Origin of the sequence: Streptomyces sp. NPDC046862 (assembly GCF_040704615.1) — a bacterium.
In the GTDB taxonomy this organism is placed as follows: domain Bacteria; phylum Actinomycetota; class Actinomycetes; order Streptomycetales; family Streptomycetaceae; genus Streptomyces.
This window is the reverse complement of record NZ_JBEYXP010000064.1, coordinates 1-56,476: the sequence shown is the minus strand read 5'-3', so window position 1 is coordinate 56,476 and position 56,476 is coordinate 1. Positions and strand designations below refer to the sequence as shown.

The 56,476-nt window shown below is 71.6% G+C and carries 53 protein-coding genes (1 of these 53 cut by a window edge); 33 read left to right on the top strand and 20 right to left on the bottom strand.

What is annotated here, in order from left to right:
- The 5 genes in view from AB0959_RS45230 to AB0959_RS45210 are tightly spaced (at most 1 nt apart) and all read left to right on the top strand, a layout consistent with a single transcriptional unit that may run on beyond the window.
- Nucleotides 1–499, top strand: partial view of an SRPBCC family protein gene (locus AB0959_RS45230; protein ID WP_366832731.1) — the end only. Its footprint begins 689 nt before the window's first position; the window shows 499 of its 1,188 coding nt (coding positions 690–1,188); its start codon lies off the left edge, out of view; the stop codon is at nt 497–499.
- On the top strand, nt 496–903 hold the full coding sequence (locus AB0959_RS45225; RefSeq protein ID WP_366832730.1) for a gas vesicle protein: 408 nt from the start codon (nt 496–498) through the stop codon (nt 901–903). Before AB0959_RS45230 ends, AB0959_RS45225 begins: the two co-directional genes overlap by 4 nt.
- Nucleotides 903–1,739 carry a GvpL/GvpF family gas vesicle protein gene (locus tag AB0959_RS45220; protein WP_366832728.1) on the top strand — a complete coding sequence of 279 codons (837 nt, stop codon included), beginning with the start codon at nt 903–905 and terminating at the stop codon, nt 1,737–1,739. Before AB0959_RS45225 ends, AB0959_RS45220 begins: the two co-directional genes overlap by 1 nt.
- Nucleotides 1,736–1,924: a gas vesicle protein gene (locus tag AB0959_RS45215; protein ID WP_322724061.1), complete on the top strand. Its 189-nt coding sequence runs from the start codon at nt 1,736–1,738 to the stop codon at nt 1,922–1,924. Before AB0959_RS45220 ends, AB0959_RS45215 begins: the two co-directional genes overlap by 4 nt.
- A 1-nt stretch (nt 1,925) precedes the next feature.
- Nucleotides 1,926–2,210 (top strand): gas vesicle protein K, encoded by a 285-nt coding sequence (locus tag AB0959_RS45210; protein WP_366832727.1) that lies wholly within the window; start codon nt 1,926–1,928, stop codon nt 2,208–2,210.
- A 31-nt stretch (nt 2,211–2,241) separates the two neighbouring features.
- On the opposite strand, the gene AB0959_RS45205 is transcribed toward AB0959_RS45210, so the two are convergent.
- The 3 genes from AB0959_RS45205 to AB0959_RS45195 form a co-directional block, all read right to left on the bottom strand.
- The gene (locus AB0959_RS45205) at nt 2,242–2,412 is read right to left on the bottom strand and encodes a hydrophobic protein (RefSeq protein WP_366832726.1); all 171 of its coding nucleotides are present in this window, start codon (nt 2,410–2,412) and stop codon (nt 2,242–2,244) included.
- Between the two features lie 79 nt (nt 2,413–2,491).
- The gene (locus AB0959_RS45200) at nt 2,492–3,307 is read right to left on the bottom strand and encodes a methyltransferase domain-containing protein (protein WP_366832725.1); all 816 of its coding nucleotides are present in this window, start codon (nt 3,305–3,307) and stop codon (nt 2,492–2,494) included.
- Nucleotides 3,308–3,513: 206 nt separating this feature from the next.
- Complete coding sequence (locus tag AB0959_RS45195) at nt 3,514–5,007, bottom strand: phosphatase PAP2 family protein (RefSeq protein WP_366832724.1); 1,494 nt, start codon at nt 5,005–5,007, stop codon at nt 3,514–3,516.
- Between the two features lie 118 nt (nt 5,008–5,125).
- On the opposite strand from AB0959_RS45195, the gene AB0959_RS45190 reads away from it, so the two are divergent.
- Nucleotides 5,126–6,745 (top strand): ATP-binding cassette domain-containing protein, encoded by a 1,620-nt coding sequence (locus tag AB0959_RS45190; RefSeq protein WP_366832723.1) that lies wholly within the window; start codon nt 5,126–5,128, stop codon nt 6,743–6,745.
- 117 nt (nt 6,746–6,862) lie between these two features.
- Here AB0959_RS45190 and AB0959_RS45185 read toward each other — a convergent pair whose 3' ends face one another.
- On the bottom strand, nt 6,863–7,969 hold the full coding sequence (locus tag AB0959_RS45185; RefSeq protein WP_366832721.1) for a Vms1/Ankzf1 family peptidyl-tRNA hydrolase: 1,107 nt from the start codon (nt 7,967–7,969) through the stop codon (nt 6,863–6,865).
- 85 nt (nt 7,970–8,054) lie between these two features.
- Between AB0959_RS45185 and AB0959_RS45180 the strand changes: the two genes are divergently transcribed.
- Together AB0959_RS45180 and AB0959_RS45175 are read left to right on the top strand one after the other, a co-directional pair.
- Complete coding sequence (locus AB0959_RS45180) at nt 8,055–8,288, top strand: DUF6158 family protein (RefSeq protein WP_152770868.1); 234 nt, start codon at nt 8,055–8,057, stop codon at nt 8,286–8,288.
- Nucleotides 8,285–8,872, top strand: a complete 588-nt coding sequence (locus AB0959_RS45175) for a TIGR03086 family metal-binding protein (RefSeq protein WP_366832720.1) — start codon at nt 8,285–8,287, stop codon at nt 8,870–8,872. Before AB0959_RS45180 ends, AB0959_RS45175 begins: the two co-directional genes overlap by 4 nt.
- A 142-nt stretch (nt 8,873–9,014) precedes the next feature.
- Here the strand turns inward: AB0959_RS45175 and AB0959_RS45170 are convergent, their stop codons facing one another.
- From AB0959_RS45170 to AB0959_RS45145, 6 genes are all read right to left on the bottom strand, one after another.
- Nucleotides 9,015–11,120 carry a catalase gene (locus AB0959_RS45170; RefSeq protein WP_366832719.1) on the bottom strand — a complete coding sequence of 702 codons (2,106 nt, stop codon included), beginning with the start codon at nt 11,118–11,120 and terminating at the stop codon, nt 9,015–9,017.
- Nucleotides 11,120–11,662, bottom strand: coding sequence for a type 1 glutamine amidotransferase domain-containing protein (locus AB0959_RS45165; protein ID WP_366832718.1), 543 nt, complete (start codon nt 11,660–11,662; stop codon nt 11,120–11,122). The genes AB0959_RS45170 and AB0959_RS45165 overlap by 1 nt, the downstream gene beginning before the upstream one ends.
- Before the next feature lie 6 nt (nt 11,663–11,668).
- Entirely contained in the window at nt 11,669–12,352 is a 684-nt protein-coding gene (locus tag AB0959_RS45160; protein WP_366832717.1) for a diguanylate cyclase, read from the bottom strand.
- On the bottom strand, nt 12,349–13,887 hold the full coding sequence (locus AB0959_RS45155; protein ID WP_366832716.1) for an ornithine decarboxylase: 1,539 nt from the start codon (nt 13,885–13,887) through the stop codon (nt 12,349–12,351). The genes AB0959_RS45160 and AB0959_RS45155 overlap by 4 nt, the downstream gene beginning before the upstream one ends.
- A gap of 16 nt (nt 13,888–13,903) precedes the next feature.
- On the bottom strand, nt 13,904–14,344 hold the full coding sequence (locus AB0959_RS45150; RefSeq protein WP_366832715.1) for a CBS domain-containing protein: 441 nt from the start codon (nt 14,342–14,344) through the stop codon (nt 13,904–13,906).
- Between the two features lie 135 nt (nt 14,345–14,479).
- Nucleotides 14,480–14,878: a DUF2795 domain-containing protein gene (locus AB0959_RS45145; RefSeq protein WP_366832714.1), complete on the bottom strand. Its 399-nt coding sequence runs from the start codon at nt 14,876–14,878 to the stop codon at nt 14,480–14,482.
- A gap of 141 nt (nt 14,879–15,019) precedes the next feature.
- Here AB0959_RS45145 and AB0959_RS45140 point away from each other — a divergent pair, with 141 nt between their 5' ends.
- On the top strand, nt 15,020–15,148 hold the full coding sequence (locus tag AB0959_RS45140) for a hypothetical protein (RefSeq protein WP_366832713.1): 129 nt from the start codon (nt 15,020–15,022) through the stop codon (nt 15,146–15,148).
- Nucleotides 15,149–15,293: 145 nt separating this feature from the next.
- On the opposite strand, the gene AB0959_RS45135 is transcribed toward AB0959_RS45140, so the two are convergent.
- Nucleotides 15,294–16,997, bottom strand: coding sequence for an acyltransferase (locus tag AB0959_RS45135; protein ID WP_366832712.1), 1,704 nt, complete (start codon nt 16,995–16,997; stop codon nt 15,294–15,296).
- 92 nt (nt 16,998–17,089) lie between these two features.
- Complete coding sequence (locus AB0959_RS45130; protein ID WP_366832711.1) at nt 17,090–17,749, bottom strand: YceI family protein; 660 nt, start codon at nt 17,747–17,749, stop codon at nt 17,090–17,092.
- 372 nt (nt 17,750–18,121) lie between these two features.
- On the opposite strand from AB0959_RS45130, the gene AB0959_RS45125 reads away from it, so the two are divergent.
- The 7 genes from AB0959_RS45125 to AB0959_RS45095 all read left to right on the top strand — a co-directional run bounded on the left by AB0959_RS45125 (nt 18,122) and on the right by AB0959_RS45095 (nt 26,871).
- Nucleotides 18,122–18,640, top strand: coding sequence for a hypothetical protein (locus AB0959_RS45125; protein WP_366832710.1), 519 nt, complete (start codon nt 18,122–18,124; stop codon nt 18,638–18,640).
- A gap of 141 nt (nt 18,641–18,781) precedes the next feature.
- A complete protein-coding gene (locus AB0959_RS45120) occupies nt 18,782–19,822 on the top strand; it encodes a LacI family DNA-binding transcriptional regulator (RefSeq protein ID WP_366832709.1) in 1,041 nt (346 codons plus the stop codon).
- A gap of 237 nt (nt 19,823–20,059) precedes the next feature.
- Complete coding sequence (locus tag AB0959_RS45115) at nt 20,060–21,106, top strand: LacI family DNA-binding transcriptional regulator (protein ID WP_366832708.1); 1,047 nt, start codon at nt 20,060–20,062, stop codon at nt 21,104–21,106.
- Between the two features lie 267 nt (nt 21,107–21,373).
- The gene (locus AB0959_RS45110) at nt 21,374–22,657 is read left to right on the top strand and encodes an extracellular solute-binding protein (RefSeq protein WP_366832707.1); all 1,284 of its coding nucleotides are present in this window, start codon (nt 21,374–21,376) and stop codon (nt 22,655–22,657) included.
- A gap of 41 nt (nt 22,658–22,698) precedes the next feature.
- Nucleotides 22,699–23,610 carry a sugar ABC transporter permease gene (locus AB0959_RS45105; protein ID WP_366832706.1) on the top strand — a complete coding sequence of 304 codons (912 nt, stop codon included), beginning with the start codon at nt 22,699–22,701 and terminating at the stop codon, nt 23,608–23,610.
- The gene (locus AB0959_RS45100; RefSeq protein ID WP_366832705.1) at nt 23,607–24,425 is read left to right on the top strand and encodes a carbohydrate ABC transporter permease; all 819 of its coding nucleotides are present in this window, start codon (nt 23,607–23,609) and stop codon (nt 24,423–24,425) included. Before AB0959_RS45105 ends, AB0959_RS45100 begins: the two co-directional genes overlap by 4 nt.
- Before the next feature lie 115 nt (nt 24,426–24,540).
- On the top strand, nt 24,541–26,871 hold the full coding sequence (locus AB0959_RS45095) for a glycoside hydrolase family 3 N-terminal domain-containing protein (RefSeq protein ID WP_366832704.1): 2,331 nt from the start codon (nt 24,541–24,543) through the stop codon (nt 26,869–26,871).
- Between the two features lie 288 nt (nt 26,872–27,159).
- Here the strand turns inward: AB0959_RS45095 and AB0959_RS45090 are convergent, their stop codons facing one another.
- Nucleotides 27,160–27,765, bottom strand: a complete 606-nt coding sequence (locus AB0959_RS45090; RefSeq protein ID WP_366832702.1) for a dihydrofolate reductase family protein — start codon at nt 27,763–27,765, stop codon at nt 27,160–27,162.
- A gap of 494 nt (nt 27,766–28,259) precedes the next feature.
- On the opposite strand from AB0959_RS45090, the gene AB0959_RS45085 reads away from it, so the two are divergent.
- Nucleotides 28,260–28,808 carry a hypothetical protein gene (locus AB0959_RS45085; RefSeq protein WP_366832701.1) on the top strand — a complete coding sequence of 183 codons (549 nt, stop codon included), beginning with the start codon at nt 28,260–28,262 and terminating at the stop codon, nt 28,806–28,808.
- Nucleotides 28,809–29,273: 465 nt separating this feature from the next.
- Here the strand turns inward: AB0959_RS45085 and AB0959_RS45080 are convergent, their stop codons facing one another.
- Nucleotides 29,274–31,073: a thiamine pyrophosphate-requiring protein gene (locus AB0959_RS45080; RefSeq protein WP_366832700.1), complete on the bottom strand. Its 1,800-nt coding sequence runs from the start codon at nt 31,071–31,073 to the stop codon at nt 29,274–29,276.
- 252 nt (nt 31,074–31,325) lie between these two features.
- On the opposite strand from AB0959_RS45080, the gene AB0959_RS45075 reads away from it, so the two are divergent.
- Entirely contained in the window at nt 31,326–32,120 is a 795-nt protein-coding gene (locus tag AB0959_RS45075) for an RNA polymerase sigma factor SigF (protein ID WP_366832699.1), read from the top strand.
- Nucleotides 32,121–32,204: 84 nt separating this feature from the next.
- Here AB0959_RS45075 and AB0959_RS45070 read toward each other — a convergent pair whose 3' ends face one another.
- Nucleotides 32,205–33,314 (bottom strand): PAS domain-containing protein, encoded by a 1,110-nt coding sequence (locus AB0959_RS45070; RefSeq protein ID WP_366832698.1) that lies wholly within the window; start codon nt 33,312–33,314, stop codon nt 32,205–32,207.
- 112 nt (nt 33,315–33,426) lie between these two features.
- On the opposite strand from AB0959_RS45070, the gene AB0959_RS45065 reads away from it, so the two are divergent.
- The 4 genes from AB0959_RS45065 (at nt 33,427) to AB0959_RS45050 (ending at nt 38,305) form a co-directional block, all read left to right on the top strand.
- A complete protein-coding gene (locus AB0959_RS45065) occupies nt 33,427–34,161 on the top strand; it encodes a GAF and ANTAR domain-containing protein (RefSeq protein WP_366832697.1) in 735 nt (244 codons plus the stop codon).
- A gap of 229 nt (nt 34,162–34,390) precedes the next feature.
- Nucleotides 34,391–35,590: a hypothetical protein gene (locus AB0959_RS45060; protein ID WP_366832696.1), complete on the top strand. Its 1,200-nt coding sequence runs from the start codon at nt 34,391–34,393 to the stop codon at nt 35,588–35,590.
- Nucleotides 35,591–35,737: 147 nt separating this feature from the next.
- The gene (locus AB0959_RS45055; protein ID WP_366832695.1) at nt 35,738–36,961 is read left to right on the top strand and encodes an aminotransferase class I/II-fold pyridoxal phosphate-dependent enzyme; all 1,224 of its coding nucleotides are present in this window, start codon (nt 35,738–35,740) and stop codon (nt 36,959–36,961) included.
- Between the two features lie 27 nt (nt 36,962–36,988).
- On the top strand, nt 36,989–38,305 hold the full coding sequence (locus AB0959_RS45050; protein ID WP_366832694.1) for an MBL fold metallo-hydrolase: 1,317 nt from the start codon (nt 36,989–36,991) through the stop codon (nt 38,303–38,305).
- A 58-nt stretch (nt 38,306–38,363) separates the two neighbouring features.
- Here the strand turns inward: AB0959_RS45050 and AB0959_RS45045 are convergent, their stop codons facing one another.
- Together AB0959_RS45045 and AB0959_RS45040 are read right to left on the bottom strand one after the other, a co-directional pair.
- A complete protein-coding gene (locus AB0959_RS45045; RefSeq protein WP_366832693.1) occupies nt 38,364–38,990 on the bottom strand; it encodes a DedA family protein in 627 nt (208 codons plus the stop codon).
- Nucleotides 38,991–39,240: 250 nt separating this feature from the next.
- Entirely contained in the window at nt 39,241–40,014 is a 774-nt protein-coding gene (locus AB0959_RS45040; RefSeq protein ID WP_366832692.1) for an MBL fold metallo-hydrolase, read from the bottom strand.
- 85 nt (nt 40,015–40,099) lie between these two features.
- Between AB0959_RS45040 and AB0959_RS45035 the strand changes: the two genes are divergently transcribed.
- The 6 genes from AB0959_RS45035 (at nt 40,100) to dnaK (ending at nt 48,656) form a co-directional block, all read left to right on the top strand.
- Nucleotides 40,100–40,534, top strand: coding sequence for a hypothetical protein (locus tag AB0959_RS45035; protein WP_366832691.1), 435 nt, complete (start codon nt 40,100–40,102; stop codon nt 40,532–40,534).
- Between the two features lie 203 nt (nt 40,535–40,737).
- Nucleotides 40,738–42,819: an alkaline phosphatase family protein gene (locus AB0959_RS45030; protein ID WP_366832743.1), complete on the top strand. Its 2,082-nt coding sequence runs from the start codon at nt 40,738–40,740 to the stop codon at nt 42,817–42,819.
- A gap of 127 nt (nt 42,820–42,946) precedes the next feature.
- Nucleotides 42,947–44,008 (top strand): MoxR family ATPase, encoded by a 1,062-nt coding sequence (locus AB0959_RS45025; protein WP_366832690.1) that lies wholly within the window; start codon nt 42,947–42,949, stop codon nt 44,006–44,008.
- 268 nt (nt 44,009–44,276) lie between these two features.
- Complete coding sequence (locus tag AB0959_RS45020; RefSeq protein ID WP_366832689.1) at nt 44,277–46,121, top strand: hypothetical protein; 1,845 nt, start codon at nt 44,277–44,279, stop codon at nt 46,119–46,121.
- A 65-nt stretch (nt 46,122–46,186) separates the two neighbouring features.
- The gene (locus AB0959_RS45015; RefSeq protein WP_366832688.1) at nt 46,187–46,612 is read left to right on the top strand and encodes an OsmC family protein; all 426 of its coding nucleotides are present in this window, start codon (nt 46,187–46,189) and stop codon (nt 46,610–46,612) included.
- A 157-nt stretch (nt 46,613–46,769) separates the two neighbouring features.
- Nucleotides 46,770–48,656 (top strand): molecular chaperone DnaK, encoded by a 1,887-nt coding sequence (dnaK, locus tag AB0959_RS45010; RefSeq protein WP_366832687.1) that lies wholly within the window; start codon nt 46,770–46,772, stop codon nt 48,654–48,656.
- A 70-nt stretch (nt 48,657–48,726) separates the two neighbouring features.
- On the opposite strand, the gene AB0959_RS45005 is transcribed toward dnaK, so the two are convergent.
- Both AB0959_RS45005 and AB0959_RS45000 read right to left on the bottom strand, forming a co-directional pair.
- On the bottom strand, nt 48,727–49,590 hold the full coding sequence (locus AB0959_RS45005) for a helix-turn-helix transcriptional regulator (protein WP_366832686.1): 864 nt from the start codon (nt 49,588–49,590) through the stop codon (nt 48,727–48,729).
- A 107-nt stretch (nt 49,591–49,697) separates the two neighbouring features.
- Nucleotides 49,698–50,534, bottom strand: coding sequence for a helix-turn-helix transcriptional regulator (locus AB0959_RS45000; RefSeq protein ID WP_366832685.1), 837 nt, complete (start codon nt 50,532–50,534; stop codon nt 49,698–49,700).
- Between the two features lie 63 nt (nt 50,535–50,597).
- On the opposite strand from AB0959_RS45000, the gene AB0959_RS44995 reads away from it, so the two are divergent.
- From AB0959_RS44995 to AB0959_RS44985, 3 genes are all read left to right on the top strand, one after another.
- Nucleotides 50,598–51,647, top strand: coding sequence for an ADP-ribosylglycohydrolase family protein (locus AB0959_RS44995; protein WP_366832742.1), 1,050 nt, complete (start codon nt 50,598–50,600; stop codon nt 51,645–51,647).
- A gap of 132 nt (nt 51,648–51,779) precedes the next feature.
- Complete coding sequence (locus AB0959_RS44990) at nt 51,780–52,085, top strand: 4a-hydroxytetrahydrobiopterin dehydratase (protein WP_366832684.1); 306 nt, start codon at nt 51,780–51,782, stop codon at nt 52,083–52,085.
- Nucleotides 52,086–52,088: 3 nt separating this feature from the next.
- Complete coding sequence (locus AB0959_RS44985; RefSeq protein WP_366832683.1) at nt 52,089–52,835, top strand: class I SAM-dependent methyltransferase; 747 nt, start codon at nt 52,089–52,091, stop codon at nt 52,833–52,835.
- Here AB0959_RS44985 and AB0959_RS44980 read toward each other — a convergent pair.
- A complete protein-coding gene (locus tag AB0959_RS44980) occupies nt 52,816–53,283 on the bottom strand; it encodes a hypothetical protein (RefSeq protein ID WP_366832682.1) in 468 nt (155 codons plus the stop codon). The two genes, AB0959_RS44985 and AB0959_RS44980, sit on opposite strands and share 20 nt — an antisense overlap.
- Nucleotides 53,284–53,381: 98 nt before the next feature.
- Here AB0959_RS44980 and AB0959_RS44975 point away from each other — a divergent pair, with 98 nt between their 5' ends.
- Together AB0959_RS44975 and AB0959_RS44970 are read left to right on the top strand one after the other, a co-directional pair.
- Nucleotides 53,382–54,377 carry a YafY family protein gene (locus tag AB0959_RS44975; RefSeq protein WP_366832681.1) on the top strand — a complete coding sequence of 332 codons (996 nt, stop codon included), beginning with the start codon at nt 53,382–53,384 and terminating at the stop codon, nt 54,375–54,377.
- An 83-nt stretch (nt 54,378–54,460) separates the two neighbouring features.
- Nucleotides 54,461–56,284 (top strand): rhamnogalacturonan lyase, encoded by a 1,824-nt coding sequence (locus tag AB0959_RS44970; RefSeq protein ID WP_366832741.1) that lies wholly within the window; start codon nt 54,461–54,463, stop codon nt 56,282–56,284.
- The last annotated feature ends 192 nt before the right edge of the window (nt 56,285–56,476 follow it).

The window sequence follows — 56,476 nt, the reverse complement described above, 5'->3', positions numbered from 1 at the left end:
GAACCTCACCCGTGTCCTGCTGGTGATCGAGTACTACCCCTCGGGGTTCTTCGAGAAGACCGGCAACATCTGGCGCGCCCAGGGCCGCCGGGTCCGGCTCGACCTCAAGCACTTCGCCCGCTTCATCACGCTGCGCGGCGAGGCGGAGGACAGCTGGCGCGGCGAGATCCGCGACGCCGAGGTCGTCCGCAGCCACGAGGACGTCGTGGCGGAGGAGGAGTCCGAGGAGGAGGAGACCGAAGCCTCCGGCCGTGAGGAGAGCGGTGAGGAGGGCGACGAGTACGAGGAGCCCGAGGCCTACGAAGAGGGCGAAGAGGAATACGAGGAGCCCGAGGAGTACGAAGAGGGCGAGGAGTACGAGGGCGACGAGGAGGTCCCCGAGGACGAGGTCCCCGAGGACGAGGTCCCTGAGGACGAGGTCCCTGAGGACGCCGCCGAAGAGGACTACGAGGAAGAAGAGGACGAGGACAGGGCCGCCGCGGGCGGGAGCAGGCGATGACGTTTCCCAATCGGGCCTCCCCGGAGCCGTACGGTCAGGGAAGCAGCGCCAACCTGGCCGACATACTCGAGCGCGTCCTCGACAAGGGGCTGGTGATCGCGGGAGACATCCGTATCAACCTGCTCGACATCGAACTGCTCACCATCAAGCTGCGCCTCATCGTCGCCTCCGTCGACAAGGCGAAGGAGATGGGCATCGACTGGTGGGAGACCGACCCGATGCTGAGCTCGAAGGCGCGCCGCGAGGAACTCAACCGTGAGAACGCCGAGTTGCGCGCCCGGCTCGCGGCCATCGAGGAGGGACGGCTGGCAAGCGAGTCGTTGCCGGAGGGCCGGGCCCGCTCCCGGGCCGAGCCGTCGTCGGAGGAGGGCGAGCGGAGCCGCCCGCAGGAGGAGGAGTCCTGATGACCGGACTGCGGTACGTCTACGCCGTGTGCCGCCCCTTCGGCGCCGCGCTCCAGTCCCAGCTGACCGGGGTCGCGGGCGCGCCGCCGAAGCTCATGTCGCACCACGGCCTGATCGCCGTCGTCAGTGAGGTCCCCGAGCGCGACTTCGCCGAGGGGCCCCTCAAGGCGCACCTGGAGGACCTGGACTGGCTGACGGCGACGGCCCGGGCCCACCAGGGCGTGATCGACGCGCTCACCGCGGTCACCACGCCCCTGCCGCTCCGGCTCGGCACCGTGTTCCGGGACGACAGTGGCGTCCGCGTCATGATGGAGGAGGGCGAGGACGCCTTCCGGCGGACGCTGGACCGGCTGGAGGGCCGGGTGGAGTGGGGCGTCAAGGTCTACCTCGACACGGAGGCCGCGGAGGCCGCCGCGACCGAGCGCCCGCCCGAGAAGGCCGCGTCCGGGCGTGACTATCTGCGGCAGCGGCGTATGCGCAACAGGTCCCACGAAGACATGTGGCAAAAGGCGGAGACATTCGCCCGCCGACTGCACGAATCACTTTCTGAAGGTGCCGAGGATTTCCGGCTGCACGCGCCCCAGAATCCCACGCTTTCCGGATCCGCCGGCCGGAACGTACTCAACGCCGCCTATCTCGTCCCGCGCGGAAAATCCGAAGAATTCGTGGAAGCCGTGGACCGCACGAAGGACGACGCCCCCGGACTGCGCGTCGAACTCACCGGGCCGTGGGCCGCCTACTCCTTCACCGAGGAGGCGCAGGGGGCCGAGCAGGCAGCCCAGCGGGAGGCCGAAGGTCCCGAAGGTCCCGGAAGGGCCGAGGAGGAGGACGCGTGACCGTCGTCGAACGCCGTGAGATCGCCCTCGTCGACCTGCTCGACCGGTTGCTCGCGGGCGGGGTCGTCATCACCGGCGACCTCACCCTGCGCATCGCCGACGTCGACCTCGTCCGCATCGACCTCAACGCGCTCATCAGTTCGGTGAACGAGCAGGTCCCCGCACCATGGGGGGAGTTGGAGTGAAGTGAGCACCGGCAGGAACCGCCTCGACCTCGAACCCGACACGGTAGAGCGCGACCTTGTGAAACTCGTCCTGACCGTCGTCGAACTGCTCCGCCAGCTCATGGAACGGCAGGCCGTGCGCCGGTTCGACACGGGCGAGTTGACGGAGGAACAGGAAGAGCGCATCGGGCTCACCCTGATGCTGCTCGAGGACCGCATGGCCGAACTGCGCGACCGCTACGGCCTGCGGCCCGAGGACCTGAATCTGGACCTCGGGCCGCTCGGACCACTGCTTCCCCGGGACTGACCCCAGGACCGGTGTTACCGGACCGGGGCCGCTACCAGCGGTACCAGCGGCCCCGGGTGCCCGCGGTGCTCGTGCCGCGCACCAGGAACCCCAGCAGCCAGACCACGAGGACGGCGAGGGCGATCCACCAGAGCACCTTCACCGCGAATCCGGCACCGAAGAGAATCAGGGCCAAAAGCAGAACAAGCAGGATGGGAACCATTCTGACACCTCCTGCTTTACGGGTGACCCGAATTCCCGGAATCAGGCCTCACAGTTACATTTCACTTTCGGCCACGATTTCACTTCCGGCACAGAATCTCCCCGTGCAGAACGGAGAACCAGCCGTCTTCCTGGCGTCCCCATTCCCGCCAGGCCCCGGACACCGTCCGAAGCTCCTCCGGCGTCGCGTGGCCGCCTTCCGTGGCGCGCTCCGCGTACGCGGAGGCCAGGGTGCGGTCCGCCCAGAGCCCGCTCCACCAGGCCCGCTCCTCGGCCGTGGCGAACGTCCAGGTGGTGGACGTGGCGGTGATGTCGGTGAGGCCGGCCCGCAGTGCCCAGGACCGCAGCCGCCGTCCCGCATCCGGTTCCCCGCCGTTGGCGCGGGCGACCCGCCGGTACAGGTCCAGCCAGTCGTCCAGGCCCGGTGCCGGCGGGAACCAGGTCATCGCCGCGTAGTCGGAGTCCCGGACCGCGATGTAACCGCCCGGCCTGGTCACGCGGACCATCTCGCGCAGCGCCCGCACCGGGTCGCCCACGTGCTGGAGCACCTGATGGGCGTGGACCACGCAGAAGGTGTCGTCCGGGTAGTCCAGCGCGTGGACGTCCGCCACCGCGAAGTCGACGTTCACCAGGCCCCGCTCGGCGGCCGTGGCCCGCGCCTGGTCGAGGATGCCGGGAGCGCGGTCCACGCCGGTGACGTGCCCGTCCGGGACCAGCTCGGCCAGGTCCGCTGTGATGGTGCCCGGGCCGCAGCCGATGTCCAGGATCTTCATGTGGGGCTTGAGGGAACCGAGGAGGTAGGCCGCCGAGTTGGCGGCCGTCCGCCAGGTGTGCGAGCGCAGCACCGACTCGTGGTGCCCGTGCGTGTAGACGGCGGTGTCCCGTGGCTTCGGCATGACCGTTCCCCTCGTCGCGTCCTGGTCCCGCGGAGCCGGCGCGCTCCGCGGGACGGTATGCGGCACGGTACGCCTTCGTGTCGAATATTGAGACCTGCGTCTCGCTATGTGAGCTGTGCGTAGCTGAAACGGGACCGCCGTGGGGCCTGGTGTTTGATGCGGGCTGACGGTTGTCTCTGGTTGCTCGCGCAGTTCCCCGCGCCCCTTCAGGGGCGCGTGAACGGGCGGTAGACCGTCAGCGCCTCCGGGAGCTTGTTCAGGGTCAGGTCGCCGGAGATCTCGGTGACCTCGCCGTCGTAGGCGAGGAGCGTGCCCGGGGTGATGCCCTCCACGTGGAGGCGGTCGACGCGTACCGCCGCGTGGGCGGGGGAGCGGGTCAGCGGGCCCGCCGCCGCGGCGGCGAGCAGGCGCACGGCCGGGTGGCCGTCGCCGTGCACCACGCGGACGTCGAGCAGCCCGTCGGCGAGGTCGTAGCGGCGGCCGGGGACGGGGCCCATACGGTGGTACGTGCCGTTCCCGGCGAACAGCAGCCACAGCGGGCGCGTCCGCTCCTGGAGCCGGGCCTGCAGCGGGTGGTGGTCCGCGCGCAGGACGCGCGCCGCGCCGAGCACGCCCGCCGGCCAGCCGCCGATCAGCCGCGACCAGCGCTCGCGTTCGCGGACCAGCTCCGGATAGACGCCCAGACTGCACGTGTTGAGGAACACGCCCTCGGTGTCACCCGAGGAGAACCGTCCCACGTCCACTCGGACCGCGTCCCCGTCCCGCAGCGCCCGGGCGAGGTCCCGTGCGTCCTCGACGCCCAGGTCCTGCGCGAAGTGGTTGAGCGTGCCGCCGGGGAGGACGGCGAGGGGGAGGTCGTGCCGCAGGGCCACCTCCGCCGCCACGTTCACCGTGCCGTCGCCGCCGCACACGCCGAGCACCCGGGCATGCGTGGCCGCCTTCTCCAACTCGGTCCGCAGGTCGCCCGGCGCGCACTCCACGACCTCGGCACGGGGCATGACGTGCTGCAGCGCGCGCACGCGGTCCGAGGTCGCCGCGCCCCCGTTCGAGACGACGACCAGGCCGTCGCCGTCGGGAACCATGGGCGCTTCGGCGCGCGGACGGCCGGGCGGCGGAAGCAGGTCCCGGGTCGGCACGAGCCCGCGTACGGTGTAGGCGGCGCCCACGCCCAGGGCCGCCCCCACCAGGACGTCGCTCGGGAAGTGGACGCCCGTGTAGACGCGGGACAGCGCGACCGCGGCGGCCACCGGCGCGACGGCCGCACCCCAGCCGCGGGACTCCAGGGCGACACCCGTCGCGAAGGCCGCCGCCGAGGCCGAGTGTCCCGACGGGAACGACGTGGTGATCGGCTGCCGCTTGAGCTGCCGGACCATCGGGACGTTGTCGAGGAGCGGGCGCGGACGGCGGACCGAACGCTTGCCGAGGGTGTTGATGGTCGCCGAGGCGAGGGCCAGCGACGCCACGCCCCGGGCGGCCGCCCGGCGGGCCCTCGGGCTCCGTGCCGCGGCGATGGCCGCCGCCGTGGCGAACCACAGCACGCCATGGTTCGCGGCGCGGCTCAGCCGGGGCAGCACGTGGTCGGCGCCCGGCCAGTGACGGGCCGCCACCGCTTCGAACAGGCGGCTGTCCGCGGCCAGGAAACGGTCCCGGAGGACGTGGTGACCCGGGGGGCGGTCGGTGAGATCGACATCTGGGCTCATGGGGCACGGGTACCCCAGGGCAGCCACTTCCTGTCAAGTCGGGGCCGCCAGGGCGAGGTCGCGCATCGCTCGAAACGCGTTTGCACGGCGGCCCGGGCGACCCGGAGAATGCCTGCTCATGGGACACCTGGAAGCCGCGCATCTGGAGTACGACCTTCCCGACGGGAGGGCGCTGCTCGGCGACGTGTCGTTCCGGGTGGGGGAGGGGGCCATCGTCGCCCTCGTCGGGCCCAACGGAGCCGGGAAGACCACCCTGCTGCGACTGCTGTCGGGCGAGTTGAAGCCGCACGGCGGGAGCGTGGCGGTGAGCGGCGGGCTGGGCGTGATGCGGCAGTTCGTGGGGTCGGTGCGGGACGAGACGACCGTGCGCGACCTGCTGGTGTCCGTGGCGCCGCCGCGTATCCGGCAGGCGGCCGAGGCCGTGGACGCCGCCGAGCACGGCATCATGACCGTGGACGACGAGGCCGCCCAGCTCCGGTACGCGCAGGCCCTCGCCGACTGGGCCGAGGCGCGCGGGTACGAGGCCGAGACGCTCTGGGACATCTGCACCACGGCCGCGCTCGGCGTGCCGTACGAGAAGGCACAGTGGCGACAGGTGCGCACCCTGTCCGGCGGCGAGCAGAAGCGGCTCGTGCTGGAGGCCCTGCTGCGCGGTACCGACGAGGTGCTGCTCCTCGACGAGCCCGACAACTACCTCGACGTCCCCGGCAAGCGCTGGCTGGAGGAGCGGCTGAAGGAGACCCGCAAGACCGTGCTCTTCGTCTCGCACGACCGGGAGCTCCTCGCCCGTGCCGCCGAGAAGATCGTGAGCGTGGAACCGGGCCCGGCGGGCGCGGACGCGTGGGTGCACGGCGGCGGCTTCGCCACCTACCACGAGGCCCGGCGGCAGCGCTTCGAACGGTTCGAGGAACTCAGGCGCCGCTGGGACGAGAAGCACGCCCAGCTGAGGAAGCTCGTGCTGACGCTTCGTCAAGCGGCGGAGAACAGCGCCGACCTGGCCTCCCGCTACCGCGCCGCCCAGACCCGGCTGCGCAAGTTCGAGGAGGCGGGCCCACCACCGGAGCCGCCGCGCGAGCAGGACATCACGATGCGGCTCAAGGGGGGCCGCACCGGCGTACGGGCGGTCACCTGCGAGGGACTCGAACTCACCGGGCTGATGAAACCCTTCGACCTGGAGGTCTTCTACGGCGAACGCGTCGCGGTCCTGGGCTCCAACGGCTCGGGCAAGTCGCACTTCCTGCGCCTCCTCGCGGGCGACGACGTGGCGCACACGGGGCGGTGGAAGCTGGGCGCGCGGGTCGTTCCCGGACACTTCGCGCAGACCCACGCCCACCCGGAGCTGGAAGGCCGCTCACTCCTCGACATCCTGTGGAAGGAGCACGCCCAGGACCGGGGGGCCGCCATGTCCCGGCTGCGCCGCTACGAACTGACCGGCCAGGCCGAGCAGCGCTTCGACCGGCTCTCCGGCGGTCAGCAGGCCCGCTTCCAGATCCTGCTCCTGGAGCTGGAGGGCGTCACCGCACTGCTGCTGGACGAGCCCACGGACAACCTGGACCTGGAGTCCGCGGAGGCCCTCCAGGAGGGGCTGGAGGCCTTCGAGGGCACGGTCCTCGCGGTCACCCACGACCGCTGGTTCGCTCGCTCGTTCGACCGCTATCTCGTCTTCGGCTCCGACGGCCGCGTACGCGAGACGCCGGAGCCGGTGTGGGACGAGCGGAGGGTGGAGCGCGCCAGATGAGCGCCCGGCAGCAGAGGTGGGCCCCCTGCCGGGGCAGGGGGCCCACCAGCGGTTACTTCCAGCGGTTAGGTCCGGCTGTTACATCCAGCTGTCACGTCCAGCGGTGACTTCGAGGGATCACTTCCAGCGCAGCAGCGCCCCCAGTCCGCCCACGGGCACCTCGTCCGCCGTGGCCGCCGTCACCGAGAGCGCCGGCGCGTCCGTCGCGACCGCCGAACGCAGCAGGGCGTCGTCGGCGCGGGCCGCCCACGAGTTCTGCTCACCCAGCGTCTTCAGCTCCGTGCGCCGCACCGCCAGCTGGTCCGGGTCCTCGCCGATCCACACCTCGCGGTGCGCGTCGGGCCCGTCCGGGCGGACCAGCAGCTCGTCGATACGGTGCTCACGGGCCGCCTCCACCAGCGCGGGCACGCCCTCCACGGCGGCCGTGCGCCCCTCGGCGTCCGGGGACCGCCCCGCCAGGAACCGCTCCAGCTCCTCCGCGGCCCGGCGGTGCACATGCTCGGCACGGACCCGTTCCACGTCGTCGTCCAGCAGTCGGCTGCCGGCGCCGTGCCGGGCCTCCACCACGCGGTCCCGCAGCCGCTGGGGCAGCCGCTCGCGCACGGTGCGCCGCTCGCGCTCCTCGCCGACGAGGACCAGCAGGTCGGCCTTGGTCTCCTCCTGGCACACGGCGAGCGCGTCGGCGATCTCCGCCGCGTTGTGCTCCCAGGTGTTCTCCACCCGCAGCTGGAAGTGCCGCTCCGACCAGTCGGCCGAGCTCGTACGGTGTACGGGCCACTGCCGCCCCGCCACCGCCCCGGCGTCCTGGCTGCCCCGCGAGCCGCGCAGCTCGAAGTCCGCGCCCCGCCGGTCCACGTACGCCACCACGCACACCGGGTCCTCCCCGGCCAGCTCCAGCAGTGGGGTGGCACGCGGCAGCGGTGACCAGTGGGCCGAGGTGCCCGGCGGCGCGTACGCGAGCGGCGGATCCAGCACCACCTCGCCCGACCGGGCGAAGAAGGCCCTGCCATGAGGCTCGGAGGCGTGACGCAGCTCGTCCACCGCCCGGTGCACGGCCGCGCAGGTCGGCTCGTCGGCGCCCTGGGCGGCGAGCTCCCGTGACACCGCCTGGGCCACCAGGGAGCGCTCGTGCGGAGTGGACTCCGTGTGCGAGGACGTGCCGACGTACACGGAGGCCCAGGGCCCCGGATGTTCGTAGAGTGGATGCAGAAAGGCGAGATCCATGGCTCCCTCCCGGATGCCGCTCGGGTAATGCTTGCCGGGCGGGTACCCGGACGGCACCGAAGGACACGACGAGTGGGGTACCACCATGAACGGAGTCGACCCGGGCCGGCTGGACGACCAGCAACTGATGAAAGAGCTGGAGACGATCCACCGCACACGCCATGACACGCTGCTGTACGGATCGAACGACGCGCTGCGTGCCCACAACGTGCGCATGGCGCAGCTGGAGGGCGAGTACCTGCGCCGCAACCCCCGCCGCCCGGTGGCAGCCGGCCGCACGCGCGAGGGTGCGCGGTGCCGGGGACTCGCGGAGTCATGACCCGCAGAGCGCACGCGAACCCGCTGCTCACCCGGCTGGAGGAGGCCCTCGGCCTGTTCGACACGCGCGTCCACGCCGTCCGTGACGACCAGTGGGAGGCGGGCACGCCCTGCACCGAGTGGACGGTGCGCGACCTCGTGAACCACCTCGTCTCCGAGCAGCTGTGGGTGCCGCCGCTGGTCCGCGACGGCCGCATGATCGAGGAGGTCGGCGACACGTTCGACGGCGACATGCTCGGCTCCGACCCGGCGGCCTCCTGGGACACCTCGGCCCGCGCCGCCCGTGACGCGTTCACCGAGTCGGGGGCGCTCCACCGTACGGTCCACCTGTCCTACGGCGACACCACGGCCGCGAACTACTGCGGGCAGATGGTCGCCGATCTCGTCGTTCACAGCTGGGACCTGTCGCGTGGCATCGGGGCGGAGGAGCGGCTGCCGGACAGTCTGATTCAGTTCGCTGTGCGGGAAGTGACGCCGTACGCGGCGGAGTTGGCGAAGAGTGGGTTGTTCGCGGAGCCGGTGGAGCCCCCTGCGGGGGCTGATGTGCAGACGAAGTTGCTGTGCCTGTTGGGGCGGCGGCCCTAGAGCTCGGGACTTGCTGTTGTTTGCGGGGCCCCGGGTTCGTCGTGGCTTGTCGCGCCCACGCGGCGGAGCCGCATATTCGACACAGCCCCGCGCCCCTGAGAGGCGCTTCGCGCCCCTTACAGGGCGCGAAGCGCCACGGTCGTCAGCTGCGCACCTGTGGCCTGTCCCAGTGCCTGTGAGCCCCGATCTCCTCCACGAACGACCGCAGGAACTCCTCGCTCGGGGTGCCCGGGGCCGTGTCCGTGACCACGCCGCGGTCGGTGACCACGTGGTGGAACTCGGAGGACAGCCGCAGCCCGTCGGCCTCCAGCGCCGCGACCAGGCCGACGCCCGAGCCGAGGGCTCCGACCGGCTTGCCGTGCCGGTAGGCGCTCCGCACGAACCGCATGACGTCCGGGTCGCCCGCGTGAGCAGGGGTGCCGGTGGGGCCGCCGGGCAGCAGCACCGCGTCGTACAGCACGGACGCCACGGTCGGCAGCGCCCGGTCCACGGCGTAGCTCTCGCCGTCCGAGCCGAGCACGGTCCCGTCCTGGGCGGCGATCGCCTCCACGATCGCGCCCTCGGCCGCCAGGGCGTCGCGTGCCGTGGTGACCTGCTCGGCGTCCACGCCGTCGGCGACGAGCACCGCGACCTGCCGGGTCCGGATCGAGCCGCCGCCGCGCAGCGACTCCAGGCTCAGGGCGGGGGAGATCACCTTGTGCGCCACCGACTCGTTCCGCTCCGGCACGGGAACCCCGATGCCCTGGGCCACCTGCGTGGCCAGCTCCGGGTCGACCTTGACGAGTTCCTCGACCGTGCGGGTCCGGACCGTTCGCGCGCCGACCTTGCCGAGCTCGAAGCGGAAGGCCTCCACGATGTGCTGCTTCTCCCAGTCCGCCATGCTGTTCCAGAACATCGCGGCCTGGCTGTGGTGGTCCTTGAAACTCTCGCTGCGCTGCCGGATCTTGGCGCCGTCCACTCGTTCCGCGTAGTGCGTGTAGGCGCTGCTGTCGGCGCCGGCGTGGGCGGGGCAGCCGCCGCCTAGGGAGTTCGGGAAGTAGTTCGTTCCCGAGTGGACCCTGCTCTGGTGGTAGCCGTCGCGCTGGTTGTTGCGTACGGGGGCGACCGGGCGGTTCACCGGCAGCTGGGAGAAGTTGGGGCCGCCGAGCCGGATCAGCTGCGTGTCCAGGTAGGAGAAGTTGCGGGCCTGGAGCAGCGGGTCGTTGGTGAAGTCGATGCCCGGCACGACGTTGGCAGTGTGGAACGCGACCTGCTCCGTCTCGGCGAAGAAGTTCTCCGGGTTGCGGTCCAGCACCATGCGGCCGATCGGCCGTACCGGCACCTGCTCCTCCGGAATGACCTTCGTGGCGTCGAGCAGGTCGAAGTCGAACGCGAACTCGTCCTCCTCCGGCACGAGTTGGACGCCCAGCTCCCACTCCGGGTACTCGCCCGCCTCGATCGCGTCCCACAGGTCCCGCCGGTTGAAGTCCGGGTCCCGGCCCTGGCACTCCTGCGCCTCGTCCCACACCAGCGAGTGCACACCCAGCTTCGGCTTCCAGTGGAACTTCACGAACGTGCCCTTCCCGTCCGCGGTCACGAACCGGAAGGTGTGCACACCGAAGCCCTGCATCATGCGGTAGCTGCGCGGGATCGCCCGGTCCGACATCAGCCACATGATCGCGTGCAGCGTCTCCGGCTGCAGCGACACGAAGTCCCACAGGGAGTCGTGCGCGGACGCGCCGGTCGGGATGTCGTTGTGCGGCTCGGGCTTCACCGCGTGCACGAAGTCGGGGAACTTGATGCCGTCCTGGATGAAGAAGACGGGGAAGTTGTTCCCGACGAGGTCGTAGTTGCCCTCCGACGTATAGAACTTGGTCGCGAAGCCGCGCACGTCCCGCACGGTGTCCGCCGAGCCCTTCGGGCCCTGCACCGTCGAGAACCGCACGAAGACCGGAGTCCGTACGGACGGGTCCTGGAGGAAGGCGGCACGGGTGAACTCCGCGCAGGACTCGTACGGTTCGAAGTAGCCGTACGCGCCCGCGCCCCGCGCGTGCACCACCCGCTCCGGGATCCGCTCGTGGTCGAAGCGGGTGAGCTTCTCCCGGAAGTGGAAGTCCTCCATCAGGGTCGGCCCGCGCTCGCCGGCGGCCAGCGAGTCGTCGGTGTGGTCGACCTCCACGCCCTGGTCGGTGGTCAGCGGCCCGCCCGCGGGGTCGTCCGCGTGGAAGGCCTCGCGGTGCCGCTGCTTCCGGTCGTCGGGGGACGTCATCAGGCGGCCTCCTCGGCGAACACGTGCAGGAACGCGTCGCGGAACGCCTTCAGATCGTCCGGTTTGCGACTGGTGACCAGCTTGCCCGGGCCGTTGTCGTCGATCGTGACCTGTTCGTCGACCCACGTGCCGCCGGCGTTGCGGATGTCGGTCCGCAGGCTCGGCCACGAGGTCAGTGTGCGGCCGCGCACGACGTCCGCCTCGACCAGCGTCCACGGGGCGTGGCAGATCGCGGCGACGGGGAGGCCCTGCTCGAAGAAGTCGCGGACGAACGACACGGCCTTGGGGTCCATGCGGAGGAAGTCCGGGTTGGCCACGCCGCCCGGCAGGACCAGGGCGCCGAAGGAGTTCGCGGAGGCCTCGCCCACGACCTCGTCCACGGGGAACGTGTCCGCCTTGTCGAGGTGGTCGAAGGCCTGGATCTCACCCGGCTTCGTCGACACCAGCACGGGCTCGTGGCCGGCGTCCTTCGCGGCCTGCCACGGATCGGTGAGCTCGATCTGCTCGACGCCCTCGGGTGCGGTCAGGAATGCGATACGCATGATGTCTCAATGTCCTTTCACGGCATGCCGGTCTGCTGTGTTCCAGTCGGCTGCATGCCAGTTCGCTTCGTCTCCGGCGCGCTTCCTGTTCCGCCGGCCCGCGCGCACGCAGCGCAGCAGTTCCTCGCCGTACGGCAGCAGTACGCACGTGCCGATCGCGGCGGCGATGCCCGTGAGGTAGCCGCGGGACAGCGGGCGGCGCCTCGGCACCAGCCGCCACGCGTCCGGGTCGCCCTCGCCGCCGCGCAGCAGTGACCTCACCTGGTCGGAGTGCAGGCACATCAGCGAGGCGAGCGCCGCGAAGGGCAGCGACTCCAGGAAGCTGTGGATGTGCTGCTCGATCGGCTTGACCTCGCGGTCGCTCTTCACGGCGGTCCGCACGTCCCACAGCGCGGTCGCCTCGTGCACGGCCGCACCGCCCAACTGCACCGACAACAGCAGCGGGTTGACCTCGTAGCGCAGGGTCAGCGCGATGGGGAGGCCGACCTCGGCCATCATCAGGGAGTGGATCAGCGACTCCTTCGTCCCCGCCGTCTCCTCGATCCGGGTGCGCCGGTGCATCACCCAGTCGGCCACGCCCGGCACGAACCAGGACGGCAGCAGGCCGTACAGGAGATAGCGGGTCGTCACGTCGCCCACGTCGACGGTCGCGCTCGGCGAACTGATTCCGGCTGCGCGGTCGCGGGTCATTCGGCCACCACCCTCAGTGTGCGCAGGGACCGGTCGGAGGCGTCCGGCACGTACATGCCGTGCGCCACCCCGGACGACAGGTACTCCATGACCTCCCGGTTGATCCGCTCGCCGGGACAGATCACCGGCACTCCGGGCGGATAGGGGCTCGCGGGTTCGGCGGCGACGCGGCCCACCGCCCGCTCGGTCGGTACGTCCTCGGCGGGCCCGAAGAAGGCGTCGCGGGGCAGCATCACCTGCTCCAGCTCCAGCCCCTCCGGGGGCGGCAGGTGTACCGGCACGGGCGGTGGCAGCGTCCCGCGCTGTTTCACGAGTTCCGTCAGGGCGTCCAGAAGGGCCACACAGGTCTCCTCCGTGTCGGCGTGGGTCAGTTGGGCGACGACGCGACGGTGGTCGGCGAGTCCGACGTCCACCTGGCGGTGCTGTCTGAGCCAGTCGGCGGCCGCGTAGCCACTCGTGCCGAGGCCCGAGACGTCGATCACCACCATCAGCGGGTCGTACGCGAACGCCCTCTCGTCCCCGACGAGTTCGTCCGCCTCGAGGGGGACGAGCCCGGAGAGCGCGGCGACCTGCTCGCGCACCCGGCCCGCCAGTGTCAGGGCGTCCTCCAGGAGTTCACGGCCGTGCTCGGCCATCTGGCGCCGCCAGCCGTCGAGCGCGGCCCACATCAGGACCGACGGACTGGTCGTGTTGAGCAGGTCGCCACGCAGCCGCAGCACCGCCGGATCGACCAGGCCGCCCCGCAGATGGAACACCGATCCCTGCTCCAGGCCCGCGCCCATCTTGTGCACGGACGTGACGCACAGGTCCGCGCCCGCGTCCATGGCCCAGCTCGGCAGGTCCTCGTGGAACGGCAGATGAGCGCCCCAGGCCTCGTCCACGATCAGGGGCCTGCCCCGTTCGTGGCACACCTCGGCGATCCCGCCGATGTCGGCGCACGTGCCGTACGCCGTCGGCGTGACCAGCAGCATGCCCTTGGCGTCGGGCGCCCTCCGAAACGCCTCCACGACCTGCTCCGGGCCCGGCGGATGCGACAGATGGTGCCCGGCGTCCCAGCGCGGGCGCACCCACACCGGGTCGATCCCGGCGAGGATGACGCCCGCGATCACGGACTTGTGGGCGTTGCGCGTGATCAGCAGCTTCTCGCCGGGGCCCGCGACCGCCAGCATCGCCGCCTTCACCGACAACGAGCTGCCGCAGGTCGAGAAGTACGCCCGGTCCGCGTCCACCGCGTCCGCCATCAGCTCCTCGGCCCGCTCCAGGTAGCCTCCCGACATCCGACGGTCGTCCAGCCCGTTGAGCGCCAGCACGTCGGAGGCGAACACGTCCTGGCCGAGGGTCAGGGCCACCCGCGCGTCGACGCCGGAGCCGCCCTTGTGACCGGGCGGCGAGAAGGCGTACCGCCGGGAGCGGTGATGCCGTTCGAGCGCTTCCAGGACGGGGGCGCGCGAGTGGTCGGGGGCCGGCGTCCGCGGGGCGTCCGGCGCCCGTCGGGTGCGCCGGGTCTCCCCCGCGGACGGCTGAGGCCGGTTCATGTCCGTCCCACCCCGCTCAGGCGGGGGTCGGGCCCGGCCAGCTGTCCGGCATGGCACGACTGATGTCGGCCAGGGCCGACTCCGGGTCCTGGGACACCGCGAGGTCCCCGAGGCTGACCATCCCCACGGCGTGCCCGTTCTCGACGACCGGGAGCCGCCGTACCGCGTGGTCGCGCATCAGCTCGACCGCGGCGGACACGGCGTCGTCGGGGCCGATCATGACCAGATCGGGCGTGCAGACGGCCTGGGCGCTCACCGTGAGCGGGTCGGCGCCGTCGGCCACGGCACGCAGCGTGATGTCGCGATCGGTGAGTACGCCGATGACCTCCTGCTCGGTGGCCACGAGGACATCTCCGATGTCCTGCGCCCGCATCAGCTGCGCGGCTTCCACGAGTGAGGCGTCCGGGCGGACCGCGACGACGCCGGGAGTCATGACCTCCCTGACGAAATCAGCCATGGTGTGGTCCTTTCCTACGTTTCCCGGCGTTCCCCGGGCTGTCGAGGTACGGGGCGGTCGTCAAGGTGACGACGCCGCAGTACCCCCGAGGGGAATGCCTATGCGTCCTGGTCGTGTGCGGGTTCCGCGCCCTCCTCAGGGACTCTCCCCGCCGCGTTCCGCGACCCGTACGACCGCTTCCGCGAGTTCGTGCGCGGTGCCGTACCGCGTGTTCCTCGGGAGCCGTTCCAGGGACTCGATCAGGGCGTCCGGGGCGTGCTTCTCACGCAGGACGCCGATCAGTTCGCGGGGTCGGGCGGGGAAGGAGGTCCGGCCCAGGATGCGGCCCAACTCGTAGCGCAGTGCCTCGATGCGGGCAGGTGAACCAGTCGGTGTCACGGGGCCGCCCGCGACCTCCGGGTCGTCGTCGGCGGTCGGCTCCGGGTCGTGCCACTCCTCCGTGCGGGTGGGGTGGCCCGAGCGGAGCAGACCCTGCAGTTCGTGCTTCATCTCGTCGTCGCGATGGACGCTCAGCCGGTCGCTGCCTCGCTGCATGACTCCCTCCAGATCTTCGGGGTGGCGACCGCGTACCCGTAGACCGGACGACGACACGGGCTCACCGGCGGGTTTACCCGTCCGCCACGGGGAGACCCGGATCACACCCCCCACCGCACTGTTCCTGGGGAAGGACACACCATGGCGGTACTCGCTGTGATCACCCCGATCCTGATGCTCGGCTTCGTGCTGGCACTGGGCCGGTACGAGGAGATGTTGCTGCCGACGCCCGAGGAGCCGGAGCGGCGCGAGCACGCCGCGCTGGGCTGATCCGTCGGACCCGGCCGGACCGCGAACGACGGTCGAGGCCGGCATACGGCACGGGCCCCGCACCACGGGATTCTCCCGCTCGTGGTGCGGGGCCCGTACGCGTTCCGCGGGCGCCTCAGGTACGCCTCACGTGCGTGGGGGCGCCTCACGTGCGGCGGGACGGCTCCGCACGGCGGGACGGCTCCGGGCGGTGGACGCCGCGGGGCCGGTAGCCCAGGGCGTCGGAGCGGCCCAGGAGGTCGGCGAGGAGCCAGATGATCGCCAGCCACATCTCGGTGCCCTGGAGGCCCGGGGCGGGGCCCGGACCGGCGGTTCCGGCGCCGAAGCCGAAACCCTGGCCGTCGTGCCAGCGGGGGAGTGCGGTGGCGAGTTGGCGCTCGGCCCAGGCGCGGATCTCGGGCGAACGGTAACCGCCGTCCCCGGCGAGCGCTCCCCGTTGCCGGCCGCACAGCCACAGCGGATGGGCGACGTCCAGCACGTTGCAGGCGTTCTCCCGGCCAGGCCCGAAGTGGCGCGTGTCGCGAGCGTGGTCCAGAACCGCGTCCACGACCCGCTCCGGGTGCGGCACCGGCACCCCGAACTGGGCGAAGGACCCACGGGTCAGCCGGTAGTAGCCGTTGACCACCTGGATACGCCCGGCCTCGGGCGAGGGGCTGCCCCACATCCCCGTCCACGGGTCGGCCCGGGTCAGCAGCCAGCCGAACAGCGCCTCCAGCGTGCCGGGCTCCACACCGTCCCCCTCGGCGCGCCGCAGGTTCCAGTGCGCCGCGGTCGCCCACGCGTCGATCCACGCCCCGGCACCCCACGCCCCGTCCCGCCAGGGCAGCCCCTCCAGCCGTGCGGCGAGCTGACGGGCGGTCATCTCCCGTACGCCGCGCACCGGGTGAGGGAACGCGGTGCCCAACAGGTCGAGGGCGTACCCGACGGAGAGGACGTGGTACAGCGCGGGCCCCTCGCCCACGAAGCCGTCGGCCTCCGCCACCGGCACCGGCTCGCCGAACTCCGGAACCAGCCCGGTGTCCGCGTCCTGCAGGCCCGCCAGTCGCCCGACGTGCTCCTCGGCGGTCAGCTCCGCCGGCGCCGAGCCCAGCAGCAGATCCGCGATCTCCACGGCGTCGCAGTGCGCCCGTACGGTGGGTGCCGCGCCGGGACGGTCGGCGTACCGTTCACCGTCCCAGCAGCGGGCGATGAGCCCGGCGGCCTGCGCGCGAGCCGTGTCGGCGAACCGCGACAGGGCGTCACCCGCGTCCGTCGCCGCTCGGGACGACGGCCGGGCTCCCGCCCCGCCTCCGTCGCCCGCGTCGCGCCGGTCGCGAAGGGGCCGTGCCGGGTTCCCCGCCGCCACCGTCCACGCCGGCAGATCCTTGGTGACCACCGCCCCGGCACCGATCACACAGTGGTCTCCGATGGTCACCCCGTCCACGACGACCACGTGCGAGCCGATCCACACGTCGTCCCCGACGGTGATGCCCTCGCTGCTGTGCGGCTGCCGGAAGACGGGCCGGTCGGGTGCCATGGAGTGGTTGAAGCCCAGCAGCGAGGTGTGCGCACCGATCCGCACCCCGTTGCCCAGGGAGACGGTGCCCCGGACGACGGTGAAGGGATTCAGCGTGCAGTCCGTGCCCGTGGCCACGTCTCCGGTGACGTAGGCGTGCGCGGCGATGTACGAGTCGTCGCCTAGCCGCAGCCGGCCCGGGAACACCGCCGCGGACCCGGCCACGTAACACCGCTCGCCGACCTCGGAGTCCCCGCCGAGCGACCGCTGCCGCTCCCGCTGCGCGGCCCGCTGCTCCGCGGACGCCTCCTCGGCGAACAGCCAGGGGCAGTGATCCAGCTCCAGATCGTCCATGGGCCGCACGCTAGCGGTCAGGATGAAAAGGAGACCATGAAAACTGCCTTTTTGTAGTCGTCGTCCTCTTGGCGCAACGGCCCGATGTTCCGTCAGCCGGCGGGAGCGGTGCGAATAGCGGCGATATCGAACTGAAGACGTACTTTCTCACTCACCATGGCCCCGCCCTCGGCCAGCCTTGTGTTGTACGTAAGGCCCCAATCGGACCGATTGATGGTGGTGGTGCCGTCGAATCCGACCCGCTGATAACCGAAGGGGTCCGTCACGTGTCCTATGTAGGTGAGTTCCAGGACAACGGGGCCGGTGGTGTTCTTGATGGTGAGGTCGCCGGTCATGCGATACACGTCGGTGCCCACGGGTTGCACGGCGGTGCTGGTGAAACGCATGCGCGGGTGGTTCGCGGCGTCCAGGAAGTCCCGGCCGACCAGGTGGGCGTCGCGTTGTTCCACGCCGGTGTCGACGCTGGCGGTGGACAGCATGATCTCGGCCCGCGAGCGAGCCGGGTCGCGGCCGTCGAAGTAGAGCCGGCTCTGGTACTCGGTGAAGGCCCCGCGCACCGTCGTCACCATGGCGTGCCGGACGGAGAAGCCTATCCGGCTGTGCGCCGGGTCGATCACCCACTCTCCGGTCAGCGTGGCCAGGGCGGGATCCGGCGGACCGGCGGGGGTGGCGGCCGGGGGGTGGGCCGGGGGTTCCGGTGCGGTGGGGGCTGCCGAGCGGCGGAGGGACGCAGCGCGGTGGAACAAGTTCATGATTCACCTGGTTACTGGACGGATGTATTTGCCGCAAGCCTTCTCCGGGAACCTCAATGGTTCGAATCGGCACTGACAGGTTTATACGCCCCCGCCGCATGGGGTACGGCTACACGATCCACACATGTTCGCCACGAAATCGGCAAGAGGTCGGCGGTGGTCTCGCGGATATGGGACTCATCGACCCGACGGGATATTTCCGGCAGCGGATGCGCGAAATCCTCTGCGTTTCCCTTTCGGTGCGTTCGTGGCGATGATTTCAGTGCGCCACAGAACCGCTCGGTGACCGAGGGATCACACGATCGGGTCGAGTTGCCTGCGCGAGGGGCTGTCAGCCTTCCTCCCGGAGTTCGCTCCGCTCACAGTGTGATCATGAAGACTTCGCGTTTGCACACCCTGAACCGATCCTTCGCGCACTCGGCCGCCGCGGCCCTCATCGGCCTCGCGGCAGCCATGACCTCCGCCGCACCTGCCGTGGCCCAGGCCGCCGCAGCGGCCGACCGTGACGGATGCGCGGTGTCCGTCAAGTCGCAGCAGGGCATCGAGAGCCTGCTCCGGACTGTGGTGTTCGGACCTTCGAACAACACGAAGGAGCAGAAGCAGTGCAGATCCACGACGTCTGAGAGCTCGTACTCCGACGGCTCCCACGGTGGGGACTCCCAGGAGGGGGGCTCCCAGAACGGAGGCTCCCAGAACGGAGGCTCCCAGGACCGGGGCTCCCAGAACGGCGGCTCCGAGAACGGGGGCTCCCAGAACGGCGGCTCCGAGAACGGGGGCTCCCAGAACGGCGGCTCCGAGAACGGGGGCTCCCAGAGTGGCGGACCCCAGAGCGGGGGCTCCCGGTCCGAGGGATCCCAGGGTGGAGGATCTCCGGCTGAGGGCGAGGCCTGACGGTCACCGCACCGCCTGAGTCCGTTCGTCGGAGCCCGTGTCTTGTTCGTACGCCGCTGTCCCGTTAACTTGCAGCGGGATCGCCGCGAGCGACACGGGGCGCGTGAGCGCGTAGGTGTCGACGAGAAGAACAGGCAACGGGTGACAGCTCAGGGCAAGGCGCACCGGGACGCGTCGTACGGTCTGCTGACGGCCATAGCCGGTGAGGCCGGGGTATCGCTCAGCACCGTCTCGAAGGTGGTGCACCGTCGCCGTGACGTCGGCGCGGCGACCCGGGCCCGGGTCGAGGAGTTGCTCGGCCGGTACGGGTACGTGCGCCCGGGAGAGAGGGATCCCGCGAGGCCGCGGCAGATCGTCGCGGTGTTCCGGGACCTGTCCGGTCCGTACACGCTGGAGGTCGTCCGCGGGATCGTGGCGGCGGCGGACGAGCTCGGCATCGACGTGGTGACGGGAACGACCGGCCATCGCCCGATCTCGCAGTGGCTTCAGGAGAGTGTGGCGCTCGGCGCGGCCGGGCTGATCATCGTGATCTCGATGCTGGCCGAGGACGACCAGCGCCGCATCGCCGAGCAGGGACTGCCGGTGGTGCTGGTCGATCCGCTCAGCGCGCCGAGCCACGACATCCCGAGCATCGGGGTGACGAACTGGAGCGGGGCCAGGGAGGCAGTACAGCACCTGCTGGAGCTCGGGCACACCCGGATCGGCATGGTCGCGGGGCGTGCGCACTCGCTGGCCGGGGCGGCACGGCTGCACGGCTACCGGGCCGCCCTGGAGGAGGCGGGGATCGCCTACGACCCGGCGATCGTGCGCTCGACCGACTTCGACTTCGAGGAGGGGCTGCTCGCCAGTCTGCAGATCCTGCGCACCGTAAATCCCCCCACGGCCGTCTTCGCGGCCAGCGACGCGCAGGCGCTCGGCGTCCTGGAGGCCGCCCGTCAGCAGGGGCTCGGCGTTCCGGAGGACCTCGCGGTCATGTCCTTCGACGACACGCTCGTGGCGGCCATGGCCTGCCCGCCGCTGAGCGCGGTCCGCCAGCCCTTCGAGGAACTGGGTCACGAGGCCACGCGGGTACTGCTGCACCTGGCCGAGGGACGGCCGCCGGCCTCCCCTCGGATCGAGCTCGCGACGGAACTGGTGCTGCGTACCTCCACGTCGGTGCCGCGCGGCGTCACCGCACAGTGAGCACCCGCCTCTCTGGCGTCGGACAGAAGCGATGTGCCCGAGCGGCTCGAACAGGCTGCGCGGAGCCTGCAAGAGGAGACAGTTTCGGCCACGAAAGACTTTCGTAGACCGTCAGCCGTGACGTATCCGCAGGTCCCCGCACTGTCGGGCGTCCATCTCCGAACGGCCCCGCCCTCCTGGCGTGTAGCTTCACTCCGCGCATGATCAGGGAACGCCGAGCGGGAGGTCCACGCCGAAGTGACCGGCACAGCCAGGTCGCGCCCGAGCGCCCGGCGCGGGCTTCTCACCTCGATAGCGGTCGAGGCCGGCGTCTCGCTCGCGACGGTGTCGAAGGTCGTCCACCGGCGACGTGACGTGTCCGAGCCGACGCGGGCCCGGATCGAGGCGCTGCTGGCCGAGCGAGGCTACGTCCGGCCCTGGGAGGGCGAGGCGCGCCGCCCCCGGCAGATCCTGGCCGTGTTCCGGGACCTGGACGGCCCGTACACCCTGGAAGTGGTCCGGGGCATCGTGGAATCGGCGGCCGAACTGGGCGTCCACACGACCGTGGGCACCACCGGGCGGCGTTCGATCTCCCAGTGGCTGGGGCAGTCCGTGGCGCTCGGCGCCGCCGGAGTCGTCATCGTCATCTCCACGCTCGCCGAGCAGGACCAGCGCCGGATCCTGGACCAGCGGCTGCCGGTCGTGCTCGTCGATCCCCTCAACGCCCCGTCGCCGGACATCCCGAGCATCGGAGTGACGAACTGGCACGGTGCGACGACCGCCGTCCAGCACCTGATCGAGCTGGGGCACCGCCGGATCGGCATGCTGGCCGGCCGGCCGCACTCGCTGGCCGGGTCCGCGCGCCTGCACGGCTGTCGCGCCGCCCTTGCGGAGGCCGGAATCCCGTACGACCCGGCGATCGTCCGGGCGACCGACTTCGACTACGACGAGGGCCTGCGCGCCGCCCGCGACCTCCTGGACCGGCACGATCGGCCGACGGCTCTCTTCGCCGCGAGCGACGCCCAGGCCCTCGGCGCCCTGGAGGCCGCCCGGCAGCTGGGCATCACCGTGCCGCGCGAGCTGTCGGTGATGTCGTTCGACGACACGGTGGTCGCCGCCATGGCCTCACCGCCACTGAGCGCCGTACGACAGCCGTTCCGGGAGCTCGGTCAGGAGGCCACGCGCGTGCTGCTGCACCTGGCCGACGGAAAGCCTCCCGCGACGTCGCGCAGGGAACTCGCTACGGAACTGGTCGTGCGCCTGTCGACAGCCCCGCCCGAAAGTGAGCGGCACAGGCGCGCGTGACCCTGATTCCACAAGCCCTCGGGCTGCGAAAGTCTTTCGGAACTGGTCGGGCTCCGATATTGCAGCGGCCGAATTGCGCCGCTTAGCGTGACGGTCGCCGGCTCAGCCGCAGGAGCAGAGGTACGCAAGCCTTGCGTAACAGCACCTGACGGGCACTGACGGGCACGGCCATCGACTCACATCCCTCAGCGCGGACAGGCCCGGGGCGGCCTGCCGGGTGAAGTGCACCCGCGAAGGGGATCCTGCCGACTCGAAAGGTGTTCAACGATGAACAGAGTGTCCAGACGGTGGTTCCTGACCGCCACGGCGGCGACCACGCTGAGCGTCACCGTGGCGGGCTGCGGCTCGACCGACAGCAAGGCGTCCGGCGCCACGGGCACCGTGGACTTCTGGACCCTGCAGGACCCGACCAACACGGTGCAGAAGGCGGAGGTCAGCGCCTTCAACTCCACCGGGCACGGCAAGGTCACCCTGTCCGTGATCGCCTCGGACGGCTACAAGGACAAACTGCGCACGGCGATGGGCTCGGCGAAGATGCCCGGGCTGTTCTTCAACTGGGGCGGCGGCAGCCTCGACGACTACGTCAAGGCGGGCAAGCTGGTCGAGCTCGACAAGATGCTGGAGGCCTCCTACCTGCCCTCCGCGCTGGAGGCCGGCAAGGTCGACGGCAAGCTGGTCGGTGTCCCGTGCCGAGGCACCCAGCCGGTGTTCCTCTTCTACAACAAGAAGGTCTTCGCCGACGCCGGCGTCGAGCCGCCCACGACGTACGCCGACCTGACGAAGCTGGTCAAGGTGTTCCGGCGCAAGGGCGTCACACCGTTCGCGCTCGCGGGCAACGCCAGCTCCTCCTGGACCGAGCTGATGTGGATCGAGTACCTCGTCGACCGCCTCGCGGGACCGGAGCTCTTCCAGCAGATCCAGGACGGCGACTGGTCGAAGTGGAACGACCCGGCGGTCCTGAGGACCGCGCGGATGATCAAGGAACTCGTCGACGACGGCGCCTTCGGCAAGAACTTCGGCTCGGTGAACTACGGCGCCGGCGGCACCTCCACCCTGCTGTCCAAGGGCAAGGCGGCGATGGTCCTGATGGGCTCGTGGGAGTACGCCGTGCAGCAGGGCGCGGACCCCGACTTCGCCAAGAACGGTCTGGGCTACGTGGCCTTCCCCTCGGTGGAGGGAGGCAAGGGCGACCCGAAGAACGTCGTCGGCAACCCCACCAACTACATCTCGGTGACCACCGCCGCCCCGAAGGAGACCGCGGCGGAGTTCCTGAAGACCACCTACAGCGACACCTACGTCCAGGGCCTGGTCGAGAAGGGCGAGGTGCCGGTCACGACGAACGCGGAGAAGCTGCTCGCCAAGGCGCCCGACCCGGCGTACGCGAAGTTCCAGTTCGACCTCGTGCAGAAGGCCCCCTCCTTCACGCAGTCCTGGGACCAGGCGCTCGGCCTCACCCTGGGCACCCCGCTGCTCACCGAGATCCAGAAGCTGTTCAACGGACAGAGCAGCCCGGAGAAGTTCGTCGGCGCGGTGCTGGCGATCAAGAAGTAGGAAGGTACGTCCACGTGGTCTCCGCAACGACTTCGCGACCCGTGACCCAGGACCGGGTCCGTGACCGGGCCGCTCCACCCACCCTGGAGCGGCCGGGCGTGGCCTGGGCGATCCCCGGGCTGCTGTTCTTCCTCGTCTTCGCCGTCGCACCCATGGTGGGAGTGCTCTACCTCTCCTTCACCCACTGGGACGGCCTGAGCACGCCCCGGTTCACGGGCATGGAGAACTGGTCGCGCTTCTTCGGCGACAGCCAGGTCCGGCAGTCCACCCTCGTCACGGGAATCCTGCTGATCGGCAACATCGCGGTGCAGGCACCGATCAGCATCCTGCTGGGCGTCTGGTCGGCGGGCCACCAGCGCAACCGGGCCGTGCTGTCCGCGGTCTTCTTCCTGCCGCTGCTGCTGTCCACGGCGGCCACGGCCGTCATGTGGAGGCAACTGCTCGACCCGAACTTCGGCATCCCCTCGACGTTCGGACGGCTCCTCGGCGGCGCCGCCGACCCGCTCGGCACCCAGGAGGGCGCGATCGCCTGCCTGGTCCTGGTCACCAGCTGGCAGTTCATCCCCTTCCACAGCCTGCTGTACCAGGGCGCGGCCCGCGCCATCCCGCACACGCTGTACCAGGCGGCCGCGATCGACGGTGCGGGGCGGGTCCGGCAGTTCTTCCACATCACGCTGCCCCAGCTGCGCAACACGATCATCACCTCGACCACCTTCATGGTCGTCGGCGGTCTCACGGCCTTCGACATCGTGTTGCTGCTGACCAACGGCGGGCCCGGCACCGACACCTCGATCCTGCCTTTCTCCATGTACCAGACCGCCTTCCGCACCTATGACTACGGCTACGCCAGCGCCATCGCGGCCTTCCTGCTCCTGCTGGCCACGGCCGCCTCGATCCTTCTCACCAAGCTCAGCGGGTACGACAAGATGACGAGCACCCTGGAGGGGCTGTGAGGACGCGCCCCAACTACCCGGCAGGCGCCGCGGCGTTCGTCTGGCTCCTGATCATCGGGATCCCGCTGTACGCGCTGGTGAACACGGCGGTGCAACCCCGGACGACGTACACCGACAAGGGCCCCGTGTCCCTGCCCTCGACCGTGACGGCTGACAACTTCCGCACCGTGCTGGACAGCGGCTTCCTGCAGTACATCTGGAACACCGCCGTCGTCGCGGCGGCGACCGTCGTCATCGTGCTGGCACTCGCGATCCCGATCGGCTACGCCGTCGTGCGCGGCCGGGGCTGGATCACGAAGGGGGTGTTCCGGCTGTTCCTCCTGGGGCTGGCGATCCCCTCGCAGGCGGTGATCATCCCGCTCTTCCTCATCGTCAACGACCTCGGCTTCTACGACACCCTCTGGGGCATCGTCCTGCCCACCGCGGCGTTCGCACTGCCGGTGAGCGTGCTGGTGCTCAGCGGCGGGATGCGGGACATCTCGTCCGAGCTGTACGAGGCCATGGCGCTGGACGGCGCGAGTCCGGCGCGGACCCTGCTGACACTGGTCGTTCCGATGTCGCGCTCCGCCATCGCGACGACGTCCGTCTTCACCGCTCTGCAGGCGTGGAACGGCTTCCTGTTCCCGCTGATCATGACCCAGTCCGAGGACACCAAGCTGGTGACGCTGGGCCTGTACAACTTCGTCTCCGAATACGGAGCCAACGTGCCGGCCCTGCTGGCGGCGGTACTGATGTCCGCGCTCCCCATCCTCGTCGTCTACCTCTTCGCGCGACGGGCCCTCGTCGCCGGCCTGATGGGCGCGGGCGGCAAGTAACACCACCGGCGCCCGCCGTCCGACGGGTCAGCCTCCCCTTCCCTTCACCCCCCTTCACCAGACCGCCCCGCGGGGCTCCCTCGCGCCCGCACTCACCACAGAAACGGACGACCCCGTGACGATCAGCGACGAACGCCCGACGACCGGGCTGTGGAACGACCCCGCTCTGCCGGCGTCCGTCCGCGCGCGAGCCCTGCTCGACGCCATGACCGAGTCCGAGAAGATCGCGCAGCTCGGGAGCACCTGGCCGGGCTTCAAGCCGTCGTCCGGCGACGTGGCACCGATGCAGGACAGCTTCGGCGACCCCGAGGGCTTCGACGCGGCGATCGTCGATGGTCTCGGGCATCTGACCCGGGTGTTCGGCACGGCACCGGTCGCCCCTGAAGCAGGCCGTGAGCGCCTGGCCGCACTTCAGGAACAGGTGCGGGAGGCGAACCGGTTCCGTGTCCCGGCCATCGCCCACGAGGAGTGCCTGACCGGGTTCACCACCTGGCAGGCCACCGTCCACCCGACCCCGCTCGCCTGGGCGGCCACCTGGAACCCGGAACTCGTCCAGCGGATGGCGGCGGCGATCGGCTCCGACATGGCGGCCGTCGGCGTCCATCAAGGACTGGCCCCCGTCCTGGACGTGGTGCGCGACTACCGCTGGGGCCGGGTGGAGGAGACCCTCGGCGAGGACCCCTACCTGGTCTCGGAGCTCGGAGTCGCCTACGTACAGGGTCTGCAGTCGTCCGGCGTCGTCGCCACGGTGAAGCACTTCGCCGGATACTCCGCCTCACGGGCGGCACGCAACCACGCCCCGGCCGCCGTCGGGCCACGGGAGTTCGCCGACGTGATCCTCGTACCGTTCGAGAAGGCGGTGGTCACCGGGCGCGTGGGCTCGGTGATGAACGCCTACAACGACGTCGACGGCGTACCCTGCGGCGCGAACGACACCCTGCTCACCGGACTCCTGCGCGACCGCTGGGGGTTCGAGGGCACGGTGGTGTCCGACTACTGGGCGGTCGTGTTCCTCGCCTCCATGCACCACGTGGCCGCCGACCTGCCCGGTGCGGCACGATCCGCGCTGCACGCCGGCATCGACGTCGAACTGCCCCACACCTCGGGCTACGGGGAACCGCTGCGCACCCTGCTGCGGGACGGCGGCGTCCCCTCCGACCTGCTCGACCGTGCGGTGCTGCGCGTCCTGACGCAGAAGGCCCGGCTCGGTCTGCTGGACCCCGACTGGCACCCGGGCCAGTACACGGGGCCCGCGGACTTCGACTCGTCCCGCAACCGGGCCCTCGCCCGCGGCCTGGCCGAGCAGTCCGTCACCCTGCTCGACAACGCCTCGGCCGTCCTGCCGCTCGCCTCTCCGCGTTCCATCGCCGTCATCGGCCCCGCCGCCGACGACGCGCGCTGCCTGTTCGGCTGCTACTCCTTCCCCAACCACGTTCTGCCCCACCATCCCGAAACCCCCCTGGGCATCGACGCCCCCACGATCCTCGACGCCGTACGGCGGGAGTTCCCCGACGCGGTGGTGCGCCACGAGGCCGGGTGCCCGGTCACCGGGGACGACCGAAGCGGCATCGAAGCGGCCGTCGCCGCGGCGACAGCGGCAGACCTGACCGTCCTCGTCGTGGGCGACCGCTCCGGGATGTTCGGGGAGGGCACCTCGGGCGAGGGCTGTGACGTCGGCGCGCTGACCCTCCCCGGAGTACAGGAGCACCTGGTGGAGGCCGTCCTCGCCGCCGCGAGGCGGACCGTGCTCGTCGTCGTGTCGGGCCGCCCGTACGCGATCGGCCGGCACGCACGCGCCGCGGACGCGACGCTGCAGGCCTTCTTTCCCGGCGAGGAGGGCGCCGGGGCGATCGCCGGCGCCCTCTCCGGGCGGATCAACCCCTCCGGGCACCTCCCCGTGCAGATCCCCGGCGACGCGGCAGGCCAGCCCGGTACGTACCTGGCGCCGCCGCTCGCCCTCAAGAGCGACGGCGTGAGCAACATCGACCCCACACCCGCGTTCCCGTTCGGGCACGGTCTGTCGTACACGACCTTCGAGATCGGGGATGCGCACGTCGAGGAACCGGTCGTGGCGGTCGACGCGACGATCACCGTACGGGTCACGGTCGCCAACACCGGCGCCCGCGCGGGCGTGCTGGTGCCGCAGCTCTACCTCACCGACCCGGTCGCCTCCGTCACCCGCCCCGTCCGCCAGCTGATCGGCTTCACCCGTGTCGACCTCTCGGCCGGTGAGAGCCGCGTCGTGGAGTTCGAGGTCCACACGGACATGACCAGCTTCACCGGAAGGGATCTGCGCCGACGCGTCGAGCCCGGCTCGATCACGCTGACCGTCGCACGGTCGGCGGGCGACCCGGGCTCCTCCGTGCGGGTGCGGCTCGAAGGAGACACACGCATGGTCGACCACACCAGGACGATGACCACCGCCGTCACGGTGCGGCGGGACTGACGGGCCTCCACCTGCGGTGACGTGGAGCCGAAGAGAGGAGACGGCGGGGTGCGGCCGCGATCGAGGCCGCACCCCGCCGCACCCACACCCATGGGCGAGAGGTCAGGTGTCGGACGAGGGAGAAGAGTTCAGTCGGCGGGGCGGTGACCTGGACTGGCTGCCGACACCCTCACGCGGCCACAACCTGGACCGGGCGTCCCGACGTTGGCCGTTCGCCCCCTATGAGGTCTTGCTCCGCGCGGGCCGGCGCCGGCCTGGCGCCCGTCCAGACCGGCGGACGGGGCGACGTCACGCAGGGACGCCGAGCGGCGGGTGCTCGAGCACGCGGGGCTTGTACTCGACCAGCTGGATACGGCCGTCGAAGGTGCGGTGCTCGATCATCTCGAGGGCAACGTCCGGATAGCCGTCGTAGATGCGTTCCTCGCCCGTGGCCCCGGTGATCACCGGGAACATCACGACCCGGAAGCGGTCGACGAGTCCGGCTCGCAGCAGGGACCGGCACAGGCTGAGGCTGCCGATCGTGCTGAGGAGCCCCGAGCCACTCGACTTCATGGCGCGGACCGCCTCGACGGCGTCGTCGCGGACGAGCGTGGAGTTGGCCCACGTCAGTGGCTCCTCGAGTGAGGAGGAGAACACCACCTTGGACGCTTGCGTGAGCTCGTCGACGGACGCCTCTTCCTCGGGCCTGAACTCGTCTTGACCACTCGGGACCTCACCCTTGGCGAAGCCCGACATCAGGCGGTAGGTGTTCGCTCCCATCAGGTAGGTGGCCTCGGGCTGCTCGCCGAGCCATGCGAGATACTCCGGGCCCTCTAGGCCCCAGAACCCGGGCCATCCCTCTCCCGATGCGTGGCCGTCGAGGGAGGTGATGAAGTCGACGAGAAGCTCCGACATGGCGGTGTCCTTTCCTGGGGTGTCACGAGCTTGGACCGGCCGGGAGCCACAAACTCATCGGCCGCGCTGTGGAGCAACGAGGAAACCCATGACGCTGCAGCCGATCAGGCCGGCGGACGGCAGTCTGGGGATGATCTCCGCGCGATGGGGAACGGCGGTTTGAGTTCTGTCAAAGCCCCAGGTCAGCCCCACCCGCGAGCGGCCCCACAACCAGATCCCCGACAGTCCCGCTCCGGGCCGTCCCCCGGGGCCACTCGGGACGTCGGACACACAGGACATCCACAAAACGGGGCCACGCGAAGTCGTCATGGTGGAGTGGCTTCGTTCGCGTGAAGTAGCAGCGTTTGATCAGCGGTTTGGGTAGCAGTTGGCGATCTTGAGTGCTGCAGATGCTCACGAGAAATGACGTCGCCGTGGTGCGCTGCCACCGGAGTGTGACAGAAGCGGTCGTCTCTTGATCACCGGTCGTTAGTCCCGGCGTTCGGCTGCTGTCGATGGACTGGAAGGCCAAGCCATGGACGATGCACTTCTATGGCCCGGGTGAGGAGATCCCCGGCCTGCTCGCCACGCTCGCGTCCGGGGACGCCGAAGCTGCCGACAGGGCCTTGTGGCAGCTCTGGACGAGTCTTCACCACCAGGGCGGCACGATCGCGGTGGGAGCACTGGCGGTGCCGTTCCTGCTCCGGATCGCGGCGACCGCGCGCCCCGAACTCCGTGCCCGAACCCTTCGCCTGGTCGCCGAGATCGGCCGGTGTCAGCACATGGGGGACGGATCGCGGGAAGGCCTGCTCCAGGTCGCCGAGGAGCCGTTGATGATCGAGGGCAGCACGATGTGCCCGGTGGACTGGACGATCCAGGCCGCCCGTCAGGCCGTCACGGACGACCTGCACCTTTTGCTCCCGCTTCTCTCCGACCTCGACCCCGGGGTCCGCTCCGTGACCGCCTACGTTCTGGCGGCGGCGACCGGAGAGTTTTCAGCGGAGGATCCGAAAGGTTTTCGACAACCGTGCGGCGCCGCGCGGCTCACGGTGAGCAGGCGCTGAGCTGTACACGGGCCCGTCCCTCCGGTCGCGAGGCAGGACCGAGACGATTCCTGACGCTCCCCGTTCAGACAGTGGTCGGTGCCGGGCACCCCCGCCGGTGTTCAGCGTGCGCCCGAGCGCGTGCGCCTCGCGCAGCAGGAGCAAGCAGAGCCGAGCAACATCCAGAATCGTCGGAAATGGAAGCGGCGGCAGCTGCCCAGGAGTGCCATGGATCGCGGTGGGGCTCCGGGATCAGTCCCGTGGGATGCCGGAGCCGGACCTGCTGCGGTTCGCGCCGGGGCGGGCACCGGTCAGTCGTGGTCGCTCATGGGCACGACCATCTCACGCAGCGGAAGCTGGTGGGCGTGAGGTTGAGTCGATGCACCCCACCAAGAAGATGGCACTGAACAGTTCAGTGCGCTACTGAACTACCTACTGAACTCCTTTGTGCGCGACTGAACTACTCACTGCCGTTCAACACAGGCGCTACTGCTTCTTCTCCCGCCCCGGCAGGAACTCCTGCACCTTCGCCTTGAAGCCCTGGCGCACCATCGCGCCCCGGTCCGCGTCGCCCTTGAGGATGGCCTCCGCGGCGGCCTCCATCTGGTCCCAGGTCGCGTGCGGAGGGACCGGCGGGACGGCCGGGTCCGTCAAAAACTCGATCACCGCGGGCCCGTCGGCCTCCAGCCCCGCGCGCCAGCCCGCCTCGACGTCCTCGGGCTTCTCCACACGGATGCCGGTCAGCCCCAGGGAGCGGGCGAACGCGGCGTACTGGACGTCCGGGAGCTCCTGCGAGGGCAGGAAGGACGGTGCGCCCTCCATCGCCCGCATCTCCCACGTCACCTGGTTCAGGTCGTGGTTGTTCCAGATGCCCACCACCAGCCGCGGGTCCTCCCACAGGTCCTGGTACTTGGCCGCCGTGATCAGCTCCGCCATGCCGTTCATCTGCATCGCGCCGTCCCCGACCAGGGCGATCGCCGGCCGGTCCGGATGCGCGAACTTCGCGCCGATCGCGTACGGCACCCCGCAGCCCATCGTCGCCAGCGTCCCCGACAGTGACCCCCGCATGCCCTCGCGCATCGTGAGGTGCCGCGCGTACCAGTTCGCCGTGGAACCGGAGTCCGAGGTGACGATCGCGTTGCCCGGCAGCAGGGGATCCAGCGCGTGGGCCGTGTACTCCGGGTTGATCGGGTGGGCCGACTGCTCCGCGCGGCGCTCCATCACGTCGCGCCAGCGGACCACGTTCGCGCACACCGTGTCGTACCACTCACGACCGCCCCGGTCCTCGTCCAGCATCGGGACCAGGCGCTGCAGGGTCGCCTGCGCGTCGCCGATCAGGTTCACCTCGTACGGGTAGCGCATGCCGACCATGTGCGGGTCGATGTCGATCTGCACCGCCCGCGCCTTGCCGAACTCCGGCAGGAACTGCGAGTACGGGAACGACGATCCGATGGTCAGCAGCGTGTCGCAGTCGCGCATCAGCTCGTACGACGGCCGGGTGCCCAGCAGGCCGATCGAGCCCGTCACGTACGGCAGTTCGTCGCTCAGCGCGTCCTTGCCGAGCAGCGCCTTGGCGACGCCCGCGCCCAGCAGCTCGGCGATCCGCTCGACCTCCGCGCGGGCTCCGCGGGCGCCCTGGCCGACCAGAACGGCCACCTTGTCACCGGAGTTGAGGATCTCGGCGGCCCGCTCCAACGACTCCTGCGAGGGGGTCGCGGTCCACGCGCTGCGGTCCAGGCTGGAGGGGACCATCTTGAACTCGTGGGTCGGCGGCGAGTAGTCCAGCTCCTGGACGTCGCCCGGGATGATGACGGCGGTGGGGGCGCGGCGCGCGTACGCGGTGCGGATCGCCCGGTCCAGCACGTTCGGCAGCTGTTCCGGCACCGTCACGGTCTCCACGAAGTCCGAGGCGACGTCCTTGAACAGCGTGTGCAGATCCACCTCCTGCTGGTACGACCCGCCCATCGCCGTGCGGTGCGTCTGACCCACGATCGCCAGCACCGGCACATGGTCCAGCTTGGCGTCGTACAGGCCGTTGAGCAGATGGATCGCGCCCGGCCCGGACGTGGCCACGCACACTCCGAGGCGGCCGCTGAACTTGGCGTAACCGACCGCCTCGAACGCGGACATCTCCTCGTGGCGCGACTGCACGAACCTCGGCTGGTTGTCAGCCCGTCCCCACGCGGCGAGCAGGCCGTTGATCCCGTCGCCGGGATAGCCGAAGACGTCCGCGACACCCCATTCGCGCAGCCTCTGCAGGATGTGGTCGGCGACCTTGGTGCTCATGGACCCTCCAAGAAGGAAGAGCGCGGAAACGGCACGTCCCGAGTCACCAGAGCGCCTTCCGGAAAACCTGGTTCCGATCCGGGGCGTTTGCCACGTGGGCGCTCGGGCAGGCGCACACACAGTGCTTCGGACAGGAGGCACGTCCGTGGGAATGGTGAATCCTCACCACGGGTGTGCCCGGTCGAGCACGGGTGCGCTCCCACGGTGACCGTCCATCCCAGAGCACACCTTCAAAGGGAGTTGCGACGCACCATGCGAACTCAAGGCAGCGCGAAGCACCACCCGCACGACGACGCCCCCGACACCGCCGAAGCATTCCGCAAGCTCGCCTCGCTCCCGGTCGGCCCGCAGCGGGACGCACTCCGCGACGAGATCGTCGAGGCATGGCTGCCCATGGCCGAACGGCTCGCGGGACGGTTCCGCAGCCGCGGCGAGAGCTACGAGGACCTGCGCCAGGTCGCGGCCCTCGGTCTGGTCAAGGCCGTCGACCGGTACGACCCCGAGCGCGGCAACGCCTTCGAGAGCTACGCCGTCCCCACCGTCACCGGTGAGATCAAGCGTCACTTCCGGGACCACATGTGGACCCTGCACGTGCCGCGTCGTGTCCAGGACCTGCGCAACCGGGTGCGCTTCGCGAACCAGGACCTCGCCCAGACCATCTCCGGCCGGCGTCCCACCGTCGCCGAGATCGCCGAGCACGCCGGCATCAGCGAGGAGGACGTCCGGGTCGGTCTGGAGGCCCTGGAGAGCTTCACCGCGCTCTCCCTGGACGCGGAGCTGCCCGGTAGCGAGGACGGGTACTCGCTGAGCGACGCGCTCGGGTCGCCCGACCCGGCGCTCGACACCGTGGTCGACCGCGAGGCGGTCAAGCCGCGTCTGGCGGCGCTGCCGGAGCGGGAGCGGGCCATCCTGTACATGCGGTTCTTCGACGACATGACGCAGAGCCGGATCGCCGAGCAGCTGGGGATCTCCCAGATGCACGTGTCGCGGTTGATCAGCAGGTGCTGTGACCGGCTGCGGGACCAGGTCATGCGCGAGGCCGCCTAGCGCCGTTGGGGTGCGGGATGTCTGCCGGCTGCCGGTCGTCCGTGGTTGCTCGCGCAGTTCCCCGCGCCCCGCTCGGGGCGCCCCTTACGGGGCGTCTCCCATCGCCAGCGCCACGTGTCGGGCCATCATGTCCATCGCCTGGGCCTCCGCCATCGAGAAGGCCAGGCGGGCGCCCGAGCGGAACAGGGTGAGGACACCGCGGACCGCGCCCTCGGGAGTGGTCAGCGGCACGCACAGCAGTGAGGTGACGTCGGCCCGGACGAGCACGGGGGCGCCCGAGGCGTCGTGTCCGAAGGCGCCGGGGTCGCCGGGGCGCACCTGCAGCGACGTGGAGCCGCCGCGTGCCGCCTCCACCACGAGAGGGCACGTGGCGGGGTCCTGCGCGGCCACGGTCGCCGCCTCGTCGTCCGACGGGCCGAGGACGGTCGAACGGGAGAGGCGGGCGGCCCCCGCGTCGGCCACCACCCAGTCCGCGAACCGTCCGTGCAGTACCCGCACGGCGCGGTCGAGTGCCTGGTGGGCGGGCACGGTGAGCAGGGCCGTGGTCATCGTGTCGAGCAGGTCCATCAATGCCGCGTGCCGGGTCGTCTCGGTGAGGTTCGGCAGCGGACCGACGGGGCTGTGGGGGGCCGGGACGCGGGTGTCCGCCGTCTGCAGTACGACGAGGACGCCGGTGCGCGGCTCGTTGCTGGGCCGCAGCGCGGTCAGCGTCGCGCGCACCGGCACCGCGGGGCGCTGCTGGAGGTGGACGCTCAGGCTGCGGTCGCCCTCGCCGCGTGCCACCGCGGCGGCCTGCGTGCGGAACGCCACCCGGTCCGCGTGGGCGAGGAACCCGGTCAGCGGGCGGCCCGTGGCGTAGCCCGCCCGGACGCCGGTGAAGAAGGTCGCCGCGAAGTTCAGCCTGCGCACCACGGTCTCGCGGTCCACCAACGCCACCGGCAGCGGCAGCCGTTGGAAGACGGCCTTCAGCAACTGGTGCTCCTGGCGGTCCGCGGAGGGGCCGCCGGGCGCGCCGGACGTGGCGATCCTTTCGTACCAGGGCCACAACTGGTCGGCCACGTGGTCGAGTTCGAAGATCGCCGCGTCGAGTACCGTCGGCAGATCGTCTCTCGGTACCGACCGGGCCGCCTTGAGCTCCGCGACGCGGCGTACGAAATCCGCGAGCTCCTCACCGAATTCGCCCGTCTGCGTCATGCGTCGAACGTAGCGTGTCCGGGTCCCGACGGAGACGGGGGCACCGGAACACGTGAGAGCGGTTTTCCGCGCAGGTGAGCGGGAACGCGCGGGGAGAGAGGAGGCGTGTGACATGTCGGAACCCGAACAGCTCGGTCATGTCGGAACGGAATCACCCGAATCAGCCCTCCCCGCAAGGAGGTTGTCCGAACTCGCCGACCAGGCCACCCGCTGCACCACCGAGTGCTGCGGCGCGAGCAGCATGGTCTCCGAAGGCGGCGTGGTGTCCGAAGGCGGCATGGAACGCCCGGCCGCGGTCACCCACCCCGATCTCGCCCGACTGGTCTCGGTCCAGCTCCGCTCCGGCAACGGGCCCATCCCCACCGCCCTGGAACGCGGCGAGCCCATCGACTCCGCGGACCTGCTGCGCGAGGAACGCTGGCCGGAGTACCGTGCCGTGGCCCTCGACTCGGGAGTGCGGTCCAGCGTCACCATCCCGTTCCGGCGCTCGGGGCTGACCGTGACCCTCAGTCTCTACAGCTTCCGGCCCGGTGCCCTGGAGGACGCCCCGCACGGCCCGGCCCGCGCGCTCGGCGACCTCACGGCGGCCTGCATCGTCCGCGACCGCTCCTACCGCGCGGCGCTCACCGAGCTCGACCAGCTGGGCGCCGCGCTGCGCTCCCGGCCCGTCGTCGACCAGGCGTGCGGCATCGTCATGCATGTCCTGGGCTGTGACGCCGACGCCGCGTTCGCGGTGCTCCGCCGCATCTCCCAGGGCGCCAACCGCAAGCTCACGGAGGTCGCGGGCGCCGTGGTGGACAAACGGGGCCGGGGGCTGGAGAAGGAACTGGTCTCGCTGTCGAACTAGGGCGCCCGCGCGGCAGGCCGGCCTGGGAGTCGCGTGGAACTCCTGGTGGTCGTGCCGCCGTCGCGGGGATCCCGCCGCCCCGGCACTCCGGTCACCCGCTCGGCGGTCCGGCGTCCCGCTAATGGTGCCCGGCCGCGAGCGGTGCGGCGGACGGCGGGCTGTGATGGACGGGCGGGGCGCGGCGGTCGTGCTCCGCAGCACGCCGCCGCCGGCCGAAGGAGCCCCGCCCATGCGCCGCAGAGCCTGTGTCCTGTCCGCCGCCGCCCTGGTCGGCACCGTCCTGGGCGCCGCCGCCCCGGTCGCGGCCGGGGACTCCACGGCGGAGGTCAGCCCGCACACTGTCGCCCCCGGCGGAACGGTCACGGTCACCGTCACCTGCGATCCGACCGGCGGATCCCCGCCCGACACCATCGACGCCGGGTCACAGGCCTTCGAACAGGGCACCGTCAAACTGGAGCGCGTGTCGGGCGGAGAAGACTCCGGTTCGGGTCATGACTCCGGTACGAGCCGCGAGCCCGGGGCAGGGAACGATCCGGCGTGGGGCAACGATCCCTCGGCGGGCGGTGATCCGGCCACGGGCGACGATCCGGCCTCCGGCAACGACCCGGCGACGGGGGACGACCCCGCGGCAGGGTACGGCCCCGAGGCAGGGAGCACCCCCGGGACGGTCCCCGATTCCGGCACGGGACCGGACCCGATGGCTCCGGACTCCGGAACGCTCCAGAGCCCGGAGACGGTGCCCGACACCTCGGTCGACCCCGGCTCCGCGGGGCTCCCGGCGCCCGAGACGGTCCCGGCTCCCGCGGCGCTCCGGGGCCGGAAGGCGGCTTTCAAGGACGCGGCGGTGCTCACGGCGGGGTTCCGTACCGTATCGGCCCGTGGGCCCGTGGGGGTGCTCACCGACGCGGCGCCCCAGGCAAGGGGGACACGTCCTCGCCCGGCGGGTTCCCTGGCCACAGCGGTCCGCGAGCCCGCGCCTGGACCCCGTCCCGCGGCAGTCCTCGCCCCCGCCCCGGGCCTCGCCCCCGCCGCGGACCCCGGCACCTCCTCCGGACTCGTCTACCGCGGCACCGCCCGTATCGCCCCCGCCGGGCACTTCGAGGGCGGCACGGACGAGGCGGGCGAGCCGTCCGAGGCGGCTGTCGACGGGACGTGCCCGGCGGCACCCGGTGCGCAGGGCCGGCAGTGGAGCGCGAGCTTCACCGTGAAGCCCGGGGGAGAGAGGCAGGGCAAGGAGGCGCACGGCGACCATTCGCGGGCGCCTTCCGCGGGCCCGGACGAGATGCGGCACGGGGTGCAGGCCGGCGAGGGCGGCGCCTTCACCGACTCCGTCCCGGCCCTGGTCGCCGGCTGCCTCCTCATCGCGGGCGCGATCGTCGCCGCCGTCCAGCGCATCCTGGTCCACCGGGGGCTCTCCAAACACCGCTGAGTCTGTGACCGGTGCAACCCGGCCCGACGCCCATGGCAGGGCGGGACCGTGGGTACTCGGAGGCCGAAGGGGCGTACGGCACCGTACGGGACGGACAGGGCACCCGGCGGACCGAGCCCACGCACCACAACTCGCGCGGAGGCACAGATGCGGCGGACGGAACCGGAAGGACACGGCCCCGTCCGCTACGCCCCGCCCCTCCCCGACCAGGGGCTCCCCGTTCCCGTCGGCCTCGCGGCCCGTCTCTCCGCCGCCGCGGACCGTCCCGATGCCGAACCCACCGGCGGCGGACCCGCCCTCCTCGACGCCGCCTGCGGCTACTGGGAGCGGCGCGGGCTGCCGACCGCGCCCGAGAGGGTGGCCGCCGCTCCCGGAGCTCCCGCCCTGCTGCTCGCGCTGACGGCCGCGCTCGGCGGTGACGTGCTGGTCCCGCGGCCGTGCGCCGCCTGGTGGGCGCCCGAGGCCCGGGCGCTGGGAAGATCCGCCTTCCACGTGGCGACACCGGCCGAATGCGGCGGTGTCCCCGACCCGTACGCCCTGCTGGAGACCGTCCGCAGGGTCCGGGACGAGGGCGGTGATCCGCGTCTGCTCGTGCTGTGCGTCGCCGACGACCCCACCGCCACCGTCGCCCCGCCCGAACTGGTGCACGAGACTGTCGAGGCGGCCGCGGCGGAGGGCCTGCACCTGGTCAGCGACGAGACATGGCGCGACACCGTGCACGAGCCGCACGGCACCGTGCTGCTCAGCCCCGCCGAGATGCTGCCCGACCGGGTCACCGTGGTCACCGACCTCGGCGGCCCTTTCCTGCCGCTCGGCTGGCCCGCCGCCGTCGCGCGCTTCCCGGACACCGAGGCCGGCACCGGGCTGCGGGCCCGCGTTCTCGACGTGATCACCGCGCTGGGCGCCCGGATCGCCACGCCGGTCGCCGCTGCCGCCACCTACGTGCTGGACGAGCCCGCCGAGGTGACCGCCCGGCTCACCGCCTCGGTCCGCGTGCACGCGCGCGTGGCCGCCGCCGCGCACCACGCCGTCACCGCCGCCGGGGCGCTCGCCCTGCCGCCCCGGGCCGGACGGCACCTGTACGCGGACCTCGGCCCGTTGAGCCCGGCGCTCACCGAGCGCGGTGTCCGGGACGCACAGGAACTGGAGGACTTCCTCACCGCCCGCCTCGGCATGCCCGCCCCCGGCGGCCACAGATTCGGCGACGACCTGGAGGCGCTGCGCGTCCGGCTGCCGACGAGTCCGCTGCTCGGTGCCACGGCCGAGGAGCGGGACGAGTCCCTCGCGTCCCCCGAGCCGCTGGAATTGCCGCACGTGGTCCGCGCGTTGACCTTGTTCGGATCGGCCTTCGACGATCTCCGATCTCCGTGACGACGCTCAGCGATGGGAGCCTCCTCGATGACGCAGCAGTCCGAGTCGACCACGACCACGAGCACGAGCACGAGCACGAGCACGAGCACGAGCACGAGCACGAGCACGAGCACGAGCACGAGCACGAGCACGAGCACGAGCACGGGTACGGATGCGGATACGGGCACGAACGGCACCGCACAGGATGCCGACGAGCCGGCGTCCACCTCACCGCCGGGCGACGCCGACCGCCCCCGCAGATCCCTGGTGGGCGCCGACGCCACGGCGCCCACGGCACGTCCGATCGCGGCAGCCGACCCGTCGACCGCGCGCATCGAGCCGTACCCGGGTACCGGCCCGTACCCGGGTACCGGCCCGTATCCGGACACCGCCCCGTCTCCGCTCGCCGAGCCCCGCCCGCTGGGGGAGAAGCGGATCTGGCCGCGCTCCTTCGCGGACCGGCTGACCACGCCGCTGCCGGGACTGCGGGCCTTCGCGCGGTTCGCCCGTGAGGGGGCCGTACGCCCCGGGCCCGAAGGACTCGCCGACATCCCGCTCCTGCCGTACGATCCGCAGCCGCTGCCCCGGACGGACGCCCGTACCGTGGCCGTCTCCTGGGCGGGGCACGCGAGCTGGGTGATCCGGATCGGCGGCCTCACCGTCCTCACCGATCCCGTCTGGTCCCATCGCATCCTCGGCACCCCGAACCGGATCACACCCGTCGGGGTCGCCTGGAACGCCCTGCCGCGCGTCGACGCGGTCGTCATCAGCCACAACCACTACGACCACCTGGACGTGCCCACGCTGCGCCGACTCCCCCGCGACACACCGGTGTTCGTGCCGGCCGGACTCGGGGGCTGGTTCCGGCGCCGCCGGTTCGTCCGTGTCACCGAGCTGGACTGGTGGGAGGCGGCCGAACTCGGCGGAGTCCGCTTCGACTTCGTACCGGCCCACCACTGGTCCAAGCGCACCCTGACCGACACCTGCCGGTCGCTGTGGGGCGGTTGGGTGCTGACCGACACCGACGGGCACAGGGTCTACTTCGCGGGCGACACGGGCTACGGCCACTGGTTCTCGCTGATCGGCCGCCGCTACCCGGGCATCGGCCTCGCGCTGCTGCCCATCGGGGCGTACGAACCCCGGTGGTGGCTCAGTGACGTCCACTGCGACCCGGAGGAGGCGGTCCGCGCCTTCCAGGACCTCGGCGCCCGCCGGATGGCCCCGATGCACTGGGGCACGTTCGTGCTCTCGGCCGAGCCGGTCCTCGAACCGCTGACGCGGGTGCGGGCGGCCTGGGAGCGGGCTGGGCTGGCGCGCGAGGACCTGTGGGACCTGCCGGTGGGCGGCTCACGGGTGCTTGAGTGAGCCCGTTCGCCGGGACTCCTTTCGCCTCAGCCGGCGGAGCGTCTCACCCGGCGGCGTCTCACCCGGCGGAGTGCTCACGCATCCTGCGCCACACGCTCGGTACCACGCTGAGCAGCAGCGTGAGCCCGATCGCCGCCACCACGCCCTCCCACGGCTCGTTGAAGAGGGAGCCGCCGAGGATGCCGATGAGCTGGTAGGTGACGGCCCAGGCCAGGCAGGCGGGGAGGTTGCCACGGGCGAAGCGGCTCAGCGGCATCTTCGCCATCAGACAGGCCAGCATCACCGGGATGCGGCCCGCGGGCACGAGCCGGGACAGGACGAGCACGGTCACGCCGTGGTCGTCGAGCTTCTGCTGGGCCTGGGCGAGCCGGTCCTCGGGCGCGCGCCGACGGATCGCCTCCAGCCAGCGCGAACCGTTCCTGGACTTCATCCCGCGCCGCCCCAGCCAGTACAGGGCGATGTCGCCGAGGAACGCGGCGCACGACGCCACCACGAACACCAGCAGCAGCGAGAACGGCGCCGTCTGATGGAAGGCCACCACCGCGGCCGAACTCACCAGCGCCCCCGTCGGCACCACCGGCACCAGGGCCCCGACCAGCACCAGCAGGAACAGCGTCGGGTACCCGAACGCCTGCTGTGTGGACTGGGTCGACACGGTCGTGCCCGCCACGGCCAGGAACATCATGAGCGGACCTCCGAAGCCACCGACCGGGTACCCGTATGTGCCTCGTTGCCGTGCCCGCCGTGCCCGCCGTGTCTGCCGTGTCTGCCGTGTCTGCCGTGCCTGCCGTGGTCGTCCGTCCGGACCGTGTCCGTCGGGACCGTGTCCGTCGGGACCGTGTGCGTCCGGACCGTGTGCGTCCGGACCGTGTGCGTCCGGTAGGGACGTATCGCCGTCGGCGTGGACGGCCCCTTCGTGGTGGACCGCCCGCGTCTCACCGTGTCACCTCCGGCCGTACGCGCTCTCCGTGGCCCAGGCGGTGGACCGTCACCCCGGGGGCGTGGGTGGTGGCCAGGCGGGCGAACTCGTGGCCGGGGGCGTGGAATTCATGGGGGCGCACGGCCTCCAGGCCGATCGGCCAGTACGTGCCGTAGTGCACGGGCACCGCGCTGCGCGGCATGAGCCGCGCGAGCGCCTGTGCCGCGCGCCCCGCGTCTAGATGCCCCGGGCCGAGATACGGTCCCCAGCCGCCGACGGGCAGCAGCGCCACGTCGATCGGGCCGACCTCGTCGGCCATCGACTCGAACAGTCCGGTGTCCCCGGCGAAGTACGTCCGAGCGGTCCCCTCGATGACGAAGCCCAGGGCGGGCGACCGGTGCGGTCCGAACGGCAGCCGCCGCCCGTCGTGCCGCGCCGTCACCGTGCGGATGACCAGGTCGCCGACGTGGGTCTCGTCCCCGGGTGCCACCTCGGTGAGCCGGAGGTGGGCGAGCCTGCGCAGCCCGGGCACCTGGCGCGACGCGCCCCTCGGCAGCAGCAGCCGGGTACCCGGCGCGAGCCGCGCCAGCGAGGGCACGTGCAGATGGTCGGCGTGCAGGTGCGACACCAGCGCCACATCCGCCACCGAGGCCTCGGTCGGGGGCGGCGCGCCCCGGCGTCTGCGCAGGTGCGCGAGCCGGCGCGCGAACAGCGGGTCCGTGAGCACCCGCGTGCCCGAGTCCTCGACCGTGCAGGTGGCATGACCCCACCAGGTGATCTCCACCGGCACTTCCTTTGCCTCCTTCGCGCGACTCCCCCCGAGCCTACGGGCAGGAGTAGGGTCTGCGGCGAAACCCGGAGGTGAGGGGGACTCCATGGGAGACATGAGGCGTGCCTTCGGCATGCCACCGGTCGTGCGGGTCTCGGCCATCGCCAGCCTGACGCCGCTGGAGGAGCTGGAGGCGGACCCCTTCCTGGTGGACTCCCGCAGCCAGCACGCCATGTGCGCCCGGTGGGCGGCCGAGCGCGGGTACGTGATCACGCGCGAGCTCCTCGTGCGCGGTCTGCGCCCCGATCACTGCGCCCTGTGGTCCGACGTCGAGGCCGGTCTCGTCGATCTCTTCGTCGCCCCCAGCCGACGGGTCCTGGAGCGGGCCCTGACGTCCGTGGACGAGTTCACCGCGGAGTGCGCGCGCCGGGGTGTGAGCGTGGAGACGGTCGGCCGCGCCGAGCCCCGCTACGACGCCCAGATGAAGGCCCGCGTGCACCGCCGCCTGTCCATGCCGACGGCGGGCTACGACGGCCGCTGACGCCGGGAGTTCTCGCCGTCGGCGCGACCCGGCAGGCCGCCGCCGGGCAGATCCGGCGGCGGCAGCCGCGGGGGAGCGGCAGTCGTGCGGGAGCGGCAGTCGTGCGGGACGGGCAGTCGTGCGGGACCGGAAAACATCCCCGCCCGTTGTGACAGGCTGAGACGGGGCCCCGCGCGGTGGTCGGGCCGGGACGTGAGGTGGATGTGGGCGGCGGGCGCTGGAGACGCGTACTGAGCGGGGTGTGGCGGAGTATCGCCGTGTGGGCCGTGTCCACCGTGACGATGCTCGTGCTCGCCGGGGCGTTGCCCGACTTCCAGTTGCAGGCCGACAACGGTGACAGTGCCACGACGATCGCCGTGACCGCGGCGTTCGCCGCCGGAGCCTTCGGCCTGCTGTCCTCCTTGGTGTGGCCGCTGCTGGTCAGGCTGCTGCTCCTGGTACCCGCCCTCGTCCTCGGGCTGCTCGTGTTCTTCCTGAACGGGTCGCTGCTGCTGCTCGCCCTGCGGCTCAACCCGTCGGGGCGCGGCGAGGTCGCCCCGGAGACGGCCGTGGTCGTGGCCGCCGTCATGTCCGCCGTCGCCTCCGCCACCGGCGCCGCGCTCGCCGTACGGGACGACGAACCGTACCGGCGCCGGCTGTACCGCATCGCCGACCGGCGCCGCAGACACGCCCACGACCATCCGGGACCGACCGGCCCCGGCACCGTGTTCGTCCAGCTCGACGGCGTGGGGTACGAGGTACTGCGGGCGGCCGTGGACAAGGGCCTGATGCCCACCGTGGCCCAGTGGCTCGGTCAGGGCTCCGCCCGGCCCGCCACCCACCGCCTGACCCCCTGGCGCACCGACTGGTCCAGCCAGACCGGCGCCAGCCAGCTCGGCATCCTGCACGGCACCAACCACGACATCCCCGCCTTCCGCTGGTACGAGAAGGACAGCCGCGAGGTCATGGTCTGCAACCGGCCGTCCAGCGCGGCCGAGCTCCAGCGCCGTGCCATCGAGCGCACCGGCGACGGGGGACTCCTCACCGTCGACGGCGCCAGCCGCGGCAACCTCTTCAGCGGCGGCGCCGAGCAGCTCGCCCTCGTCCTGTCCATCGCGGCGCGCAGGGGGAAGGACAACCGGTCCAGGGCCGGGTACTTCACCTACTTCTCCGACCCCGCCAACGCCGTCCGCACCGCCATGTCCTTCGTCGCCGACGTCTTCCGTGAGCTCGGGGAGTCCACCCGCGCCCGGATGCGGCAGCAGCGCCCGCGCGTGGGGCGCGGCGGGCTGTACCCCTTCATACGGGCCTTCGCGACCGTCGTGGAGCGCGACGTCGTCGTCGCCGCGGTGATCGGGGACATGCTCTCCGGCCGCGCCGCGATCTACGCGGACCTGGTGGCCTACGACGAGGTCGCCCACCACTCCGGCCCCGCGAGCCGGGACGCCGAGAAGGTGCTCGAACGGCTCGACCGCTCCCTCGCCCTGATCGCGCAGGTCGCCGAACACGCCCCGCGCGCGTATCGCGTCGTCGTCCTGTCCGACCACGGCCAGAGCCCCGGCGAGACCTTCCTCGCCCGCTACGGCCTCACCCTCGGCAACCTCGTCCGGGCCGGCTGCGGACTCCCCGTACCGCGCAGGGTGCGGCGCACCCACAGCGGGGCCGAGGCGCGGTCGGCCGTGCGGGCCGCGCTGCGCAGGCCGGTCGAGGAGGGCGCCGGGCAGCACCGGCCGTCACGCCGCGCCGAGCCGGTCGTGCTGGCCTCCGGCAACCTCGGGCTGGTGTCGTTCCCCGACGTGTCCCACCGGATGTGCAAGGAGGAGATCGACCGGCGGCACCCCGCGCTGCTGTCCACGCTCGCCAACCACCCCGGCATCGGGTTCGTCCTCGTCGGAAGCGAGCAGCACGGCGGTGTCGTGCTCGGCGCGCACGGCGCGGAGATACCCGTGACCGAACTCACCGACGAAAACCCGGGCCCGCTCGCCGACTTCGGGCCCGGCGCCGCCGACGCCGTACGGCGCACGCACGACTTCCCGCACGTCGCCGACATCATGGTCAACTCCTGGTACGACCCGCACGACGGCGAGGTCCTCGCGTTCGAGGAGCAGATCGGCTCGCACGGCGGCCTCGGCGGGGCACAGGGCAGACCGTTCCTGCTGTCGCCGGTCGCGTTCTCGGCGCCGGCCGGGGACGGCGAGGAACTCGTCGGCGCCGAGCACATACACCGAGTGCTGCGGCGCTGGCTGCGGGAGTGCAGCGGCCCGCAGGTACCACTGGAGGCGGAGCCGAAGCGGCGGGCCGCCTGAGCGGGGTACGGCGTCCGCGGCACCGTACGAAAAATGGGCTGCGCCCGGCGGTACGTGCCGCACACACTGTTCGTATCGGACACCGCGCACCTGCGCGCCCCTCGAACACACCCCAGGAGTAGCTGCGTTGCAGGCAGCCGTCACAGTCACCCCCTCCCGCATTCCGGACCTCCTGCTCGGCCTGGCCACGGTGCGGCCGGTCTTCGTCTGGGGAGCCCCAGGTATCGGAAAGTCCTCCCTGGTCAGGGAGTTCGCCGAGTCGCTGGGCCTGGATTGTGTGAGCCTGCTGGGCACCCAACTCGCTCCCGAGGACCTCATCGGCGTGCCCCAGATCCGCGACGGGCGCTCCGTGTTCTGCCCGCCGGAGGCCATCGCCCGCGACGAGCCGTACTGCCTGTTCCTCGACGAGCTGAACGCGGCCACGCCGGACGTGCAGAAGGCGTTCTACTCCCTCATCCTGGACCGCCGCATCGGCGACTACGAGCTCCCCAAGGGCTCGATCGTGATCGGCGCCGGAAACCGCGCGACGGACAACGCGCTGGCCCGGCCCATCGCCTCCGCGCTGGTCAACCGCCTCGCCCACGTCCACCTGGAGGCGTCGGCGAAGGACTGGCTGGGGTGGGCGGCGGCGAACGACATCCACCCCTGGATCCTGGACCACCTCACCGACCGCCCCGACCACCTGTGGTCCAGGCCGCCGAAGACCGAGGAGCCCTTCTCCACACCCCGCTCCTGGCACATGCTCTCCGACGCGCTGCACTCCTTCGGCCGGGCGCTCGACGAGGAGACCCTGAAGGTCCTGGCCCACGGCACGCTGACGCCCGCGCACGCGGTCGCCTTCTGCGGCTACGTCAAGATCGTGCGCAGCCGGTACGGCCTCGACGCGATCCTCAAGGGCGAGGCCCGCTGGCCCGGCCGCCCCGAGGACCGCGATCTGCTGTACTACCTCGCCGAGTCCTTCCGCGGCCGCCTCATCAAGGAACTTCCCGCGAGCAAGGAGCACGTCTCGGCGAACGGCCGCCAGACCGCGTACCGCGCCAAGTCCCTGCTCGTCCAGCTCGCCGAGATCTCCGTCGAGGTAGCCCAGAGCGTCATCGCCTCGGACGCCGACGGCAACCCCGTGCTGCCCGCCTGGTTCCTGGTGGAGGCGGCCCGGGACATGCCGCGACTGGTGGAGGCGCGGCGATGATGCGCCCCCCTGAGAGGCCCGGCGCGTTGCCGGGCTGTCGGCGCGCTGTCCACCCGCTCGGACAGCCGTCCCGCGCGCGGCTCGCCGGCGAGCGCGGACCCGTTCGCGCGCCGGCCCGCCGTGCCGGGCGCCGCTGGGCGGCATACGTGGCCGGGATGTACGGGCCCGCTCGCGCCGCGGCTGTCCGCTCGCGTGGTCGCCCCGCCCGCGCGGAGGGCTCCCGGCCCCACCGCACCCGCGGCGTCGTCCATCCGGCGGAGGCGTGCCGATGAGCCGTCCCCGTAAGAAGGCCGGTGCGGCGGGCAAGCCGGACCCCGCCACGGAGGCGTTCGCCGAAGGGGTGCGGATCGCCTCGGCCAACCCCGCCATCGCCGCGCTGCAGGCGAAGCTGTGCCGGGGCAAGCAGTCGTGCCGGGACCCGCGGACGGGCCGGGACCAGGAGATCTGCTGCTACGCCCCTCGGGACGGACTCGTCCGCGCCGATTCCAACGGAGTCCTGCACGCCCATCCCACCCGCCGTGCCGAACCGGACGAGTGGGCCTGGGCGATCGCCCACGCCGTCATCCACCTCGGCTTCGGGCACCTCCCGGCCGCGACCGGCGAGCGCGAGCAGCCCGACCGCTTCGACCTCGCGGCCCGCTGCGTCGTCGTCAACCGGTTCCTGCTCAGCTTCCCGGTCGGCCGCGCTCCCGACGACCTGCCCGCCTCCTACCCCGACGGCGACGAGGAGCAGCTCGCCGCCCGCTGGCGCCGGGACGGCGTTCCGGCGGCGTACGCGCACTGCGGTACGGCGGGCGGGCACCCCGACCAACTCCTCGTTCCCTGGGCCGAATGGAACGGTCACCCCACGGACTGGCAGCTCGCCTTCGCGTACGCCCTCACCCGCACGATGTCCACGGCGATGGACATGGCGGGCGGCCGCCGCGACTCCATGGCGGGCGGCCCGACCCGCAAGCGGCCCTGGGAGTGGGCGCTGGAGTGGTTCATCTCCTCCTACCCGCTGCTCGGCGGCATCGCGGCCGGCGTCACGATCGTCGCCGACGCGGACATCGCCCGCGCCCACGCCATCTCCATCGCCGCGGTCAACGCGGAGGCGGGCGAGATCTACATCAACCCGCTGCGCGAGTTCGAGGACGAGGAGTGGCGCTTCGTCCTCGCCCACGAGATGCTGCACGCCGCCCTGCGCCACGGCGACCGGTGCGGCGCCCGCGACCCGTTCCTGTTCAACATCGCCGCCGACTACGTCATCAACGGCTGGCTGCGCGAGATGCAGATCGGCACGATGCCGGACGGGCTGCTGTACGACCCGGAGCTCGCCGGGCTGTCGGCCGAGGAGGTGTACGACCGGATCGCCGGGGACACGCGCCGGATGCGCCGCCTCGCGACCCCGCGCGGCAAGGGCGCGGGCGACATCCTCGGCGCACCGCTCGGCAGCCCGCGCGACTACGTCGACCTCGACGAGTTCTACCGCCGGGGGCTCTCCCGTGGCCTCGACCTGCACCAGCACCAGGAACGCGGCCACCTGCCGGCCGGGCTGGTGCAGGAGATCCGCGCGCTCAGCCACCCGCCGTTGCCCTGGGATGCCCAACTGGCCCGCTGGTTCGACGAGTTCGTGCCCCGCCCGGAGCCCGTACGGTCGTACGCGCGCCCCTCGCGCCGCCAGTCCTCCACGCCCGACATCCCGCGCGCGGGCCGCTACTTCCCGCCCGAGGAGGTCGCCCGCTGCACCTTCGGCGTGGTCCTGGACACCTCCGGCTCGATGGACCGCGTCCTGCTCGGCAAGGCGCTCGGCGCGATCGCCTCCTACGCCGAGGCCCGCGACGTACCGGCCGCCCGTGTCGTGTTCTGCGACGCGGCCCCGTACGACGCCGGATATCTGCCGGTCACGGAGATCGCCGGACGCGTCCGGGTGCGCGGGCGCGGCGGCACGGTCCTCCAGCCCGGCGTCGACCTGCTGCACCGCGCGGACGACTTCCCGCCGGGCGCGCCGGTCCTCGTCATCACGGACGGCTGGTGCGACGCCCTGCGGGTGCGCCGCGAGCACGCGTACCTGATCCCGCAGGGCGCCCGCTTGCCGTTCACCGCGCGAGGACCGGTGTTCAGGGTGCGGTAGGGCGGAGTGTGATCGGATGGGGAACAGGAACCCCGGCAAGGGGACCCCATGCGAAAGGAAGAACCGTGGCAACCACGCGCACCGCACACACCGAATGGGAAGGCAACCTGCTCGAGGGCAAGGGCGTCGTCACCTTCGACTCCTCCGGCATCGGCCAGCAGCCGGTGTCGTGGCCGTCGCGCGCCGAGAAGGCGAACGGCAAGACCAGCCCCGAGGAGCTGATCGCCGCCGCCCACTCCAGCTGCTTCTCCATGGCGCTGTCGCACGGCCTGGCCGGTGCCGGCACCCCGCCCACCAAGCTCCTCACCTCCGCCGACGTGACGTTCCAGCCGGGTGAGGGCATCACCGGGATCCACATCACCGTGGAGGGCACGGTCCCGGGCATCGACAACGACGCCTTCGTCGCCGCCGCGGAGGACGCCAAGGCCAACTGCCCGGTCAGCCAGGCGCTCACGGGCACGACGATCACGCTGTCGGCGAAGCTGGCCTGACCCCCGTCCGACCGCGCATGCCGCGCCCACCGCAGGGGGGCGCGGCATTGTCGTTCCGGGGCACGTTTCAGGGTACGCGTCGGGGCACGCGGCATTGACATTACTCCACTCAAGTTTTTTGCTGGAGTGGGAAGCGCCCTGGCGGAAGGGGACAGCGATGGCACGTGCGGTCGGAATCGATCTCGGTACGACGAACTCGGTGGTGGCCGTCCTGGAGGGCGGGGAGCCGACCGTCGTCGCCAACGCGGAGGGTGCGCGGACCACACCGTCCGTCGTCGCCTTCGCCAAGAACGGTGAGGTCCTCGTCGGTGAGGTCGCCAAGCGGCAGGCCGTGACGAACGTGGAGCGCACCGCCCGCTCCATCAAGCGCCACATGGGCGACGCGAACTGGCACTTCCCGGACCAGGGGACCATCGACGGCACCCGTTACCGGCCCCAGGAGCTGTCCGCGCGCGTCCTGCAGAAGCTGAAGCGGGACGCCGAGTCCTATCTGGGCGAGGACGTCACCGACGCGGTGATCACCGTTCCCGCCTACTTCGACGACGCCCAGCGGCAGGCCACCAAGGAGGCCGGGGAGATCGCGGGCCTGAAGGTCCTGCGGATCATCAACGAGCCCACGGCCGCCGCCCTCGCCTACGGCCTCGACCGCGGTGAGGAGCAGACCGTCCTCGTCTTCGACCTGGGCGGCGGCACCTTCGACGTCTCGCTGCTGGAGATCGGCGACGGCGTCATCGAGGTCAAGGCCACCAACGGCGACACCCACCTCGGCGGCGACGACTGGGACCAGCGGATCGTCGAGTACCTGGTCAAACGGTTCAAGGGCGGGTACGGCATCGACCTCGGGAACGACAAGATGGCGCTCCAGCGACTGCGCGAGGGCGCGGAGAAGGCCAAGATCGAGCTGTCCAGCTCCACCGAGACGACCATCAACCTCCCGTACATCACCGCCTCCGCCGAGGGCCCTCTGCACCTGGACGAGAAGCTGACGCGCGCCCAGTTCCAGGAACTCACCGCCGACCTCCTCGACCGCTGCAAGAACCCCTTCCACCAGGCGGTCAAGGACGCCGGCATCAAGCTCTCCGCCATCGACCACGTGATCCTCGTCGGCGGCTCGACCCGAATGCCCGCCGTGACGGGCCTGGTGAAGGAGCTGACGGGCAAGGACCCGCACAAGGGCGTCAACCCGGACGAGGTCGTGGCCGTGGGCGCGACCCTCCAGGCCGGCGTCATCCGCGGTGACGTCAAGGACGTCCTCCTCCTCGACGTCACCCCGCTGTCCCTCGGTATCGAGACCAAGGGCGGCATCATGACCAAGCTCATCGAACGCAACACGACGATTCCCACGCGCCGTTCGGAGATCTTCACGACGGCCGCGGACAACCAGCCCTCGGTCGGCATCCAGGTGTACCAGGGCGAGCGCGAGATCGCCGCGTACAACAAGAAGCTGGGCGTCTTCGACCTGACCGGGCTGCCGCCCGCGCCGCGCGGAGTGCCGCAGATCGAGGTGGCGTTCGACATCGACGCCAACGGGATCATGCACGTCTCGGCGAAGGACCTCGCCACCGGGCGCGAACAGAAGATGACGGTCACGGGCGGTTCGGCCCTGCCCAAGGACGACATCGACCGCATGATGCGGGACGCCGAACAGTACGCGGAGGAGGACCGCGGGCGCCGCGAGGCCGCCGAGACCCGCAACCAGGCCGAGCAACTCGTCTACCAGACCGAGAAGTTCCTGCGCGAGAACGACGAACGCGTGCCCGCCGAGACGAAGTCCGAGGTGGCGGCGGAGGTCGGTGAGGTGAAGCGGCTGCTGTCGGAGAACGCGGATACGGCGGCGCTCCGCGCGGGAGTCGAGAAGCTCGCGTCCGTGAGCCAGAAGATGGGCCAGGCGATGTACTCCCAGGCCCAGGCCCAGGCCGAGTCCCAGTCCCAGGCATCTGCCTCCGGCGGTCCGGCCGGGGAGCAGGGCGCGCCCGAGGACGAGGGTGTGGTGGACGCGGAGATCGTGGACGACGACAAGGATACGAAGGGGGGTGCTGCGTAGGCGTTCGCGCCGTTGGGGTTCCTGCTCGTGGGCGGCTGACTGTTCGGCTGACTGTTCGTTGTGGCCGGAGTCAGTACCTGTCGCGGTACTCGCGCAGGAGTTCCTTGGTGCGGTCGGCGGAGGCCGCGTGGGCGGCCATGTGGTCCAGCACCTCCAGGTGCATGGCCACCTCGGGCCGCGAGTCGAGATAGAGGGCGCCGGTCAGATACTCGGTGTACACCATGTCCGGCAGCTCGGGCTCCGCGAAACGGAACAGAACGAAGGGGGCGTACGTCCCCGGGTGCGGGCCGGCCTCGAACTCGGCGACCTGGAGCGTGACATGGTCCCGTTCCACCACGTCGAGGAGCCGTTCGAGCTGGTGGCGCATCACCTCGGGCCGGATGCTCACCGGGCGTCTCAGTGCCGTCTCGTCCATGATCACCCACAGATGGGGTGGGTTCGCGCGGGTCAGGAGCTTCTGGCGGGCCATGCGCAGCGACACGTGCCGTTCGATCGACTCCGCCCCGCTCTGCCCGACCGTCCCGGCCTCCAGCACGGAGCGCGCGTACTCCTCGGTCTGGAGCATGCCGGGCACGTAGTGCGGCTCGTACTGCCGGATCACCCGTGCCGCGCCCTCAAGACTGACGTGCAGGCTGAACCAGTCGGGCAGCACGTCGTGGTACCGCTGCCACCAGCCGGGCTGGTTGGCCTCCTCGGCCAGCGCCACGAAGGCGGCGACGTCTCTCTCCGCCACGCCGTACGTGGTCAGCAGCACCTGGACGTACGGGATCTTGAGCGCGACCTCGGCCATCTCCATGCGCCGTACCGTCGCCGGGGCCACTCTGAGGACCCGCGCCGCCTCTTCCCGTCTCAGCCCGGAGGTCTCCCGCAACTCCTGCAACCGCCGCCCGAGCACCACCTGACCCACGGTGGGCGCGGCCCGCCGCTCACTCACGCCACGCCTCCCCACGCGCCGAGGTACGGGATCAGTGTGTCATGTTTCACGCGAACACTCATGGGGTCGGACGGTTGAAGATGACGTGTGGGATCTGTGGCCTTAGCTCAACTCGCCTGTGAATGAAGGTACTTGGCGGTGGCCGGGTCGGCCGGGAGCAGGGTTTCGATGGCCAGCTCGGCGACCGTGACGTCCATCGGGGTGTTGAAGGTGGAGATCGACGACACGAAGCTCAGCACCTGGCCGTCGTGCTCGATACGCATCGGGAGGGCGAAGTGGGCGGGAGAGACGTCGCCCCCGGCGTGCTCACCGGGGTCCGGGTCCGGGACGGGATAGGCCGTGACCTCCTCGTACAGCTCCCGGAGGGCGTCCGAGCGGTGCAGGGCGATCTGGCGGGTCATCTGGTCGAGCAGATGGCCGCGCCACACGCGGAGGTTGCGGATGCGCGGGGCCAGGCCCTCGGGGTGCAGCGTCAGCCGTATCGCGTTCAGCGGGGGCGTGAGGAGGGAGGCCGGGACACCCTCCAGGAACATGGCCATGCCCCGGTTCGCGGCGAGCACGTCGTACGTCGCGTCGACGATCAGGGCCGGGTACGGCTCGTAGCACTGGATCAGACGTTCCATGCCCTGTCTGAGCGCGTCCATGGACGGGTCGTCGAGCGGGGTCTCCGAGTAGCGCGGGGCGTAACCGGCCGCCAGGAGCAGCCCGTTGCGCTCCCGCACCGGCACCTCCAGGTGCTCGGCCAGCCGCAGCACCATCTCCTCGCTCGGACGGGAGCGGCCCGTCTCGATGAAACTGATGTGCCGCGCGGAGGAACCGGCCCGCAGCGCGAGGTCCAGCTGACTCACCTTGCGCACCTCCCGCCAGCCGCGCAGGAGGGGGCCGATGCCCTTGCCGGGGGAGGGGACCGGGAGGTCTGCGGCGCCGGACGCGACAATGGCCATACCAGGACCGTAACCGAGGAGGAGCGCGTGAACGAACCGTGGAACCAGGGTGGTCCGCGGACCCTGTCCTGGACGGCGACCGCCGTCCACCGGGCCCGGGTGCGCGGATGTCTGCTCGGCGGGGCGATCGGGGACGCGCTCGGATATCCGGTCGAGTTCCAGTCGCTCCGGGCCATCCGCGCGGCGCACGGGGAGCGCGGGGTGCGGGGCCTCGTACCCGACGGGGCCGGCGTCGTCGGACGGATCAGCGACGACACCCAGATGACCCTCTTCACGGTCGAGGGTCTTCTCCAGGCACACGCCCGGGAGCGGCACAAGGGGATCGGCGGCGGCTGGTCCCGGCTGGTGCGGGACGCCTACGGGAGATGGCTGGACACCCAGCACACGACGGAACCCGCGCCGGGTGTACCGGGCGGGCTCGCGGCCCAGCCCTGGCTGTACGCGCGCCGGGCGCCCGGCAACGCCTGCCTGTCCGGGCTCGCCCGGGACCACGTGCCCGACCCGGCCGCCGAACTGGGCCCGCCCGGTCCGGTCAACCCCGACTCCAAGGGGTGCGGCGCGGTCATGCGTTCGGCGCCCTTCGGGCTCACCCGCGCCCCGGCCGGCACCGCGTTCGCCATGGCCGCGCGGTGCGCCCAGATGACGCACGGCCACCCGACCGGCTACTACGCGGCCGGAGCGCTGGCCGCGATCGTGGCCCGCCTCCTGGAGGGCGAGTCGCTGGAGGGCGCCGTACTCCTCGCCCTGCGGCACCTCGCACGCCATCCCGGCCACGAGGAGACCACGGCCGCTCTGCACCGGGCCCTCGACCTGGCCGCCGGGGGCGAGGCGACCCCCGAGAAGGTCGAGTCCCTGGGCGCCGGCTGGGTGGCCGAGGAGGCCCTGGCCATCGCCGTTCACTGCGCCCTCGTCACGCCCCGGGTCACCGAAGCCCTGCTCCTGTCCGTCAACCACTCCGGCGACAGCGACTCCACCGGTGCGATCTGCGGCAACCTGCTGGGCGCCCGTCACGGCGACCACGGGCTGCCCCAGGAGTGGCTGGAGCGCGTCGAGGGGCGAGCGGAGATCGCCGTACTGGCGGACGACTTCGCGACGGAGAGCCTGCGGCCGTGAGCGCCCCCGGGGGCCCGCGGCGCCCGGCCGAATGACCGCGTCCCGGGCCCCGGCCCCGGTTGACCAGGAACTCGATGGCCGGTCTGTGGCAGGCTGAGAGGGGAGCTACGACGTCGTGGAAGGAGCATGCCCATGCCTCTCGAAGCCCTGTCGCAGAAGGAGATCGAGGAACGGCTCGCGGAGCTGCCGGGCTGGTCGCTGGACGGGGACCGGATCACCCGCTCCTACCGGCTCGACTCGCACTTCGCGGCGACCGCGATGGTCGTCCACATCGCCCAGGTCCAGGAGGAACTAGACCACCACTCCGACCTCACCCTCGGCTACAACACCGTCTCGCTCACCATGAACACCCACAGCGTGGGCGGCGCCGTCACCGAGCGCGACGTCGAGCTCGCCCGCCGGGTGGAGCAGCTCGCCCCGGGCCATGGTGCGAGCTGAGCGGTGCTGGACTACGACAAGGAGGCCGAGCGGTACGACGCCTTGCGCGGAGGAGAGCCCCGCGCGGAGGCCGCCGCCCGGGCCGTGCTGGACCTCGTGCCCGAGAGGGCGCGCAGCCTGCTCGACATCGCCTGCGGCACCGGCATCGTGACCCGGCGGTTGGCGGCGGTGCGTCCCGGCATGCGGGTGACGGGCGTCGACCTGACGTACGGGATGGCCCGCCGGGCCGCCGACCGCCTTCCCGGTGCCGTCCTGCTCGCCGACAGCCGTCAGCTGCCTTTCCCTGACGCGACGTTCGACGCCGTGACCAGCGTATGGCTGCTGCACCTCGTCGACGGCCCGGACGATGTGCGGGCCGTCGTCGGCGAGTGCGCCCGCGTGCTGCGCCCCGGCGGGGTGTATGTCACCACCGTCGACAAGGCCGCCTCCCACAACGTGGGCAGCGACATCGACGCCGTGCTCGCCACCCGCCCGCGCACCCCGGCCCTGGACGCCGCGGCGTCCGTCGAGGAGTACGCGGCCGGGCACGGACTGCGCCCGGCCGGGCAGGGGTGCTTCCCGGGCCTTGGACAGGGGCGCAGCCCTCAGCGGGCGCTCACCGACCTGCGGCGCGGCTGGTTCGTCACGCTGCCGCCCGGCGATCCGCTCGCCGAACAGTTCGCCGTGCGGCTCGCACGGCTGCCCGACCAGGACCGGCCCCGCCCCGACCCCCGCTTCTCCCTGCGCGCCTTCAGCAGGCCCGGCGGCTGAACTCCATGATCCAGTTGGTCACCCACGTCCGCTCCCCGTCCACCGAGAACGCCTGCTCCCAGCGCGCCGTGGTCGCCGAGATCCCGGACCACAGGAACCGGACCCGCACGTCCTTCCCGTCGTGCGTGTCGTCACCGTGGAACGCGCCGCGGCCGTCCGCCCCGAACCGCCCCAGCACCGGCGGGAACAGCCTGCCGCTGCGGCTCGACGACCAGTTCAGCGACCACTCGCGCGCCACTGGATCGAAGAGCCGCAGCGTCAGCCCCTTCCAGTCCTGGCCCGGCACGTCCATCTCGTCGATGTTGGCGGCGCCGTCGAAGAGGGGCCAACAGCGGTTCGTGGCCGGGAACTCCTTCCACTCGCTGTCCGGATCGAGGAAGTCGGTCCTCTGACGGTTGAGGGTGTCCCACTCGCCGTGGAAGAAGTCGAAGTCGTGCGCGGTGCTCATGAGCGGTCCCCTGTCGTGTCAGTCGTGTCAGTCGCGTCTGTCGTGCCCTCGGGCTGTGAGTCGGGACGTTAGGCCCACTCCACTGACATCCTGTGTCAGTGAAGTCCAGTCGACTGCTGACGATCCTGCTCCTCCTTCAGACCCGCGGCCGTATGACAGCCACCCAGCTCGCCGAGGAACTGGAGGTCTCCGTGCGCACGGTCTACCGGGACGTCGAGTCCCTGCACGCGGCGGGCGTGCCGCTGTACGGGGACGCGGGCCACGCCGGCGGGTACCGGCTCCTCGACGGGTACCGCACCCGCCTGACCGGCCTCACCACCCAGGAAGCGAAGGCCCTGTTCCTCGCCGGCGTGCCCGGCCCCGCCGCGGAACTCGGCCTCGGCGCGGTCCTCGCGGCCGCCCAGCTGAAGGTCCGCGCCGCCCTCCCGCCCGAACTGCGCGTCCACGCCGACCGCGTCAGCGGCCGCTTCCACCTCGACGCGCCCGGTTGGTACGCGGACGCCGAGGAGGCCCCGTTCCTGCCCGCGGTCGCCGACGCGGTGTGGCACGGCCGGGTCCTGCACGTCCGCTACCGCCGTTGGCGCGAGCCCACGGACGTCGAACGCCGCCTCGAACCGTACGGACTCGTCCTCAAGGCGGGCCGCTGGTACGCCGTGGCGGGCCCGGGACCGCGCACCTACCGCGTCGACCAGATCCTCGAACTGGACGCGTCCGACGAGGAGTTCACCCGCCCGGAGGATTTCGACCTGGCCGCGTACTGGGCGGCGCACCAACGCGACTTCCACGACCGGCTGTACGGCGCCGAGGCGGTCGTACGGCTCGCGCCGGGCGCCCGGCTCACTGGTCGGGCAGCCGAGGCCGTGGCCTCCGGAGGCCGTACCGACGAGGACGGCTGGACCCGCGCCACGGTCCCTATCGAGTCCGTCGACCACGCCCACGACGAGTTCCTGCGCCTCGGCACAGACGTCGAGGTGCTGGCGCCGCCCGAACTGCGGGCCCGGATCGCCCGGACAGCGGCCACGCTCGCCGCGCGCCACGCCGGGCCGCCCTCAGCTGCTACCCCCGGCAACTTGCCCCGCACCAGCGGCAACTGAGGTAACAGACACCCGTCTGTCCCCCACCGGGAGGTATCCCCGTGCAGTACCCCCACAGGCACCGCAGACGCAAGGTTCCGACCATGCTGGCGGCCGCCGCGCTGACCGCCGCCGGACTCACCACGTTCACCACCGCTCCCGCCGAGGCCGCCACCGCCCGGCAGGTCGAGAAGCTCGACCGGGGCGTGGTGAGCGTGCACACCGACAGCGGAAACCTGGTCAGCTGGCGCTGGCTCGGCACCGACCCCGACAACGTGTCCTTCAACGTCTACCGCGCCGGTACGAAGGTCAACTCGACGCCGGTCACGGGCTCCACCAACTACTTCCACTCCGGTGCGCCCGCCCAGGCCGACTACACGGTCCGCGCGATCGTGAACGGCGTGGAGCAGGCCGACTCGGTGCACGCGGTCCAGTTCCGCACCGGCTACAAGGACGTGCCGATCAGCGCGCCGGCCGGAGGGACGACCCCCGACGGAGTCGCGTACACCTACGAGGCCAACGACGCCTCCGTGGGCGACCTCGACGGCGACGGCGCGCTGGAGTTCGTCCTCAAGTGGCAGCCCACCAACGCCAAGGACAACTCCCAGTCCGGCTACACCGGCAACACGATCGTCGACGCCATCAAGCTCGACGGCACCCGCCTGTGGCGCGTCGACCTGGGCCGCAACATCCGCTCCGGCGCGCACTACACCCAGTTCCAGGTGTACGACTACGACGGTGACGGCAAGGCCGAGGTCGCCATGAAGACGGCGGACGGCACGAAGGACGGCACGGGCGCGGTGATCGGCAGCTCGTCCGCCGACTACCGCAACTCCAGCGGATACGTGCTGTCGGGCCCCGAGTACCTGACGATGTTCAACGGCCAGACGGGCAAGGCGATGCAGAGCGTCGACTACGTCCCGGCGCGGGGCACGGTCTCGTCCTGGGGCGACTCGTACGGCAACCGCGTGGACCGCTTCCTCGCGGGCACCGCCTACCTGGACGGCGCCCGCCCGTCCCTCATCATGGCGCGCGGCTACTACACCCGTACGGTGATCGCGGCCTGGGACTGGCGGAACGGCAGCTTCACCCGCCGCTGGACGTTCGACACCAACTCCTCCACCAACACGGGCAAGGGCTTCGACGGCCAGGGCTCGCACAGCCTGTCCGTCGGGGACGTCGACAACGACGGCAAGGACGAGATCGTGTACGGCGCGATGGCCGTCGACGACAACGGCTACGGCCTGTGGACCACGAAGACGGGCCACGGCGACGCCCAGCACCTCGGCGACCTCGACCCGTCGACCTCGGGTCTTGAGTACTTCAAGGTCTCCGAGTCGACGTCGCAGCCCGCCGAGCTGTACATCAACCCCGCCAACGGCACGGTCCGCTGGAAGCTGGCCGCCTGCTGCGACAACGGCCGGGGGGTGGCCGGGGACATCTACGCCGGCAACGACGGCCCCGAGATGTGGTCGGCCTCCGACACCTCGATCCGCGACGAGGCCGGCGCCACCAAGGGCCGCGAGCCGTCCTCCGTCAACTTCCTGTCCTGGTGGGACGGCGACACGGTCCGCGAACTCCTCGACGGCACCCGCATCGACAAGTACGGCACGTCCTCCGACACCCGCCTGCTGACCGGCTCCGGCGTCTCGTCCAACAACGGCACCAAGTCCACCCCCGCCCTCTCCGGCGACATCCTCGGCGACTGGCGCGAGGAGGTCGTCTGGCGCACCAGCGACAACACGGCGCTGCGGATCTACTCCACACCGCTCGAAACGAGCACGAGGATCACGACCCTCCTGCACGACACGATGTACCGCACGGGCCTGGCCTGGCAGAACACGGCGTACAACCAGCCGCCGCACACCAGCTTCTTCATCGGCAACGGCATGCCCACCGCGCCGCGGCCGGCGGTGTACACGCCGTAGCCGAGCGAGCGGCACGCTGTGTGTCGCCCCCGCCGCCCCTACCCATTCCCGTCCCCTGGGGGCTGCGCCCCCAGACCCCCGCTGTCGGCCTGACGGCCTCGTCCTCAAACGCCGGACGGGCTGAATTTTCAGCCCCTCCGGCGTTTGAGGAGCGGGGGCCCGGGGGCTGGCCCCCTAAACGGGGTCCGGGGC

Bases quoted from the DNA above. Each gene is read 5' to 3' on its own strand.
- AB0959_RS45170 (WP_366832719.1), bottom strand. From the start codon at position 11,120: ATGACGTCCCCCGACGACCGGAAGCAGCGGCACCGCGAGGCCTTCCAC.
- AB0959_RS45150 (WP_366832715.1), bottom strand. From the start codon at position 14,344: ATGGCTGATTTCGTCAGGGAGGTCATGACTCCCGGCGTCGTCGCGGTC.
- AB0959_RS45185 (WP_366832721.1), bottom strand. From the start codon at position 7,969: ATGGATCTCGCCTTTCTGCATCCACTCTACGAACATCCGGGGCCCTGG.
- AB0959_RS45190 (WP_366832723.1), top strand. From the start codon at position 5,126: ATGGGACACCTGGAAGCCGCGCATCTGGAGTACGACCTTCCCGACGGG.
- AB0959_RS45045 (WP_366832693.1), bottom strand. From the start codon at position 38,990: ATGATGTTCCTGGCCGTGGCGGGCACGACCGTGTCGACCCAGTCCACA.
- AB0959_RS45225 (WP_366832730.1), top strand. From the start codon at position 496: ATGACGTTTCCCAATCGGGCCTCCCCGGAGCCGTACGGTCAGGGAAGC.
- AB0959_RS44990 (WP_366832684.1), top strand. From the start codon at position 51,780: ATGCCTCTCGAAGCCCTGTCGCAGAAGGAGATCGAGGAACGGCTCGCG.
- AB0959_RS45125 (WP_366832710.1), top strand. From the start codon at position 18,122: ATGAAGACTTCGCGTTTGCACACCCTGAACCGATCCTTCGCGCACTCG.
- AB0959_RS44980 (WP_366832682.1), bottom strand. From the start codon at position 53,283: ATGAGCACCGCGCACGACTTCGACTTCTTCCACGGCGAGTGGGACACC.
- AB0959_RS45140 (WP_366832713.1), top strand. From the start codon at position 15,020: ATGGCGGTACTCGCTGTGATCACCCCGATCCTGATGCTCGGCTTCGTG.
- AB0959_RS45075 (WP_366832699.1), top strand. From the start codon at position 31,326: ATGCGAACTCAAGGCAGCGCGAAGCACCACCCGCACGACGACGCCCCC.
- AB0959_RS45135 (WP_366832712.1), bottom strand. From the start codon at position 16,997: ATGGACGATCTGGAGCTGGATCACTGCCCCTGGCTGTTCGCCGAGGAG.
- AB0959_RS44970 (WP_366832741.1), top strand. From the start codon at position 54,461: ATGCTGGCGGCCGCCGCGCTGACCGCCGCCGGACTCACCACGTTCACC.
- AB0959_RS45085 (WP_366832701.1), top strand. From the start codon at position 28,260: ATGGACTGGAAGGCCAAGCCATGGACGATGCACTTCTATGGCCCGGGT.
- AB0959_RS45110 (WP_366832707.1), top strand. From the start codon at position 21,374: ATGAACAGAGTGTCCAGACGGTGGTTCCTGACCGCCACGGCGGCGACC.
- AB0959_RS45020 (WP_366832689.1), top strand. From the start codon at position 44,277: ATGAGCCGTCCCCGTAAGAAGGCCGGTGCGGCGGGCAAGCCGGACCCC.
- AB0959_RS45080 (WP_366832700.1), bottom strand. From the start codon at position 31,073: ATGAGCACCAAGGTCGCCGACCACATCCTGCAGAGGCTGCGCGAATGG.
- AB0959_RS45200 (WP_366832725.1), bottom strand. From the start codon at position 3,307: ATGCCGAAGCCACGGGACACCGCCGTCTACACGCACGGGCACCACGAG.
- AB0959_RS45220 (WP_366832728.1), top strand. From the start codon at position 903: ATGACCGGACTGCGGTACGTCTACGCCGTGTGCCGCCCCTTCGGCGCC.
- AB0959_RS45035 (WP_366832691.1), top strand. From the start codon at position 40,100: ATGGGAGACATGAGGCGTGCCTTCGGCATGCCACCGGTCGTGCGGGTC.
- AB0959_RS45155 (WP_366832716.1), bottom strand. From the start codon at position 13,887: ATGAACCGGCCTCAGCCGTCCGCGGGGGAGACCCGGCGCACCCGACGG.
- AB0959_RS45070 (WP_366832698.1), bottom strand. From the start codon at position 33,314: ATGACGCAGACGGGCGAATTCGGTGAGGAGCTCGCGGATTTCGTACGC.
- AB0959_RS45205 (WP_366832726.1), bottom strand. From the start codon at position 2,412: ATGGTTCCCATCCTGCTTGTTCTGCTTTTGGCCCTGATTCTCTTCGGT.
- AB0959_RS45130 (WP_366832711.1), bottom strand. From the start codon at position 17,749: ATGAACTTGTTCCACCGCGCTGCGTCCCTCCGCCGCTCGGCAGCCCCC.
- AB0959_RS45180 (WP_152770868.1), top strand. From the start codon at position 8,055: ATGAACGGAGTCGACCCGGGCCGGCTGGACGACCAGCAACTGATGAAA.
- AB0959_RS45145 (WP_366832714.1), bottom strand. From the start codon at position 14,878: ATGCAGCGAGGCAGCGACCGGCTGAGCGTCCATCGCGACGACGAGATG.
- AB0959_RS45050 (WP_366832694.1), top strand. From the start codon at position 36,989: ATGACGCAGCAGTCCGAGTCGACCACGACCACGAGCACGAGCACGAGC.
- dnaK (WP_366832687.1), top strand. From the start codon at position 46,770: ATGGCACGTGCGGTCGGAATCGATCTCGGTACGACGAACTCGGTGGTG.
- AB0959_RS45160 (WP_366832717.1), bottom strand. From the start codon at position 12,352: ATGACCCGCGACCGCGCAGCCGGAATCAGTTCGCCGAGCGCGACCGTC.
- AB0959_RS45175 (WP_366832720.1), top strand. From the start codon at position 8,285: ATGACCCGCAGAGCGCACGCGAACCCGCTGCTCACCCGGCTGGAGGAG.
- AB0959_RS45165 (WP_366832718.1), bottom strand. From the start codon at position 11,662: ATGCGTATCGCATTCCTGACCGCACCCGAGGGCGTCGAGCAGATCGAG.
- AB0959_RS45000 (WP_366832685.1), bottom strand. From the start codon at position 50,534: ATGGCCATTGTCGCGTCCGGCGCCGCAGACCTCCCGGTCCCCTCCCCC.
- AB0959_RS45055 (WP_366832695.1), top strand. From the start codon at position 35,738: ATGCGGCGGACGGAACCGGAAGGACACGGCCCCGTCCGCTACGCCCCG.
- AB0959_RS45065 (WP_366832697.1), top strand. From the start codon at position 33,427: ATGTCGGAACCCGAACAGCTCGGTCATGTCGGAACGGAATCACCCGAA.
- AB0959_RS45195 (WP_366832724.1), bottom strand. From the start codon at position 5,007: ATGAGCCCAGATGTCGATCTCACCGACCGCCCCCCGGGTCACCACGTC.
- AB0959_RS45060 (WP_366832696.1), top strand. From the start codon at position 34,391: ATGCGCCGCAGAGCCTGTGTCCTGTCCGCCGCCGCCCTGGTCGGCACC.
- AB0959_RS45090 (WP_366832702.1), bottom strand. From the start codon at position 27,765: ATGTCGGAGCTTCTCGTCGACTTCATCACCTCCCTCGACGGCCACGCA.